At 74.2% G+C, this 56325-nt stretch carries 55 protein-coding genes (1 of these 55 only partly in view); 29 read left to right on the top strand and 26 right to left on the bottom strand.

Going from position 1 to position 56325, the window contains the following annotated elements:
- Positions 1-2379: the 5' portion of an ATP-dependent Clp protease ATP-binding subunit gene (locus ACFY00_RS13035; RefSeq protein ID WP_388030484.1), read on the bottom strand. 141 nt of this gene lie to the left of the window's left edge; the window shows 2379 of its 2520 coding nt (coding positions 1-2379); the start codon lies at positions 2377-2379; its stop codon lies off the left edge, out of view.
- A gap of 466 nt (positions 2380-2845) precedes the next feature.
- On the opposite strand from ACFY00_RS13035, the gene ACFY00_RS13030 reads away from it, so the two are divergent.
- Positions 2846-3277, top strand: coding sequence for a hypothetical protein (locus ACFY00_RS13030; RefSeq protein WP_388030481.1), 432 nt, complete (start codon positions 2846-2848; stop codon positions 3275-3277).
- Positions 3278-3288: 11 nt separating this feature from the next.
- Here the strand turns inward: ACFY00_RS13030 and ACFY00_RS13025 are convergent, their stop codons facing one another.
- The 15 genes from ACFY00_RS13025 to ACFY00_RS12955 all read right to left on the bottom strand — a co-directional run bounded on the left by ACFY00_RS13025 (position 3289) and on the right by ACFY00_RS12955 (position 17549).
- Entirely contained in the window at positions 3289-3648 is a 360-nt protein-coding gene (locus ACFY00_RS13025) for an Lsr2 family protein (protein WP_388030478.1), read from the bottom strand.
- A 104-nt stretch (positions 3649-3752) separates the two neighbouring features.
- Positions 3753-4280 (bottom strand): amino-acid N-acetyltransferase, encoded by a 528-nt coding sequence (locus ACFY00_RS13020; protein ID WP_033213782.1) that lies wholly within the window; start codon positions 4278-4280, stop codon positions 3753-3755.
- 11 nt (positions 4281-4291) lie between these two features.
- Positions 4292-4684: a BlaI/MecI/CopY family transcriptional regulator gene (locus ACFY00_RS13015; RefSeq protein ID WP_388030476.1), complete on the bottom strand. Its 393-nt coding sequence runs from the start codon at positions 4682-4684 to the stop codon at positions 4292-4294.
- A gap of 280 nt (positions 4685-4964) precedes the next feature.
- Positions 4965-5117, bottom strand: a complete 153-nt coding sequence (locus ACFY00_RS13010; protein ID WP_199528246.1) for a hypothetical protein — start codon at positions 5115-5117, stop codon at positions 4965-4967.
- Positions 5118-5120: 3 nt separating this feature from the next.
- The gene (gene lysX / locus ACFY00_RS13005) at positions 5121-6698 is read right to left on the bottom strand and encodes a bifunctional lysylphosphatidylglycerol synthetase/lysine--tRNA ligase LysX (RefSeq protein WP_388030474.1); all 1578 of its coding nucleotides are present in this window, start codon (positions 6696-6698) and stop codon (positions 5121-5123) included.
- Positions 6699-6812: 114 nt separating this feature from the next.
- Positions 6813-8480 carry an LPXTG cell wall anchor domain-containing protein gene (locus ACFY00_RS13000; protein ID WP_388030472.1) on the bottom strand — a complete coding sequence of 556 codons (1668 nt, stop codon included), beginning with the start codon at positions 8478-8480 and terminating at the stop codon, positions 6813-6815.
- A 189-nt stretch (positions 8481-8669) separates the two neighbouring features.
- A complete protein-coding gene (locus tag ACFY00_RS12995) occupies positions 8670-9368 on the bottom strand; it encodes a hypothetical protein (protein ID WP_388030471.1) in 699 nt (232 codons plus the stop codon).
- 163 nt (positions 9369-9531) lie between these two features.
- A complete protein-coding gene (locus ACFY00_RS12990) occupies positions 9532-10329 on the bottom strand; it encodes a type III pantothenate kinase (RefSeq protein WP_388030469.1) in 798 nt (265 codons plus the stop codon).
- Between the two features lie 23 nt (positions 10330-10352).
- Positions 10353-11324, bottom strand: coding sequence for a carboxylating nicotinate-nucleotide diphosphorylase (gene nadC / locus ACFY00_RS12985; RefSeq protein WP_388030467.1), 972 nt, complete (start codon positions 11322-11324; stop codon positions 10353-10355).
- Positions 11325-11385: 61 nt separating this feature from the next.
- Entirely contained in the window at positions 11386-12999 is a 1614-nt protein-coding gene (locus ACFY00_RS12980; RefSeq protein WP_388030465.1) for an L-aspartate oxidase, read from the bottom strand.
- Positions 13000-13015: 16 nt separating this feature from the next.
- On the bottom strand, positions 13016-13465 hold the full coding sequence (gene panD / locus ACFY00_RS12975; protein WP_285735799.1) for an aspartate 1-decarboxylase: 450 nt from the start codon (positions 13463-13465) through the stop codon (positions 13016-13018).
- 89 nt (positions 13466-13554) lie between these two features.
- Positions 13555-14460 carry a pantoate--beta-alanine ligase gene (gene panC / locus ACFY00_RS12970; RefSeq protein WP_388030462.1) on the bottom strand — a complete coding sequence of 302 codons (906 nt, stop codon included), beginning with the start codon at positions 14458-14460 and terminating at the stop codon, positions 13555-13557.
- Entirely contained in the window at positions 14460-15374 is a 915-nt protein-coding gene (locus ACFY00_RS12965; protein WP_388030461.1) for a Rossmann-like and DUF2520 domain-containing protein, read from the bottom strand. Before ACFY00_RS12965 ends, panC begins: the two co-directional genes overlap by 1 nt.
- Before the next feature lie 250 nt (positions 15375-15624).
- Positions 15625-16314: a response regulator gene (locus ACFY00_RS12960; protein WP_388030459.1), complete on the bottom strand. Its 690-nt coding sequence runs from the start codon at positions 16312-16314 to the stop codon at positions 15625-15627.
- A gap of 23 nt (positions 16315-16337) precedes the next feature.
- Positions 16338-17549, bottom strand: coding sequence for a sensor histidine kinase (locus ACFY00_RS12955; protein WP_388030458.1), 1212 nt, complete (start codon positions 17547-17549; stop codon positions 16338-16340).
- A gap of 104 nt (positions 17550-17653) precedes the next feature.
- On the opposite strand from ACFY00_RS12955, the gene ACFY00_RS12950 reads away from it, so the two are divergent.
- Together ACFY00_RS12950 and ACFY00_RS12945 are read left to right on the top strand one after the other, a co-directional pair.
- Entirely contained in the window at positions 17654-18670 is a 1017-nt protein-coding gene (locus ACFY00_RS12950) for an SAM-dependent methyltransferase (protein ID WP_388030457.1), read from the top strand.
- Between the two features lie 15 nt (positions 18671-18685).
- Complete coding sequence (locus tag ACFY00_RS12945) at positions 18686-19849, top strand: NADH-quinone oxidoreductase subunit D (RefSeq protein ID WP_388030455.1); 1164 nt, start codon at positions 18686-18688, stop codon at positions 19847-19849.
- A gap of 30 nt (positions 19850-19879) precedes the next feature.
- Here ACFY00_RS12945 and ACFY00_RS12940 read toward each other — a convergent pair whose 3' ends face one another.
- On the bottom strand, positions 19880-20761 hold the full coding sequence (locus ACFY00_RS12940) for a hypothetical protein (protein ID WP_388030454.1): 882 nt from the start codon (positions 20759-20761) through the stop codon (positions 19880-19882).
- Between the two features lie 222 nt (positions 20762-20983).
- Here ACFY00_RS12940 and ACFY00_RS12935 point away from each other — a divergent pair, with 222 nt between their 5' ends.
- The 9 genes from ACFY00_RS12935 to ACFY00_RS12895 all read left to right on the top strand — a co-directional run bounded on the left by ACFY00_RS12935 (position 20984) and on the right by ACFY00_RS12895 (position 31965).
- Entirely contained in the window at positions 20984-21328 is a 345-nt protein-coding gene (locus tag ACFY00_RS12935) for a WXG100 family type VII secretion target (RefSeq protein WP_376058939.1), read from the top strand.
- Positions 21329-21393: 65 nt separating this feature from the next.
- Positions 21394-24615 (top strand): toxin glutamine deamidase domain-containing protein, encoded by a 3222-nt coding sequence (locus tag ACFY00_RS12930; RefSeq protein ID WP_388030451.1) that lies wholly within the window; start codon positions 21394-21396, stop codon positions 24613-24615.
- Positions 24612-25889 (top strand): SUKH-4 family immunity protein, encoded by a 1278-nt coding sequence (locus tag ACFY00_RS12925; protein ID WP_388030449.1) that lies wholly within the window; start codon positions 24612-24614, stop codon positions 25887-25889. The genes ACFY00_RS12930 and ACFY00_RS12925 overlap by 4 nt, the downstream gene beginning before the upstream one ends.
- Positions 25890-25953: 64 nt before the next feature.
- Positions 25954-26907, top strand: a complete 954-nt coding sequence (locus tag ACFY00_RS12920; protein ID WP_388030447.1) for a Ppx/GppA family phosphatase — start codon at positions 25954-25956, stop codon at positions 26905-26907.
- A gap of 376 nt (positions 26908-27283) precedes the next feature.
- Entirely contained in the window at positions 27284-28087 is an 804-nt protein-coding gene (locus ACFY00_RS12915) for a sugar phosphate isomerase/epimerase family protein (RefSeq protein ID WP_388030685.1), read from the top strand.
- Between the two features lie 176 nt (positions 28088-28263).
- A complete protein-coding gene (locus ACFY00_RS12910) occupies positions 28264-28662 on the top strand; it encodes a VOC family protein (protein WP_388030445.1) in 399 nt (132 codons plus the stop codon).
- 24 nt (positions 28663-28686) lie between these two features.
- Positions 28687-29445, top strand: coding sequence for a class I SAM-dependent methyltransferase (locus tag ACFY00_RS12905; protein ID WP_388030443.1), 759 nt, complete (start codon positions 28687-28689; stop codon positions 29443-29445).
- Between the two features lie 105 nt (positions 29446-29550).
- Positions 29551-31395, top strand: a complete 1845-nt coding sequence (ilvD, locus tag ACFY00_RS12900; protein WP_388030440.1) for a dihydroxy-acid dehydratase — start codon at positions 29551-29553, stop codon at positions 31393-31395.
- A gap of 48 nt (positions 31396-31443) precedes the next feature.
- Positions 31444-31965 carry a hypothetical protein gene (locus ACFY00_RS12895; protein ID WP_388030439.1) on the top strand — a complete coding sequence of 174 codons (522 nt, stop codon included), beginning with the start codon at positions 31444-31446 and terminating at the stop codon, positions 31963-31965.
- Positions 31966-31972: 7 nt separating this feature from the next.
- On the opposite strand, the gene ACFY00_RS12890 is transcribed toward ACFY00_RS12895, so the two are convergent.
- The gene (locus ACFY00_RS12890) at positions 31973-33205 is read right to left on the bottom strand and encodes a hypothetical protein (RefSeq protein ID WP_388030437.1); all 1233 of its coding nucleotides are present in this window, start codon (positions 33203-33205) and stop codon (positions 31973-31975) included.
- A gap of 62 nt (positions 33206-33267) precedes the next feature.
- The gene (locus ACFY00_RS12885; protein ID WP_388030434.1) at positions 33268-33696 is read right to left on the bottom strand and encodes a hypothetical protein; all 429 of its coding nucleotides are present in this window, start codon (positions 33694-33696) and stop codon (positions 33268-33270) included.
- Between the two features lie 189 nt (positions 33697-33885).
- Here ACFY00_RS12885 and proC point away from each other — a divergent pair, with 189 nt between their 5' ends.
- The 3 genes from proC (at position 33886) to ACFY00_RS12870 (ending at position 36753) form a co-directional block, all read left to right on the top strand.
- The gene (gene proC, locus ACFY00_RS12880; RefSeq protein WP_388030431.1) at positions 33886-34710 is read left to right on the top strand and encodes a pyrroline-5-carboxylate reductase; all 825 of its coding nucleotides are present in this window, start codon (positions 33886-33888) and stop codon (positions 34708-34710) included.
- Positions 34711-34721: 11 nt separating this feature from the next.
- The gene (locus ACFY00_RS12875) at positions 34722-35399 is read left to right on the top strand and encodes an HAD family hydrolase (RefSeq protein WP_388030428.1); all 678 of its coding nucleotides are present in this window, start codon (positions 34722-34724) and stop codon (positions 35397-35399) included.
- Positions 35400-35538: 139 nt separating this feature from the next.
- The gene (locus tag ACFY00_RS12870) at positions 35539-36753 is read left to right on the top strand and encodes an MFS transporter (RefSeq protein ID WP_388030683.1); all 1215 of its coding nucleotides are present in this window, start codon (positions 35539-35541) and stop codon (positions 36751-36753) included.
- Between the two features lie 17 nt (positions 36754-36770).
- On the opposite strand, the gene ACFY00_RS12865 is transcribed toward ACFY00_RS12870, so the two are convergent.
- On the bottom strand, positions 36771-37121 hold the full coding sequence (locus tag ACFY00_RS12865; RefSeq protein ID WP_388030426.1) for a VOC family protein: 351 nt from the start codon (positions 37119-37121) through the stop codon (positions 36771-36773).
- Positions 37122-37207: 86 nt separating this feature from the next.
- On the opposite strand from ACFY00_RS12865, the gene ACFY00_RS12860 reads away from it, so the two are divergent.
- Positions 37208-37549 (top strand): ArsR/SmtB family transcription factor, encoded by a 342-nt coding sequence (locus ACFY00_RS12860; protein WP_388030423.1) that lies wholly within the window; start codon positions 37208-37210, stop codon positions 37547-37549.
- A gap of 172 nt (positions 37550-37721) precedes the next feature.
- Here ACFY00_RS12860 and ACFY00_RS12855 read toward each other — a convergent pair whose 3' ends face one another.
- The 3 genes from ACFY00_RS12855 to ACFY00_RS12845 form a co-directional block, all read right to left on the bottom strand.
- Entirely contained in the window at positions 37722-38072 is a 351-nt protein-coding gene (locus tag ACFY00_RS12855; RefSeq protein ID WP_388030421.1) for a hypothetical protein, read from the bottom strand.
- A 57-nt stretch (positions 38073-38129) separates the two neighbouring features.
- Positions 38130-38684 (bottom strand): hypothetical protein, encoded by a 555-nt coding sequence (locus ACFY00_RS12850; protein WP_388030419.1) that lies wholly within the window; start codon positions 38682-38684, stop codon positions 38130-38132.
- A 140-nt stretch (positions 38685-38824) separates the two neighbouring features.
- On the bottom strand, positions 38825-39763 hold the full coding sequence (locus ACFY00_RS12845; protein ID WP_388030416.1) for a hypothetical protein: 939 nt from the start codon (positions 39761-39763) through the stop codon (positions 38825-38827).
- Between the two features lie 243 nt (positions 39764-40006).
- Between ACFY00_RS12845 and ACFY00_RS12840 the strand changes: the two genes are divergently transcribed.
- The 6 genes from ACFY00_RS12840 (at position 40007) to ACFY00_RS12815 (ending at position 44851) form a co-directional block, all read left to right on the top strand.
- Positions 40007-41194: an acetoin utilization protein AcuC gene (locus tag ACFY00_RS12840; RefSeq protein ID WP_388030414.1), complete on the top strand. Its 1188-nt coding sequence runs from the start codon at positions 40007-40009 to the stop codon at positions 41192-41194.
- Positions 41191-42030 carry a phosphatase gene (locus tag ACFY00_RS12835; protein WP_388030412.1) on the top strand — a complete coding sequence of 280 codons (840 nt, stop codon included), beginning with the start codon at positions 41191-41193 and terminating at the stop codon, positions 42028-42030. Before ACFY00_RS12840 ends, ACFY00_RS12835 begins: the two co-directional genes overlap by 4 nt.
- Positions 42031-42148: 118 nt before the next feature.
- The gene (locus tag ACFY00_RS12830) at positions 42149-42358 is read left to right on the top strand and encodes a helix-turn-helix domain-containing protein (RefSeq protein WP_014136488.1); all 210 of its coding nucleotides are present in this window, start codon (positions 42149-42151) and stop codon (positions 42356-42358) included.
- A 123-nt stretch (positions 42359-42481) separates the two neighbouring features.
- Positions 42482-42580 (top strand): 30S ribosomal protein bS22, encoded by a 99-nt coding sequence (locus ACFY00_RS12825; RefSeq protein WP_003948845.1) that lies wholly within the window; start codon positions 42482-42484, stop codon positions 42578-42580.
- Positions 42581-42779: 199 nt separating this feature from the next.
- A complete protein-coding gene (locus ACFY00_RS12820) occupies positions 42780-43850 on the top strand; it encodes an NAD-dependent epimerase/dehydratase family protein (RefSeq protein WP_388030409.1) in 1071 nt (356 codons plus the stop codon).
- Entirely contained in the window at positions 43847-44851 is a 1005-nt protein-coding gene (locus tag ACFY00_RS12815) for a lysophospholipid acyltransferase family protein (protein ID WP_285735773.1), read from the top strand. Before ACFY00_RS12820 ends, ACFY00_RS12815 begins: the two co-directional genes overlap by 4 nt.
- A 252-nt stretch (positions 44852-45103) precedes the next feature.
- On the opposite strand, the gene ACFY00_RS12810 is transcribed toward ACFY00_RS12815, so the two are convergent.
- From ACFY00_RS12810 to ACFY00_RS12800, 3 genes are all read right to left on the bottom strand, one after another.
- Positions 45104-46294, bottom strand: coding sequence for a DUF5667 domain-containing protein (locus tag ACFY00_RS12810; RefSeq protein ID WP_388030406.1), 1191 nt, complete (start codon positions 46292-46294; stop codon positions 45104-45106).
- A gap of 300 nt (positions 46295-46594) precedes the next feature.
- Positions 46595-47491: an ECF subfamily RNA polymerase sigma factor, BldN family gene (locus ACFY00_RS12805; protein WP_388030403.1), complete on the bottom strand. Its 897-nt coding sequence runs from the start codon at positions 47489-47491 to the stop codon at positions 46595-46597.
- Positions 47492-47975: 484 nt separating this feature from the next.
- Positions 47976-48899, bottom strand: coding sequence for an HAD family hydrolase (locus ACFY00_RS12800; RefSeq protein WP_388030401.1), 924 nt, complete (start codon positions 48897-48899; stop codon positions 47976-47978).
- A gap of 89 nt (positions 48900-48988) precedes the next feature.
- Here ACFY00_RS12800 and ACFY00_RS12795 point away from each other — a divergent pair, with 89 nt between their 5' ends.
- From ACFY00_RS12795 to hemB, 7 genes are all read left to right on the top strand, one after another.
- Positions 48989-49255, top strand: a complete 267-nt coding sequence (locus tag ACFY00_RS12795; protein WP_388030680.1) for a glutaredoxin family protein — start codon at positions 48989-48991, stop codon at positions 49253-49255.
- A gap of 126 nt (positions 49256-49381) precedes the next feature.
- Positions 49382-50056, top strand: a complete 675-nt coding sequence (locus ACFY00_RS12790) for an exonuclease domain-containing protein (RefSeq protein WP_388030399.1) — start codon at positions 49382-49384, stop codon at positions 50054-50056.
- A 107-nt stretch (positions 50057-50163) separates the two neighbouring features.
- Positions 50164-51039 carry a redox-sensing transcriptional repressor Rex gene (locus tag ACFY00_RS12785; RefSeq protein WP_285736025.1) on the top strand — a complete coding sequence of 292 codons (876 nt, stop codon included), beginning with the start codon at positions 50164-50166 and terminating at the stop codon, positions 51037-51039.
- Between the two features lie 31 nt (positions 51040-51070).
- Positions 51071-52477 carry a glutamyl-tRNA reductase gene (locus ACFY00_RS12780; protein WP_388030397.1) on the top strand — a complete coding sequence of 469 codons (1407 nt, stop codon included), beginning with the start codon at positions 51071-51073 and terminating at the stop codon, positions 52475-52477.
- 41 nt (positions 52478-52518) lie between these two features.
- Complete coding sequence (gene hemC, locus ACFY00_RS12775; RefSeq protein WP_388030394.1) at positions 52519-53493, top strand: hydroxymethylbilane synthase; 975 nt, start codon at positions 52519-52521, stop codon at positions 53491-53493.
- Entirely contained in the window at positions 53490-55109 is a 1620-nt protein-coding gene (locus ACFY00_RS12770; RefSeq protein ID WP_388030392.1) for a uroporphyrinogen-III synthase, read from the top strand. The genes hemC and ACFY00_RS12770 overlap by 4 nt, the downstream gene beginning before the upstream one ends.
- Before the next feature lie 70 nt (positions 55110-55179).
- Positions 55180-56160, top strand: a complete 981-nt coding sequence (hemB, locus tag ACFY00_RS12765; RefSeq protein WP_388030390.1) for a porphobilinogen synthase — start codon at positions 55180-55182, stop codon at positions 56158-56160.
- The last annotated feature ends 165 nt before the right edge of the window (positions 56161-56325 follow it).

Genomic DNA, 56325 nt, shown 5'->3' with positions numbered 1-56325 from the left:
CTCACCGAACAGGATCTTCTCGGACAGGTGGTCCTCGATCTCCCGCTGGATCGTGCGGCGCAGCGGACGCGCGCCCAGGATCGGGTCGTAGCCGCGCTTCGCCAGCAGGCTCTTGGCCTCCGGGGTGAGCTCGATGCCCATGTCCCGGTCCTTCATCCGCTGGTCCACCTTCGCGATCATCAGGTCGACGATCTCGATGATGTTCGCCTCGGACAGCTGGTGGAAGACCACGATGTCGTCGACGCGGTTGAGGAACTCGGGGCGGAAGTGCTGCTTGAGCTCCTCGCCGACCTTCGCCTTCATCCGCTCGTAGCCGGTCTGGACGTCGCCCGTGGCCGCGAAGCCCAGGTTGAAGCCCTTGGAGATGTCCCGGGTGCCGAGGTTGGTGGTCATGATGATGACCGTGTTCTTGAAGTCCACGACCCGGCCCTGGGAGTCGGTCAGGCGACCGTCCTCCAGGATCTGCAGCAGCGAGTTGAAGATGTCCGGGTGGGCCTTCTCGACCTCGTCGAAGAGGACGACCGAGAACGGCTTGCGGCGCACCTTCTCGGTGAGCTGGCCGCCCTCCTCGTAGCCCACGTACCCGGGCGGGGAGCCGAACAGCCGCGAGACGGTGTGCTTCTCCGAGAACTCGGACATGTCGAGCGCGATCAGCGCGTCCTCGTCCCCGAACAGGAACTCCGCCAGGGTCTTGGACAGCTCGGTCTTACCGACGCCGGACGGGCCGGCGAAGATGAACGAGCCGCCGGGGCGCTTCGGGTCCTTCAGACCGGCCCGGGTGCGGCGGATCGCCTGGGAGAGCGCCTTGATGGCGTCCTCCTGGCCGATGACCCGCTTGTGCAGCTCGTCCTCCATGCGCAGCAGGCGCGAGGACTCCTCCTCGGTCAGCTTGAAGACCGGGATGCCGGTGGCGGTGGCCAGGACCTCGGCGATGAGCTCCTCGTCCACCTCGGCCACGACGTCCATGTCGCCGGCCTTCCACTCCTTCTCCCGCTTGGCCTTCGCCTGGAGCAGCTGCTTCTCGTTGTCGCGCAGCGACGCGGCCTTCTCGAAGTCCTGCGCGTCGATCGCGGACTCCTTCTCCCGGCGCACCTCGGCGATCTTCTCGTCGAACTCGCGCAGGTCCGGCGGCGCGGTCATCCGGCGGATGCGCATCCGGGAACCGGCCTCGTCGATCAGGTCGATCGCCTTGTCCGGCAGGAAGCGGTCCGAGATGTACCGGTCGGCCAGGGTCGCGGCGGCGACCAGGGCGGCGTCGGTGATCGAGACCCGGTGGTGCGCCTCGTAGCGGTCGCGCAGGCCCTTGAGGATCTCGATGGTGTGCGGGAGCGAGGGCTCGGCGACCTGGATCGGCTGGAAGCGGCGCTCCAGCGCGGCGTCCTTCTCCAGGTGCTTGCGGTACTCGTCCAGCGTGGTGGCGCCGATGGTCTGCAGCTCACCGCGGGCCAGCATCGGCTTCAGGATGGAGGCGGCGTCGATCGCGCCCTCGGCGGCGCCCGCGCCGACCAGGGTGTGCAGCTCGTCGATGAACAGGATGATGTCGCCGCGGGTGCGGATCTCCTTGAGGACCTTCTTCAGGCGCTCCTCGAAGTCACCGCGGTAGCGCGAGCCGGCGACCAGGGCGCCGAGGTCCAGCGTGTAGAGCTGCTTGTCCTTCAGCGTCTCCGGGACCTCGCCCTTGACGATCGCCTGGGCCAGGCCCTCGACCACGGCGGTCTTGCCGACGCCGGGCTCGCCGATCAGCACCGGGTTGTTCTTGGTGCGGCGGGACAGCACCTGCATGACCCGCTCGATCTCCTTCTCGCGCCCGATCACCGGGTCGAGCTTGGCCTCGCGGGCGGCCTGCGTCAGGTTGCGGCCGAACTGGTCGAGCACCAGGGAGGTGGACGGGGTGCCCTCGGCCGGGCCGCCGGCCGTGGCGGACTCCTTGCCGCTGCCGGCCTGGTAGCCGGACAGCAGCTGGATCACCTGCTGGCGCACCCGGTTCAGGTCGGCGCCGAGCTTCACCAGGACCTGGGCGGCGACGCCCTCGCCCTCGCGGATCAGGCCGAGCAGGATGTGCTCGGTGCCGATGTAGTTGTGGCCGAGCTGGAGGGCCTCGCGGAGCGACAGCTCCAGGACCTTCTTCGCCCGGGGGGTGAAGGGGATGTGGCCGGACGGGGCCTGCTGGCCCTGGCCGATGATCTCCTCGACCTGCTGGCGGACCGCCTCGAGCGAGATGCCGAGGCTCTCCAGCGCCTTTGCGGCGACACCCTCGCCCTCATGGATCAGGCCCAGGAGGATGTGCTCGGTGCCGATGTAGTTGTGGTTGAGCATCCGGGCTTCTTCCTGTGCCAGGACGACAACCCGCCGCGCGCGGTCGGTGAACCTCTCGAACATCGTTAATCGCTCCTCAGAGCGGTCGGTCAGTTCGGGGGCCGTCCCCGCCCTGTCCTTCCGCATGCTAGTCCCGCTCAGCAGCGCGGCTACGGAACTCCCGCGGAGCGGGAGCAACATGCTGCGCGACCAGCCGACACCTTTCCCAACCTGATGCTGGGAGACGGTGTTCCCAGCGACGGGCCCGATGCACCGGATCCCGCTACGCCAACGGCGAACACGGTTCGGTGGAACCGGCTGACCGGCCCCGCGACGTGCTGCGTCCGGGCTCCGAAGACCCCGTCCACCAGCATTCATACCCGGTAATCCGGCGGGTTTCGCGCGGTTTCCGCGGGGTGCGTGTTCGCCTGGCGAGAAGTCCGCCGACCCGGTCCGCGGGGTGACGGACCATCAGGTCGGTCGCGGGCGGCGTACCGCCGTACCGGTGGCGGTCGCGTGACCGCCCGGCCCCTCCAGCGTTGCACAGGTCGTGACCCGTCCGCCGCCGCTCGCCCCGGCCGTACCGCCCGCGGCCGCGCTCTGGCGCGGGTCGGACCGGGTTACCGCCCCGCTGGGGCCCGCCCGGGCCGCGCTGGGCCGCCTGGAGCGCCTCGGGCACCGCACCGGGCCGGTGCTGCGGCGGGCCGACCGGGCGGCCTTCCTCCTGGCCCCCGGGGCCGCCGAGCCGGTGCCCGACCTGCTCCGCTGGCTCGGCTGGGGGCCGGAGCTGCGGCTGCCGATCGGAACGGGCGCGGCGCACCCGGGAGACCCCCGGGTGCCCGAGCCGCGGAGCGCCGACTGGCTGCGGGCCGGGGCCGGACGCCCCGCCCTGGACCTGCGCTCGCCCGACCTGCTCCGCCTGCTGGACGCCCTGGCGGACGCCTGCGCGCGGGAACGGCTGGGCCTGCCGCCCGCCCGCTGAGGGCCGCGGGCTCAGGAGGCGTGGGCCCGCTCGTACGCCTCGCGCACGTTGCTCGGGACGCGGCCGCGGTCGTTGACCGCGTGGCCGTTCTCCTTCGCCCAGGTGCGGATCTTGGCGGTGTCGGCCTGACCGGCCGAGGAGGCCCGCCCGGAGCTCCGCCCGCCGCTGCCGCCGCGCCGCGGCGCGGTCAGCCGGCCGCTCTGCTTGCGGCCCTTCTCGACGTACGGGGCGAGCAGGACGCGCAGCTTCTCCGCGTTGTCGCTCTTCAGGTCGATCTCGTAGGCCACGCCGTCCAGGGCGAACGTCACCGTCTCGTCCGCGGATCCGCCGTCGAGATCGTCTTCCAGAATGACCTGAACCCTCTGTGCCACGGGCTTCCCTTTCTGCGATAACGACCCATTGCCTAGAGAAAGGAAAGCGTCTTTCACCGGAAAACACAAACCCCTGTGTCGCAGGTCGTGCCGCCGGGCATGACTCACAGGTGCAGCAGCATCCGCGAGTTGCCCAGCGTGTTCGGCTTCACCCGCTCCAGGTCGAGGAACTCGGCGACGCCTTCGTCGTACGAGCGCAGGAGTTCTTCATAGACTTCCGTGGCCACGGCGGCGGGGTCTGCCGTACGATCGTCGTTTTCGCCGATCTCCACGAAGCCGTGTTTCGAGAAGAACGGAACCTCGAACGTCAGGCAGAAAATCCGACGGACGCCGAGCCAGCGCGCGGTCTCCAGCAGCTTGTCCAGCAGCTGGTGCCCGATGCCGAGCCCCTTGCAGACCGGGTCCACCGCGAGGGTGCGCACCTCGGCGAGGTCCTCCCACATCACGTGGAGCGCCCCGCAGGCCACCACCCGGCCGTCCTCGTCGCGTTCGGCGACCCAGAACTCCTGGACGGATTCGAACAGCGTGACGGTCGGCTTGTCGAGCAGAATCCCGTTCCGGGAGTAGGTGTCGATGAGCCGGCGGATGGCGCGCACGTCGGTGGTCCGCGCACGGCGGATGGTGACCTCCATGCCGGGGAACGTTATCGTGCCGCGGGCGGCCCGGTCTCCTCGGTATCGGCGCCCGCCACCCGCAGTGCGTCGCGCAGCCACTCGCGCTGTTCCGGCGACATCATCCCGAAGAAGTGCACCAGGGCCGCGGCCGGATTGTCGCTCGTCGCCCACGCGTCGTTCATCAGCGCGGCGGTGTACGCCTCCCGGGAGGAGACCGGTTCATATCGGTACGCGCGCCCCGCGCGCTCGCGGCGCACCCAGCCCTTTCGGTGGAGCTTGTCCAGCACCGTCATCACGGTGGTGTAGGCGATTTCGCGTTCCGACCGCAGATCCTGCAGAACCTCCCGAACCGTGACCGGGCGGTTCCACTGCCACACCCGGGTCATGATGTCGTTCTCGAGTTCTCCGAGTTGCCGCGCCATAGTGCCGCCAAGGATAGGACCGATGCGGACAAAAGGCGGCAAACGTCAAACGCGGCGGGGGGGGGGGGGGGGGGGGGGGGGGGGGGGCGGGCGCGGGGCGCGGGGGCGGGGGGGGGGGGGGGGGGCGGGGCCCGCCCCGCCCGGGGGGGGCCCCGCGCCCCCCCCCCCCCCCCCCCCGCCGCGCCCGCCCACCCCCCCCCCCCCCCCCCCCCCCCGGGGGGCGGGGGGCCGCCCCCCGCCCCCCCCCCCCCCCCCCCCCCCCCCCCCGCCGCGGTGGCCGTTATTCGGCGGCGGAACGCGCGGCCATGGCCTCGGCCGCGGCGTCCTCCTTCGCCTTCTGGGCGCCGCCCTGGCTGCGGATGATGGCCCGCACCAGGAAGGCGAAACCGACCGCCATGACCAGCGGCGGGACGATCGCGCTGACGTACTCCATCGGTTACTCCTCGGTGGTGTCGGACTCGGCCGCGTCCGCGGCCTTCTCGCTCTTCGCGGCCTTCTCCGGCTTCACCAGCGGGAAGAGCACCGTCTCGCGGATGTTCTTGCCGGTGAGCAGCATGATCAGGCGGTCCACGCCCAGGCCGAGGCCGCCGGTGGGCGGCATCGCGTACTCCAGGGCGCGCAGGAAGTCCTCGTCCAGCTGCATCGCCTCGACGTCGCCGCCGGCCGCCAGCAGGGACTGCGCGGTCAGCCGGGCGCGCTGCTCGACCGGGTCGATCAGCTCGGAGTAGGCGGTGCCGATCTCGGTGCCGAAGATCACCAGGTCCCACTTCTCCGCGACGCCCTCGATCGAGCGGTGCTGCCGGGTCAGCGGGGAGACCGAGGTCGGGTAGTCCTTGATGAAGGTCGGCTTGATCGCGTGGTGCTCCAGCAGGCGCTCGATCAGCTCCAGCACGATCTGCCCGTGGTCCCAGTTCGGGTCCAGGTACTGGTCCAGGTCGTGCTTGGCGGCCAGCTCGCGCAGCTCCTCGACGGAGGTGGCGGGGGTGACCTCGGTGCCCAGGTGGGCGGAGATGCCCGGGTAGACCGAGACCTCCTCCCAGGGCTCGGCCAGGTCGATCTCGTGCTCGGCGCCGTCCGGGCCGACGCCCCTGACCACGGTGGTGCCCAGCGCGTCCCGGGCGGCATTGACGACGATCGCCCGGATCAGCTCGGCCTGGGTGTCGTAGTCGCCGTACGCCTCGTACGACTCCAGGGCGGTGAACTCCGGGTTGTGGGTGGCGTCCGCGCCCTCGTTGCGGAAGTTCCGGTTGATCTCGAAGACCTTCTCGGCGCCGCCGACCACCAGGCGCTTGAGGTACAGCTCGGTGGCGATGCGCAGGTACAGCTCGATGTCGTACGCGTTGATGTGGGTCTTGAACGGGCGGGCGTTGGCGCCGCCGTGGATCGGCTGCAGCATCGGGGTCTCGACCTCGAGGTAGCCGCGGTCCTCGTAGGTGCGGCGGATCGAGCGGATCACCTTGGTGCGCAGCTGCAGCATCTCGCGCGCCTCGGGGTTCACGATCAGGTCCACGTACCGCTGGCGGACCCGGGCCTCCGGGTCGCTCAGGCCCTTGTGCTTGTCGGGCAGCGGGCGCAGGCACTTCGCGGTGAGCTCCCAGCGGTCGACCATCACGCTGAGCTCGCCGCGCTTGGAGGTGATCACCTCGCCCTCGACGCCGACCTGGTCGCCGAGGTCGATGTCGCCCTTCCAGGCGGCCAGCCGCTCGGCGCCCAGCTTGTCCAGGGACAGCATCACCTGGAGGTCGCCGGAGCCGTCGCGCAGCGTGGCGAAGCAGAGCTTGCCGCCGGTGCGGGCCAGGACCACCCGGCCGGTGACGCCGACCCGCTCGCCGGTGGCGGTGTCCGGGGCCAGGTCGGGGTGCTTCTCGCGCAGCTCGGCGATGGTGGTGGTGCGGGGGAAACCGACCGGGTACGGGTCGATGCCGGCCGCCCGGAGCCGGTCCAGCTTCTCGCGCCGGACGCGCATCTGCTCGGGAAGGTCGTCGGTCGCGGGGAGAGTGCTCTGATCGCTCACCCCACCAGGGTAGCCAGGCTCACGGCCTGCTCCGCCACGGGATATCCGGGCGGCGCCCCCGGACGCGCCGGTTCCCCGGACCGCCCGCGCGGGCCGCCCGGGGAACCGGGGACGTCACTGCTGCGCGCCGGCCTTGCGACGGCGGGTGACGAGGACCACGCCGCCGCCCAGCGCGATGGCGCCGATGCCCAGGCCGAGCAGGGTGCCGCTGCCCTGGCCGCCACCGGTGGAGGCCAGGTTGCCGGTGCCGCCGGTGCTGCCGCCGGTGCCGTTCTGGCCGGTGCTCGGGCTCGCGCTCGCGCTCGGCGACGGCACGGCCGACGAGGTGCCCGGGGCGGGCGAGGGGGAGGCGGACGGGTCGGTGCCGCCGGTGCCGGTGCCGGTCGACTGGCTCGGCTGCGGGGACGGCGTGCCGGTGGACGCCTCGCCGCCGAGGGCGACGGTCACCACGTCGTTGGCCTTGTTGTGGTCCCAGGGCTTGCCGCTCTCCTGGTTGTCCTCGCCCAGCGAGGGCAGGGTCACCACGGCGGAGAGCTTCGCCGCCGGGTCGGCCTGGACGGTGAAGTCGAAGGAGGCCCGGTAGCCGTTCTTGACGTAGGGCGTGGTCTGGCAGGTGAAGGCGTTGACCGCGGGGTCCGTGCTGGCCGGGTAGCAGTTGTCCGGCTTCTGCAGCACCTTGGCCTGCGCGGGCAGGTCCACCCGGACGTTGGCCGGGTGGGTGCCGCTGCGCCAGTCGATCGACGCCGGACCGTTGTTGACCAGGCCGACGGTCAACTTGCCCTGCTGCTTGCCCGCTTCGGGCGCCCAGCTGCCGGTGGCGGCGAAGTCCGCGGTGTTCGGGACGGTCGCCTGCAGGCTGAGGTAGTTGCCGCGCTCGAAGTCGATCACCCCGTTGGGGGTGCTGGTGTCCGGCTTGCCGACGACGGTCAGCTTGGTGGAGGACTGCCCCGGGACGAAGTGGAACTGGCCCAGCCAGCCGCTCAGGTCCGGTGCGGTCGTGGTGATTTCGACGTCCTCGTACGAGTAGTACGCGTCGGAGCCGACCTTGAAGCCGATCGGGGAGAGGGTGACCGTCTCGCCGGGCTCCACCGCCGTGTGGACGGTGCAGATCTGGATGTTGCCCTCGGTGGCGTACTGGCAGTTGGAGAACTGCGGCAGGAAGGAGAGCTCCATCCCGCCGGTGAAGGTCAGGTAGAGCTGGGAGGCGGGGAGCTGGCCCTTGTTGGTGACCTTGAGCTCCGGCGTCCAGGTGTCGCCGGGCTTGAGGTCCCGGTTGGTCGGGAGCTCCTCGCCCACCACGTTGCTGCCACCGAGGGTCACCTTGGTGTCGGCGGAGGCGGTCGCGCCGTTGAACACCGCGGTGGTGTGCAGGACGGCGGAGCTGCCCGCGGCCTTGGCGGCGTCGGGGCCGTACAGGTAGAGGTCCAGGCCCTGCTTGCCGCCGTACATCGACATCGCGTCGCAGGTCAGCACCTGCCCGGAGGTGGTGCAGCCCTGGGACAGGACCGAGACCGAGGCGATGCCCTGCAGCGGGGCCAGGTCGACGGTGACCCTGCCCATGGCGCTCATCGGGGCGTTGGAGAGCGTCAGGTCCAGGTGGACCTGGGTCGAGTTGCTGCCGTGGTCCGGGGCCGTGGAGTGCGGGTCGACCGCGACGGCGTCGGGGGCCTCGATCTTCAGCGTGCTGTCGGCCGCGTGAGCGGCCGGGGCGACGGTGCCGCCCAGGGCGAGCGCGGCCAGCGTGGTGGCGAGCCCGAGCGAACGGGAGCGCGAGGTGCGCATGATCCCCCCAAAGGGTTCCGTGTGCACGGTGTGTGCGGGAAGACCCTAGGGGCGGGATCCAGCCACCGAGGGCGCTCGAACCGGACACTTCGGGGCAGGGAGGTTCGTATCAGATCGAATCTTTGCCGAAACGTTACCGAACGGCTCGAGCCCCCTCCGGAGGGGAGGGGGCCTGCGGGGGGACGGGGTTCAGCCGTCGGTGCCGGTGGCGAGTTCCGGGCGGTTCTCGTCGTCCGGGGGGTCCTGGTGGGGGGTCGGGCGGGAGCGGCGGCCGAAGAGTTCGGCGGGGGTGGGCATCCGGCGGGGGCGGGGGCGGTCGGTGGGGGGCTGGGGTTGCTGGTCGCTCATCGGGAACCGTCCTCCAACTGGGGTGGCGGGCTGGGGTTCGGACGCGGGGCTGGGCACCGCGGCGAGGTGCCGCTGTCCGGAGCCGAGGGAGAGCCGCTCGCGGACCTCGGCCTCGGCGAGCGCGTGGCAGCGTCCGGCGAGCCGGGAGCGGCGGGCCCGCTCGTGCGGGCCGCACGGCTGGCGGGACAGCGAGCGCAGCGCCGACAGGTCCTCGGCGGTGGGCAGGTAGCCGTCGGTGACGGCCTCCTCCAGGCGGTCCAGGTAGCCCCGGGCGCTCCCGGGCAGGGCGGCGCGGTAGCGGGTCAGGTCGGTGAGCATGAAGGCGCGCAGCCGCCCGCCCTCCTGGACCGCCTCGTCGATCGCCTCGGTCAGCCGAAGCGCGTCCTGGACGTCCTCCGCCCACAGTTCGACGGCCGCGGCGGGCGCCGGGAGCCGGTCGGGGGCGGCCGGGTAGAGGGCTTGGGCGAGGACACGGCGCAGCACCCGGACTTCGTCGGCGCTGAAGGCCATGCCGCCGCGCGATCCGTGTGGCGTTGGCATGGGTCGACAGTACGTGGCGTACGTCCGACTTATGGCGATTGATGACGTGTTTGTCCCGATTGGCCTATGAGATGGTGCATCCGTTCCCGAGCTGCGGTGGGGGAGCGCGACGGGCCCCGGACCCCCCGTCCGAGGGGTCCGGGGCCCGGGGGCCGACGGGGCGTCAGGCGGCCGTGGCCGGACGGTTGCGCTCGAAGACCAGGCGCAGGCCGATCAGGGTCAGCCAGGGCTCGTGCACGTCGATCGAGTCGGCCTCGCCCAGCACCAGCGGGGCCAGGCCGCCGGTGGCGATCACCTGGACGTCGTTCGGGTCCTTGGCCAGTTCCTTGGCCATCCGGTTGACCAGGCCGTCGACCTGCCCGGCGAAGCCGTACAGGATGCCGGACTGCATGCCCTCGACGGTGTTCTTGCCGATCACGTTGCGCGGGCGGGCCAGTTCGATCTTGCGGAGCATCGCGGTGCGGCCGCCCAGGGCGTCCACCGAGATCTCGATGCCCGGGGCGATCGCGCCGCCCACGTAGTCGCCGCGGGCGTTGATCGCGTCGAAGGTGGTGGCGGTGCCGAAGTCGACCACGATGCACGGGCCGCCGTACAGGTGGTTGGCGGCCAGCGCGTTGACGATCCGGTCCGCGCCGACCTCCTTCGGGTTGTCCATCAGCACGTGGACGCCGGTCTTCACGCCCGGCTCGACGATCACCGCCGGGACGTCCCCGTAGTAGCGGCGGGTCACCTCGCGCAGCTCGTGCAGCACCGCCGGGACGGAGGAGCAGATCGCCAGGCCGGCCACCCGGTCGTCCGCCGAGACGATCGGGTGGGCGCCCATCAACCCCTGCATCAGCACGGCCAGTTCGTCCGCGGTGCGGCGCGGGTCGGTGGAGATCCGCCAGTGCTCGACGATCTCCTCGCCGTCGAACAGGCCGAGCGTGGTCTGGGTGTTGCCGACGTCGATGGTGAGGAGCATGGGGCGCTTTCTGCTTCGAAGGGTCAGGAGCTGCGGAGGTCCAGGCCGATGTCCAGGATCGGCGCGGAGTGCGTCAGGGCGCCGACGGCCAGGTAGTCGACACCAGTCTCCGCGACCTCGCGCGCGGTGGCCAGGGTCAGGCCGCCGGAAGCCTCCAGCTTCGCCCGGCCCGCGACCAGGGCGACCGCCTCGCGCAGCTGCTCGGTGGAGAAGTTGTCCAGCAGGATCAGGTCCGCGCCCGCCTCCAGGACGGGGGCGATCTGCTCGATCGTGTCCACCTCGACCTCGATCGGCAGCTCCGGGAACGCCTCCCGGACGGCGGTGAACGCCTCGGCGACGCCGCCCGCCGCGACCACGTGGTTGTCCTTCACCAGCGCCGCGTCGGAGAGCGCCATCCGGTGGTTGGCGCCGCCGCCCGCCCGCACCGCGAACTTCTCCAGCGCGCGCAGGCCCGGGGTGGTCTTGCGGGTGTCGCGGACCACCGCGCCGGTGCCCTCCAGGGCGTCCGCCCAGGCGCGGGTCGCGGTCGCGATGCCGGACAGGTGGCAGAGCAGGTTCAGCGCCGAGCGCTCGGCGGTCAGCAGGTCGCGGGTGCGGCTGCGCACCGACAGCAGCACCTGGCCGGGGGCGACGAGTTCGCCGTCCTCGACGTGCCGCTCGACCTCGAACTCCTCCTCGCACACCAGCGAGACCACGGCCTCCGCTACCCGCAGACCGGCCACCACGCCCGCCTGGCGGGCGGTGAAGTCGGCGGTCGCGACGGCCTCGGCCGGGACGGTCGCCACCGAGGTGACGTCCTCGCCGCCCGCCAGGTCCTCGGACAGGGCCATCATCGCCACGTCCTCGACCTCGACCGGGTCCAGCCCGGCCTCCTCCAGCAGCGCGGCCAGCGCCGGGTCGAGCCCGGTCTCGTACTCCTCGCCCTCGCCGCACGCGCAGCCGTCGCCGCAGCCGCCGGACTCGGTGGACAGGAGGGGGAGTTCGGAGTGGGACATGGTGGGGAGCTCCAGTTTCGGCGGGGCGGTGCGGGGCGGTGGCGGTGCGGGGCGGTGGGCGTCAGTCGGCGAGCGGGTGGACGACGTGGCGGTGCCAGTGGGCGTCGTCGCGGTCGGGGAAGTCCTCGCGCCAGTGGCAGCCGCGGGTCTCCTCGCGGAGGGCGGCGGAGGTGGTGAGGGCGGTGGCGACCTGGTACAGGTTGGTGGCCTCCCAGGTCTCCACCGACGGGTCGGCGCCGTGGGCCGGGTCGGCCAGGGCGGCCAGGCCCTTGGCGGTGGCGGCCAGCGACTCCGCGGAGCGGAGCACGCCCGCGCCGGCGGACATCAGGTGCTGGAGCTCGCCGCGGGCCCCGGCGGGCAGCAGCGGGACGGGCGTGGCGGCCTGCGCGGCACCGATGTTGACCGTCCGGGCCGGGAGCCGCCCGGCGGCGTTCAGCGCGGCCAGGTCGGCGGCGATCCGCTCGGCGAAGACCAGGCCCTCCAGCAGCGAGTTGGAGGCCAGCCGGTTGGCGCCGTGCACGCCGGTGCAGGCGACCTCGCCGCAGGCGTACAGGCCCGGGACGGTGGTGCGGCCGTGCAGGTCGGTGCGCACGCCGCCGGAGGCGTGGTGGGCGGCCGGGGCGACCGGGATCGGCTCGGTGACCGGGTCGATGCCGTTGGCCCGGCAGGCGGCCAGGATGGTGGGGAAGCGGTGCTCCCACATCTCGGCGCCGAAGTGCCGCCCGTCCAGGTACATGTGCCGGGTGCCCTTGGCGTGCATCCGGCGGATGATCCCCTTGGCGACGATGTCGCGCGGGGCGAGCTCGGCCAGTTCGTGCTGGCCGACCATGAAGCGCACCCCGTCCGCGTCGACCAGGTGCGCGCCCTCGCCGCGGACCGCCTCGGAGACCAGCGGCTGCTGGCCCTTGGCGTCCGGGCCGAGCCAGAGCACGGTCGGGTGGAACTGGACGAACTCCAGGTCGGTGACCTCGGCCCCGGCCCGCAGGGCGAGCGCGACGCCGTCGCCGGTGGAGACCGCCGGGTTGCTGGTGGCCTCGAAGACCTGGCCCATGCCGCCGGTGGCCAGCACCACGGCCCGGGCCAGGATCGCGCCGACGCCGTCGCGCTGGCCCTCGCCCATCACGTGCAGGGTGACGCCGGAGGCGTGACCGTCGGCGTCGGTGAGCAGGTCCAGGACGAGGGCGTGCTCGATCAGTTCCAGGCCCGGGTCGGCCTCGATCGCGGCGACCAGGGCGCGCTCGATCTCGGCGCCGGTGGCGTCGCCGCCCGCGTGCGCGATCCGGCGGCGGTGGTGGCCGCCCTCGCGGGTCAGCACGATCTCGCCGTCCTCGTCGAGGTCGAACTCGGCGCCGACCTCGATGAGCCGGCGCACCGCGTCCGGGCCCTCGGTGACCAGGGCGCGCACCGCCTCCTCGTCGCACAGGCCGGCGCCCGCGACCAGGGTGTCCTGCAGGTGCTGCTCGGGGGTGTCCCCCTCGCCCAGGGCGGCGGCGATGCCGCCCTGGGCCCAGCGGGTGGAGCCCTCGTCCAGCACCGCCTTGGTGACCACCATGGCCCGCAGGCCGGCCTTGCGGGCGTTGAGCGCGACGGTGAGCCCGGCCACGCCGGAGCCGACCACGACCACGTCGGTGCTCGTGGTCCAGCCGGGGGCGGGGGCGGTCAGGCGGTGCGACATGGGTTCAGCTACTCCTTCAGCGCGCGGCGGCGTCGGCCGCGCCGTTCGCACCACCGTACGCGGCGTCGCCGCGCAGCAGTCCGCTGCCCTCGGGGGCGTCCGCGGGGTCGCCGCCGAGGCCGGTGATCCGGTTGTGCTCGTCGACGAAGACCACCTTCGGCAGGTACGCCTTGGCCTCGGCGGTGTCCATCTGCCCGTAGGCGATCAGGATCACCAGGTCGCCGGGGTGGACCAGGCGGGCGGCGGCCCCGTTGATGCCTATGACGCCCGAGCCGCGCGGCCCGGCGATGGTGTAGGTCTCCAGCCGGGCGCCGTTGTTGATGTCGACGATGTGGACCAGCTCGCCGGGGAGCAGGTCCGCGGCGTCGAGCAGGTCCTCGTCGACCGTCACCGAGCCCACGTAGTGCAGGTCGGCCTGGGTGACGGTGGCGCGGTGGATCTTGGACTTGAGCATGGTGCGGAACATGGGTCACGCCTCCTGTGAGTGCATGCCTGGTGGTGCCTACCGGGTGGACGGGCGGCCGGTGCCCGTGGACAGCGGCCGCCCGGGGCGTCCTAGCGGACGATGACGCTCACGTTGTCGATCAGCCGGGTCGAGCCGACCCTGGCCGCGACGGCGAGCACCGCCTCGCCCCGGAAGTCGTCCGGCGCCTCGGTGAAGGACAGCGGATCGATCAGGGCGAGGTAGTCGAGGGAGATGCCGTCCGCGCCCTCCAGCACGGCGGCGGCCGCCTCGCGGACGGCCTTCGGGCCCTGCGCGCCGGCGTCCCGGCCCGCGAACAGGGCGCGGGAGAGGGCGAGCGCCCGGGTGCGCTCGGCCTCGGAGAGGAAGCGGTTGCGGGAGGACAGCGCCAGGCCGTCCTCCTCGCGGACGGTCGGGACGCCGACCACCTCGACGTCGAAGTCCAGGTCGGCGACCATCCGGCGGACGATCGCCAGTTGCTGGGCGTCCTTCTCGCCGAACACCGCGAAGTCCGGGTCGGTGATGTGCAGCAGCTTGGCGACGACGGTCAGCACCCCGTCGAAGTGGCCCGGGCGGGACGCGCCCTCGAAGCCCTCGCCCATCGGGCCCGCCGAGAGCCGCACCAGCGGCTCGCCGTTCGGGTACACCTCGTCCACGGACGGGGCGAACACCACGTCGGCGCCCATCTCCTCGGCCAGCGCGACGTCCGCGTCCAGGGTGCGCGGGTAGCGGTCAAGGTCCTCGCCCGCGCCGAACTGCAGCGGGTTCACGAACACCGTCACGGCCACCCGGCCGTCCTTGCCGACCTGGCGGCGGGCCTCGCGCACCAGCGCCGCGTGGCCCGCGTGCAGCGCGCCCATGGTCATCACCACGGCGTTGTCCACCGGCTGTTCGTCCGGCCAGAACGCGGCCTCGAACTCCTCCACGGTGCGGGTCAGCACCGCCTTGCGGACCTTCGCCGGCTTCGGGGCCTTCGCCGGGCGCCTGTCGCGTGCCATCAGTGCTTCTCCTCGTTCAGTACGTCCAGCAGCGCCGCCGCCGGCTCCGGCTTCAACGTGCCGCCCGCCACCGCGCGCTGCGCGGTGGCCCGGGCCATCGCCCGGTACGCCTGGCCGATGTCCGGGGTCACCGTAGCGAGTCGGTCCAGGTGCGTGCGCACCGTCCCGACGTCGCCGCGGGCCACCGGGCCGGTCAGCGCCAGGTCGCCCGAGCGCAGGGCGTTGTCCAGGGCCGCGCCCAGCAGCGGGCCGAGCATCTGGCCGGGTTCGGCGACCCCGGCGGTGCGCAGCAGCTCCATCGCCTGCGCGACCAGCGTGACCAGGTGGTTCGCGCCGTGCGCGAGGGCCGTGTGGTAGAGCGGACGGACCTCCTCCGGGATCCAGGACGGCTCGCCGCCCATCTCCACGACCAGGGCCTCGGCGACCGGGCGCAGCTCCTCCGGGGCGGTCACCCCGAACGGGCAGCCGGCCAGCCGGGCCACGTCCACCGAGGTGCCGGTGAAGGTCATCGCCGGGTGCAGCGCCAGCGGCAGCGCGCCCGCGCGGGTGGCGGGCTCCAGGACGGCCACGCCGTGCGCGCCCGAGGTGTGCACGAGCAACTGGCCGGGACGGACGGCGCCGGTCGCGGTCAGGCCCTGCACCAGGTCGGGCAGCGCGTCGTCCGGGACGGTCAGCAGCACCAGGTCCGCCGCCGCCATCACCTGCGGGGGCGTCACCAGCCGGACGCCGGGCAGCAGGGCCTCGGCGCGGCGGCGGGACGCGGCGGAGACGCCGGACGCGGCGACGACGCGGTGGCCCGCGAGCTGCAGGGCGGCACCCAGGGCGGGTCCGACGCGGCCCGCGCCGACGACGCCGACGGCGAGCCGGGCGGGGCGGTTACCGGGGTCGGAGGGGTCTCCGAAGTCGGGCAGCACTCTTCCGTTCCAGTCCTCTAGGGGTACCAGACGTACCGGTCAATGGTACGGGGGTTTGCCGCCCGCCCACCCACCCGTGCGCCGACAGCCCGCGTGGGCGGAGGCGTGGGTGGGTGCCGGGGGGGCTGGACGGGCAGGTGCGGCGGGGCGGGTGGCCGGGCGCGCAGTTCCTCGCGCCCCTGGCGGGGCGGGGCACTTGGGCGGGAGGCGCACGGGTGGGCGGGTGGGGGCAGGGACGGGGAGCCCCCCGTCAGGGGGTCTCGCCGGCGCGGACGAGGCCGTTCTCGTAGGCGAGGACGACGGCCTGGACGCGGTCGCGGAGGGAGAGCTTGGCGAGGATGCGGCCGACGTGGGTCTTGACCGTGGCCTCGGAGAGGACCAGGCGGGCGGCGATCTCGCCGTTGGAGAGGCCCTGGGCGACGAGCAGGAAGACCTCGCGCTCGCGGTCGGTGAGGGGGGCGAGGACGGGGGAGCCGGGGGTGCTGGCGGGGGTGGGGAGCACCTCGGCGAAGCGGTCGATCATGCGGCGGGTGGTGGTGGGGGCGACCACCGCGTCGCCGCCGTGGACGGAGCGGATCGCGGCGACCAGTTCGGTGGGCGGGACGTCCTTGAGCAGGAAGCCGGACGCGCCGGCCTTGAGCGCGGCGAAGGCGTACTCGTCCAGGTCGAAGGTGGTGAGGATGAGGACCCGGGGGGCGCCCTCGACGGGGTGGCCGTGCTCGTCGAGGCAGATCCGGCGGGTGGCCTGGACGCCGTCGAGCCGGGGCATCCGGACGTCCATCAGGATCACGTCGACCTCGGCGGTGCGCAGCACGTCGACGGCCTGCTGGCCGTCGCCCGCCTCGGCGGCGATCTCGATGTCGCCCTGCGACTGCAGGACCATCCGGAACCCGGTGCGCAGCAGTTCCTGGTCGTCGACGAGCATCACGCGGATCGGCATGCGGGTCGGGTCTCCTTCTACGTTCACTTGGGCGTTCTGAGGGGGAGGACGGCCCGGATCCGGAAGCCGCCGCCGGGCCGGGGCCCGACGTCCAGGCTGCCGCTGACCATACCGACGCGTTCGCGCATGCCGATCAGGCCGTGGCCGAGCCCGTCGGCGCCGCCGACGAGCTGTTCGCGGGTGGAGCCGCGGCCGTCGTCCTCGACCAGGACCTCCAGGTCGGCGGGGCGGAAGTCGACGGCGACCTTGGCGCGGGCGTTCGGGCCGCCGTGCTTGCGGACGTTGGTGAGGGCCTCCTGGACGATCCGGTAGACGGTCAGCTCCAGGCCGCGGGGCAGCTCGCGGACCTCGCCGGTGGCGGTGAAGTCGACCGGCAGGCCGGCCGTGCGGACCTGCTCCAGCAGCTCGGGGAGCTCCTCGACGCCGGGCTGCGGCACGTACTCGCCCGCGGTGTCGGCGGTGCGCAGCACGCCCAGCAGGCGGCGCATCTCGGCGAGGGCCTGGCGGCCGGTGGAGGCGATGGTGCCCAGCGCCTCCTTGGCCTGCTGCGGGGAGGAGTCCAGCACGTAGGCGGCGCCGTCGGCCTGGACGATCATCACCGAGACGTTGTGCGCGACCACGTCGTGCAGCTCGCGGGCGATCCGGGCCCGCTCGGCGGCGACCGCGACCTGGGCCTGGGCGTCGCGCTCGCGCTCCAGCCGGGCGGCCCGGTCCTCCAGCTCGACCAGGTAGGCGCGGCGGACCCGGGTGAGCCGGCCCCAGGCCCAGCACAGCACGAACGGGGTGGTCATCAGGGCGGCCAGGAACACCGCCTTGTAGCCGTCCCCGCGCTGGTCGGGGGGCGTCAGCCGCCACAGCGTCAGCGGCCCGGCCGCCAGGCTCGCGGCCAGCGCCAGCCGGGACGTCCAGGCGTGGCCGAAGGCGGCGCCGGTGTAGGCGAACACCAGGTAGGCGATGCTCGAGGCGTTGGGGTCGACGCCGAACGCGACCTGGCCGAGGCCGAGCACGACGGCCGCCGCGGTGGTGGCGTCCGGCCAGCGGCGGCGCACCACCATCAGGGCGGGCAGCAGGAAGGCCACCGCGAGGCCGGTGTAGTGCTTCCAGGACGGCAGCGGGGAGCCCGGCACGCCGGTGGACTCGACGGCGGCGAGCACGCCCAGCATCAGGACCAGCAGCGCCCAGCCGGAGTCGACGACCACGGGGTGTCGGCGGAACCAGGCGTTGAGTCGGTGCACGCTTCCAGCCTAGGGAGTCCGGGAGCGGGTTCTGCTCCGCCGCGAGGGCGATCCGCGGCTACTCCCCAGGGTGGAGGCGCGGGCGCCCGGTACCGTCGTGGGCCATGACCTGGATGCGGTGGCGGCCCGCGATCGAACACGCCCTGTACCGGCCCGACGGCGGCTTCTACCGCAGGCCGGAGGGCCCGGCCGGGCACTTCCGCACCTCCGTGCACGCCTCCGCGCGGTTCGCCGCCGCGGTCGTCCGGCTGTTGGCCGGGGTGGACGCGGCGCTCGGCCGGCCGGAGCGGCTGGACTTCGTCGACGTCGGCGCCGGGCGGGGCGAACTCGTCCTCGCGGTGCGGGCCCTGCTGCCGGACGGCCTGCGCGGGCGGGTGCGGCTGCGGGCGGTGGAGCTGGCCGACCGCCCGGCCGACCTGCCCGCGGAGGTGCACTGGTCGGCGGAGCTGCCGTCGGGCGCCGTGGGCCTGCTGTTCGCCAACGAGTGGCTGGACAACGTCCCGCTGGACCTCGCCGAGCCGGACCCCGCTCCCGACGGGGAGGGGCGACTGCGGTACGTCGAGGTCGCGCCGGACGGGGCGGAGCGGCTCGGCGGGCCGGTGTCGGGGGCGGACGCGGCCTGGGCCCGGCGCTGGTGGCCGGACGGGGAGCGGGTCGAGCTCGGCGGACCGCGGGACGCCGCCTGGGCCGCCGCGGTCGGCGCGCTGGAACGCGGCCTCGCGGTGGCCGTCGACTACGCGCACCTGCGCGCCGCCCGGCCGCCGTTCGGCACCCTGACCGGCTTCCGGGACGGCCGCGAGTGCGCCCCCGTCCCGGACGGCTCCTGCGACCTGACCGCGCACGTCGCGCTCGACGCGGCGGCCGTGCCCGGGCACCCGGCGCTGCTGGCCACCCAGCGCGAGGCGCTGCGCGCGCTCGGCGTCAGCGGGGCCCGGCCGCCGCTCGCGCTGGCGAGCAGCGACCCGGCGGCCTACCTGCGGGCGCTGGCCGGTGCGGGGGAGGCGGCCGAGCTGACCGACCCGGCCGGGCTGGGCGCGTTCCACTGGCTGGTCCAGGCCGTCCGCATGCCGGTACCGGAGGACCTCGCGGGCCTGCCGGGATGGCAGACTCTCCCCTCGTAGAAGGAGGCGACGGCCATGACGGAGACCACGGTCGGCATCGGTCCGGGCGCGCAGACGCTCCCCGGCGACGGCGGCAGCACCGACATGGTGCTCAACATCGGCCCCCAGCACCCGTCCACGCACGGCGTGCTGCGCCTGAAGCTGGTCCTCGACGGCGAGCGGATCACCAGCGCCGAGCCGGTGATCGGCTACATGCACCGCGGCGCGGAGAAGCTGTTCGAGGCCCGTGACTACCGGCAGATCATCATGCTGGCCAACCGGCACGACTGGCTGTCCGCGTTCGCCAACGAGCTGGGCGTGGTGCTGGCCGTCGAGCGGATGCTCGGCATGGAGGTGCCCGAGCGGGCGGTGTGGCTGCGCACGCTGCTGGCCGAGCTGAACCGCGTCCTCAACCACCTGATGTTCCTCGGCTCCTACCCGCTGGAGCTGGGCGGGATCACGCCGATCTTCCACTCCTTCAACGGCCGCGAGGAGCTCCAGCACGTGCTGGAGGAGGCCTCCGGCGGCCGGATGCACTACATGTTCAACCGGGTCGGCGGCCTCAAGGAGGACCTGCCGGCCGGCTGGCTCGGCCGGGTCCGCCGCGCGGTCGGCGTGGTGCGCGGGCAGCTGCCGGTCTTCGAGGACCTCGTCCTCGGCAACGAGATCTTCCGCGGCCGCACCGCGGGCGTCGGCGTCCTCTCCCGCGAGCACGTCCACGCGTACGGCGTCAGCGGGCCGATCGCCCGGGCCAGCGGCGTCGACTTCGACCTGCGCCGCGACGAGCCGTACCTCGCGTACGGGCAGTTGCGGGACGTCCTGAAGGTGGCCGTCCGGGAGGAGGGCGACTGCCTGGCCCGGTTCGAGTGCCTGCTGGAGCAGACCGCCAACGCGCTCGACCTCGCCGACGCCTGCCTGGACCGGCTGGCCGAGCTGCCCGCCGGGCCGGTCAACCTGCGGCTGCCCAAGGTGCTCAAGGCCCCGGAGGGCGAGACGTACGCCTGGACCGAGAACCCGCTCGGCCTGAACGGGTACTACCTGGTCTCGCGCGGCGAGAAGACGCCGTGGCGGCTCAAGCTGCGCTCGGCGTCCTTCAACAACATCCAGGCGCTGACCGAGCTGCTGCCGGGGACGCTGGTCGCCGACATGGTGGCGATCCTGGGTTCGATGTTCTTCGTGGTCGGCGACATCGACAAGTAGCGGGCCCCCGGCGGGGGCCCGCTGCCGGGGCTACTGGTCCGCCGGGTGCGGGGCCAGCCGGGTGTCGTGGGCCTTGCAGAGGGCGACCAGCTGCTCGTACGCGGCGGGGCCCATGAGCTCGGTCAGCTCGGGGCGGTAGGAGACGTAGACCGGGTCGGGGGCGTGGTGCGCCTCGGGGGAGCCGGTGCACCACCAGTGCAGGTCGTGGCCGCCGGGGCCCCAGCCGCGGCGGTCGTACTCGCCGATGGAGACCTGCAGGTAGCGGGTGTCGTCGGGGCGGTCGATCCAGTCGTAGGTGCGGCGGACCGGCAGCTGCCAGCAGACGTCCGGCTTGGTCTCCAGCGGCTCCAGGCCCTCGCGCAGGGCGAGCACGTGCAGGGCGCAGCCGGCGCCGCCGGGGAAGCCGGGGCTGTTGAGGAACAGGCAGGCGCCGTTGACGCGGCGGGTCTGCCGGTCGCCGTCCTCGTCGAACATGGTGATGCCGCCGTCGCGGCGGATCCGGCCCTTGGCGTCGGTGCCCTCGGCGTGGTGCTCCCAGATGTCGGGGGTGAGCCGGGCGGCGTGCTCGGCGACGCGCTGCTCGTCCTCCTCGTCGGAGTAGTGGGCGCCGAGGGTGCAGCAGCCGTCGGAGGCGCCGCGGCCCGGCTGGATGCCGTGGCAGCCCTTGCCGAAGATGCAGCCCCAGCGGGAGGTGAGCCAGGTGAGGTCGCAGCGGAACACCTGGTCCTCGTCGGCGGGGTCGGTGAACTCGACCCAGGCGCGCGGGAAGTCGAGGGCGACCTCGCGCACGGTGGGCATCGCCAGGTCGACGACGGGGCCCTTGGCCCTGGGGGCCTTCGCGGCCTTGGACGCCTTGGAGGCCTTGGCGGGCTTCTCGGTCTTCTTGCTCTTGGTGCTGTCAGCTGGTGCCACCCGGTAAGGGTAGGGCCTGGACGGGGCGGGGCGGGGGTGCGGCGACGCGGCTTTGCCGGTGGTTCGTTCCGTTCGGTGCCGGTTTGGCGGGTTTCGAGCGGGTGGTGAAGGTGAAGCGGCTGTGAAAAGGACCGCAGGCCGGTCGGCGGCGGCCGGGAGTGGTCCTAGGATGGCTCAGCCGGTAGGTCGGGCGCGCGAGCGCCCTTGCACGGGGGAGTGCAGATGGGCGACGAGGTCGTCATCCGGTCGTGGGAACTCCACGGCGAAGGACGGGAGTTCGAGAAGATCTCGGACGAGTTCGGTAAAGCGGCGCAGCAGTTGGAGAGCGGGCTGGCGGCGCTGGGCGCGCCGTGGGGCTCGGACGAGCCCGGCGCGCCGTTCGGCACCGCGTACGGCGAGGCCCGGGAGGGCGCGCTGGCCGGGTTGCAGGGGCTGTCGGAGCGGCTGGGCCGGATCGGCCGCGGGCTGCACACGATGGCGGACAACAGCGAGCGCACCGATCAGGACGTCAGTGCGGACTTCACCGCGCCCTCGCTGAACCACCCGACCGCAACCGGCCGGGCCTGAACCGGAGTCAGACCAGGAGGCGGGCCGCTGCGCGCGCCGAGCCGCACCACCCGAAGGGGGAGCACGTGTCCAGGAACCTGCCGGAGGAACTCGCCCCCGCGCTGGCGCGGACCGGCCACGCGTGGCCGCAGGCGGACGAGGACGGGCTGCGCCAGGCGGCCGTCCTGTGGCGGGAGTTCGGGTCGGAGGCGGACGCCCTGGTGACCCGGGGCGCGGCCTCCGCGCAGCGGGTCTCGGGGGAGAACAAGGGCCGCGCGGTGGAGGCGTTCGCCGACCACTGGCGGCAGTTCAGCGGCGGCGGGCGCGGCCAGTTGGACGACGCCTCGGCGGCCGCGGCCCTGGTCGCCGCCGCCCTGGACAAGGCGGCCGGGGCGGCCGACCAGGCCAAGGTCGACATCATCGCGGTGCTCACCGAGCTGACCGAGAAGATCCGGGCCGCCGACGCGGCCGAGGCCAAGGCCAAGGCCGACATCGCCTCGGCTGGCCAGGAGATGACCACCGGGCTGGGCGGGCTGGTGACCGGCGCGGTCGGCGCGGCCGTCGGCGCGGTGAAGGAAGTCGCCGCCGAGGCCGAGGAGTTGGCCGCGGTCGAGCACGCCAAGGTGAAGATCGGCCAACTGCTGGAGCAGCTCGGCCGGGACATGGCCGAGGCCGCGAAGTCGCTGGCCAAGGAGCCGCCGCTGGTCGCGCTGGAGCGGATCGCCCAGGCCGACGGCCGGGGCCTGCACGGCGAGCAGCGGGAGTCCTCGTTGGCGGCCCGCTCCGGGCAGGTCACCGGGGTGCTGGCGAAGGCCGGGGTGGCCCGCTCGGTGGAGGTGGCGAGCGTCGCCGGCCTGCACGCCGAGCTGAAGGCCGACGGCACGGTGCGCACCGACCGGCACGGCAACCCGGTGCTGGTCGGCGAGGACGGGCAGCGGGTCAAGGGCGTCGAGGGCCTGACGGTCACCCAGGGCCCGGACGGCCAGCAGCAGTTGGTCGGCCCCGACGGCTCCCCGGTCACCGGCGTGGCGATGGGCGAGGACGGCAAGCCGCTGCTGGGCGCCAACGGCAAACCGCTGCTGGTCGGCCTGACCGGCGCCCTGGTCGGCACCGGCATCACGCTCGCGATCGGCCGGGGCGGCAAGCTCGAGCTCGGCGACGACGGCCACCCGGTGATGATGGCCGCCGACGGCACCCAGGTCTCCGGCCTGGTCACCGACCAGAAGGGCCACCTGCTGGCCGGCACCGACGGCCACCCGCTCACCGTCGACGCCTCGGGCCGGGCCACCGGGCCCGACGGGCAGGTCGTGCAGTTCGGCGCGGACGGCCGTCCGGTCGACCTGCTCGGCGCGGACGGCAAGCCGGTCACCGTCCTGGACGGGCAGCAGCAGGGCGGCGGGCCCTTCGGGGCGCAGGGCGGCCACGGCGGGCCCGGCGGCCACGGCGGGCCGAACGGGCCGGGCAACTGGCCCGGCGGCGCCAACGGCCAGAGCGGCCCGGGCGGCGACCACGGCGACCTGCTGGGGACCGTCCAGAAGACGGTCGAGACCGCGGGCGCCCAGACGGTCGACACGGTGCGGGGCGTGACGGGCGGCCCCGGGCCGCAGCCCGGGCCGGTCGACAACGGCGGCGGGCACCGCGGCGGTGGCGGCTACGGCGGCGGTGGCGGTTACCAGACCGGTTCGGGCGGCTCGCACGGGTCGTACGGCGGCTCGGCCGCGGCCTCGTACCCCGCGCCGTCCTACGGCGGCTCCTTCGACGGCGGCTCCGGTGACTCCGGCGGCTCCGGCGGCGGCTACGTCCCGCCGGTGCGCGGGCCGATCTCGGTGCACGTCGACTCGGTGGCGGCGCCGCCCGCGCCGAGCGTCCCGCCGGTGTCGGCCGGGGACATCTGGTCGTCCGGCGGTGGCGGTGGTGGTGGCGGCGGGATCGGCGGCGGTGGCGGTGGCGGTGGCCACCACGCGGCGGACCCGGCGTCCTCGTTCGGCGGTTCGGCCGCCTCGAACGGCTCCTCGTTCCAGCTCGGCCCGGTCGGCGGGGGTTCGGCCGCCCCGGTCGGCGGCATGCCGACCACCGCTCCGGTGGCGGGCGCCCCGGTGACGGGTGCGGGCCCGGTGGGCGGCGCGGTCGGGGCCGCCCCCGGCGCGGCGGCCGGTGCGGCGGGCGCTCCCGGCGCCCCCGGCGCGGCCGGTGGCCCGGTCACCGGTCCGGTGGCGGGCGCGGCGGGCGGCACCGCGGGTGCGCCCGGTGCGGCCGGTACCTCCGGCGGCGCGGCCGCGGTGATCGGCGTCGGCCAGCAGCCGGCCGGCGGCCGCGCGGTGGCGACCGGCCCGGTGGGGCCGGTGGGCGGCGGCGGGATCGGCCAGCACGCGCCCGGCGGCCCGGTGCGCGGCTACGAACCGCCGGTGGACGTCCGGCGCCAGTCGACGACCGACGAGCAGGGCCTGCCGGTCAACCCCGGGCAGGTGTCCGCGGCCTGGCTGGTGATCGCCAACGGCCGCCGCGGCGGCGCCCCGGGCCCGCTGCCGGTCGGGGAGCGCGAGCGGACCCTCGCCGACAGCCGCCCGTACGGCCTGCCCGGCGGGCTCGGCCCGGTCGACCCGGCGCACCAGGCCGAGGTGGTGCGCCGCACCCCGGTGCCCGCGCCGGACCCGATGGTCGGCGAGTGGATCGAGGTGCTCAACGGCGGCGGCCACGCCGAGACCGGACGCGCCAACAACTGCGTGGACGTGGCGCTGTCCGCCGTGGACACCCTCGGCGGCGTGCCGACCTGCGCCGCGCCCCGGCTGCCCGACGGCCCGGCCGGCGAGCGCGGCGGCCGCGACCGCGCCGAACTCGAACTCGGCACCCGCTTCCTCGACCTCGGCGACGGCCCCGACGCCCACGACAAGCTCGGCCGGGCCCTGCTCGCCCACGGCACCGGCACCCGCGCCGTGCTGCTGACCGTCGACGCCTTCGGCCGCTCGCACACCTGGAACGCGGTCAACCACCAGGGCGTGCTCAGCTACCTGGACCACCAGACCGGCTACGCCGCGCCCGCCCCGCTCTACCCGGCCGACCACGGCCTGTGGGCGATCGCGGTGGACGCCGCGGACCGGCCGATCGACCTGGCCGCGCCGCTGCCCGCCACCGTCGCCGTCCCGGACCGCGCCCCCGAGCCGGAACCCGAGCCCGAGCCCGTCCTGGTCGGCGCCCCCGCCCCGGAGGCCGAGGCGTCCGGGGAGAGCGCCGCCCCCGCCGCCGCGCCCGCGCCGCCGCGCTCCCGGCTCACCATCCACCGCACCACCACCGGGAGCACCAACCGATGATCACCCGCGAACAGGCCCTCGCCACCGCCCACCGCTGGGTCAACGGCGACCTCCCGCAGGAGGGGGCGCGGCCTGTCAGGTGCCACGAGTTCGACCTCGGCTGGGTGCTCTGGCCGGAGCCCGCGCCCGTCCTCACCGACCCGCTCACCGGCGCCCGCCGCGCCCCCGAGGAGATCGGCGCGGCCTGCGCGGTGGTCGACCGGGTCACCGGCGAACTCGTCGTCTACCCGTCCGTCCCGGTGCCGGTGGTCGAGCAACTGCACCGCGACCGCCTCGGCGCAGGCAGCCACAACCCGGCGCTGCCCCCGGTCACCGGCCCCGGCACCCGGGCCACCCTCAGCTACCGGGACGAGAAGGACGAACTGCAGTCGCTCACCGTCCACTCCGCGCACGGCCGCCCGCACCCGGCCCTGCGCGCCCGGGAGCAGCTCGCCGCCCAGGGCGTCCCGGCCGAGAACCTGGTCGCGCTGCGCACCGACCTGCGGCTGTCAATGCTCCCCGGCAGCTACTCCGAGCAGGCCGTCGCCGAGCAACTGCCCGGCGTACGGCTGGAGTTCGAGCAGCCGTACGGGCCGCGCCACGACCACCGGGCGGCCGCCGTGCGGGCCCTGGTGGCCCGCACCCGCAGCGGCTACAACCGGGTGCCGTTCCCGCCCGCCGTGCCGCCCGCCCAGCCCGAGGACGAGACCGGCCTCGGCAAGCGGCTGGCCGCCCTGTTCGGCGAGGACGGCGTGCGCCGCTTCGAGCCGGTCGAGACGCTCGCCGCGGACCTGCCCGAGGCCGTCGCCCGCCCGCTCCAGCGCACCGGACTGCCCCGCGAGGTGCCCGGCTTCTTCGCCCTCCACCTGCCCGAGGCCGACGGCATCGCCGAACAGGCCGCCCCGCCGCTGCCCGACCTCACCGAGCACCTCGGCGCCCTCGGCCGCGGCCGCCGGGCCACCGCCGCCGCCCGCACCGCGCTGCTGGGCCAGCGCCTGATCGGCACCGACGGCTGGGCGCTGCTCACCGTCGACACCGCCCAGGGCCGGGTCCGCGCCGTCGACCCCGACACCTGCGAGACCCGCTACTGCAACACCGACCTCACCGCCTTCACCCGCTGCCTGGCGCTGCTGGCCGAACGCCGCCCCCGCCTGCTCGACCTGCCCCCCGAGCAGGCCGGGCCCGCCGTCGCCGAGTTCCAGTGGGCGCTGGCCGCGCTCGACCGGACCGCCCTGCGCGACCCGGAGAACTGGTGGGCGGTCATCGTCGAGCAGCTCTGGGACGGCATGCTGTGACCCCGCTCGCACCGACCCCGCTCGCACTCCGGGCGGTCACCGGGTTGGGCTAGGTTGGACGGTCATGCGACTCGGTGTGCTCGACGTAGGCTCCAACACCGTCCACTTCCTCGTGGTGGACGCCCACCCCGGCGCGGCCCCGCTGCCCGCCTACTCCCACAAGGCCGAACTGCGCCTCGCCGAGCTGCTGGAGGAGAACGGGGCGATCAGCGAGGTCGGCGTCGAGCGCCTGGTCTCGATGGTCGCCTCCTCGCTCCGGGTCGCCGAGGACAAGGGCGTCGTCGACCTGCTGCCGTTCGCCACCTCCGCCGTCCGGGAGGCCGCCAACGGCGAGGAGGTGCTGCGCCGGGTCGAGGACGAGACCGGCGTCGCGCTCACCGTCCTGTCCGGACAGGACGAGGCCCGGCTCACCTTCCTCGCCGTCCGCCGCTGGTTCGGCTGGTCCTCGGGCCGACTGCTCAACCTCGACATCGGCGGCGGCTCGCTGGAGATCGCCTGCGGCCTCGACGAGCAGCCCGACGTCGCCACCTCCCTCCCGCTCGGCGCCGGGCGCCTCACCCCCCGCCTCCCCGGCGAGGTCGCCGACCCCGGCGACCTGCGCGAACTGCGGCGGCACATCCGCGCCGAGATCGCCGGGACGGTCGGCGACTTCACCCGCCTCGGACCGCCCGACCACTCGGTCGCCACCTCCAAGACCTTCAAGCAGCTCGCCCGGATGACCGGTGCCGCCCCCGAGGGCGCGGGCGTCCGCGTGCCCCGCAAGCTCACCCGCTCCGGCCTCTCCGCGTGGCTGCCCCGCCTCGCCGCGATGACGCCGGGCGAACGCGCGCAGATCCCCGGCGTCTCCCCGGGCCGCGCCCGCCAACTGCTGGCCGGGGCGCTGGTCGCCGACGCGGCGATGGACCTCTTCGGGCTGGAGGAGCTCGACATCTGCCCGTGGGCGCTGCGCGAGGGGATCATCCTGCGGCGGCTGGACGCGATGGACGGGAACGAGAGTCGCGTCGCGATCGAGGCGTAGCGGAGGCAGCAGGCGTAACCAGGGGCGCGGGGAACTGCGCGCAGCGGGGTCGAACGTCAGCAGGATCGCGGGATAGTGCAAGTGATCATCCTGCGTCGCGATCCGGCTGTGCGTGCTCGCTTGGCCGCGCAGTTCCTCGCGCCCCTGGTTCCGCAGCGGCTGGCGCAGCAGTTCCCCGTGCCCCTGCTTTCGCTCGGCGCAGCAGTTCTCCTCGCGTCCGTGCTTTCGCGGGGCGTGTCCTAGTCTGGTGGGCGTGGCGGATTCGGCGGACGAGCGGCGGTCGAGGCGCGGCCCCCTGCCGTTGAAGGCGGCGCGGGCCGCCAGGGCGGCGCGGCGGAAGTTGGAGCGGCCGGGGTGGCCGCCGCCGCACCCGGCGTTGCACGTGCCGGAGACGAAGGTCGCGCTGTCGACGGCGTCGGTGTACCCGTCGACGACGGAGACGGCGTTCGAGCTGGCGGCGCGGCTGGGGTACGACGGCGTCGAGGTGATGGTCTGGAACGACCCGGTGAGCCAGGACGTGGAGGCGCTGCGGCGGCTCTCGGACCGGCACGGGGTGCCGATCCTGGCGGTGCACGCGCCGTGCCTGCTGATCACCCAGCGGGTGTGGTCGACGGACCCGTGGACGAAGCTGGTGCGGGCCCGGAAGGCGGCCGAGCGGCTGGGGGCGGACACGGTGGTGGTGCACCCGCCGTTCCGGTGGCAGCGGCAGTACGCGCGGGAGTTCGTGGCGGGGGTGGACCGGATGGCGGGGGAGACCGACGTCCGGTTCGCGGTGGAGAACATGTACCCGTGGCGCTACCGCGACCGGGAGGTGCTGGCGTACGCGCCGGGCTGGGACGTCACGGAGGAGGCGTACCGGCACTTCACCGTCGACCTGTCGCACGCGGCGACGTCCCGGACGGACGCGTTCGAGCTGGTGGAGCGGATGGGCGACCGGCTGGCGCACGTGCACCTGGCGGACGGGTCGGGGTCGGGGAAGGACGAGCACCTGATCCCGGGCCGGGGCAAGCAGCCGTGCGCGGAGCTGCTGGAGCGGCTGGCGCGGACGGGGTTCGACGGGCACGTGGTGCTGGAGGTGAACACCCGCAAGGCGGGCTCCCCGGCCGAGCGGGAGGCGGACCTGGCGGAGGCGCTGGCGTTCACCAGGCTGCACCTGGCGACCGCCCGGCCCGGTGGCTGAAGGGCCGTCCGCCCGCAGAGGAACGCGTGCGCGGGCCGCGGGTCCGGCTCTAGGGTCGAGCGCGTGATCAACGGACGGCCGGTCGAACCGGTGCGCGCCCACGAGGCGGAGACGTGCGAGGACCCGAGCGGCGACGGCTGCTGCGCGGACGGCCCGGTGCGGAAGGCGGAGCCCGCGTGATCGGCCCCGGCACCCACGTCCGGTACGCCCGCCCCTCCCGGGACCTGGCGGCCGCCGAACGCTTCTGGACCGAGGGCCTGGGCCTGTCGGTGCTGTGGCGCACCACCGAGCGGGTCCCCGGCGAGCACGACCTGGTGATGGTCGGCCTCCCGGGCGGCAGCTGGCACTTCGAGCTGGCGCGCGACCCGGAGCGCCCGGTGGAGCCGACCCCGACCGTCGAGGACCTGTTCGTGCTGTACCTGGGCGGGCCGGTGGACGAGGCGCTGGTGGAGCGCCTGGTGGAGGCCGGCGGCACCCGGGTCGCCGCGCACAACCCGTACTGGGACGAGCACGGCGTCACCGTCCGCGACCCGGACGGCTACGACCTGGTGCTCTGCTCGCGCAGCTGGACCTGACCGATGACGGAGGAGAACCGACCGATGTACGACCTGAAGGCGCACGCCAACTCCTTCGGCCCGGTGGCCGCGCAGTACCAGGCCGCCCGGCCGTCCTACCCGGACGAGCTGTTCGACGCGCTGGAGCGGCTCTCCGGCCGCCCGCTGGACGGCGCCGACGTGCTGGACGTGGGCGCGGGCACCGGCATCGCGACCCGGCTGCTGGCCGGGCGCGGCGCCCGGGTGGTCGCGGTCGAGCCCAGCGAGGGGATGGCCGCGGTGCTGCGCGAGGTCAGTCCGCGGATCCCGGTGGTGAAGGCGGTGGGTGACGAACTCCCCTTCCACGACGCCTCGGTGGACTTCGTGACGTACGCCCAGGCGTTCCACTGGACCGACCCGCAGCGCTCGATCCCGGAGGCGCTGCGGGTGCTGCGCCCGGGCGGGGCGCTCGCGGTGTGGTGGAACGTCAAGGACTACCGGGTGCCCTGGCTGGCCGCCCAGCAGGAGCGGATGGCGGCGGCCCTGCCGGAGACGTACCACTACAACAGCGGGGTGAACGCCCGGCCCGAGGCGTTGACGGCGGCGGGCCTGGAGGTGCGCGCCGCGCAGTTGCGCTGGGAGCGGCGCATCCCGGTCGACCAGGTGATCGACGACCTGACCTCCCGCTCGTACGTCGCGGTGCTGACGCCCGAGCGGCGGGCCCCGATCCTGGCGGCGGAGCGGGCGGCGCTGCTGGCCGCGTTCCCGGACGGGCAGGTGGTCGAGCCGTACCTGCTGGACGTCTTCGTGGTGCCGAAGCCGTAGCGCCGGGACGCCCGCACTGACCGCATCGCGGACACCGTGTCCGGGGGCGGCCGGTGCGGGCGTAGGCTCGACAACCCCCGGAAGTCTCCTGAAGGAGCGGCAACGATGCCCCAGCTGAGGTCCAACACGGTCACCCAGGGTCGCAACATGGCGGGCGCGCGCGCCCTTCTGCGCGCCGCGGGCGTAGCCCGCGAGGACTTCGGCAAGCCGATCATCGCGGTCGCCAACTCCTTCACCGAGTTCGTCCCGGGCCACACCCACCTGCAGCCGGTCGGCCGGATCGTCTCCGAGGCGATCAAGCGGGCGGGCGGCATCCCGCGCGAGTTCAACACCATCGCGGTCGACGACGGCATCGCGATGGGCCACGACGGCATGCTGTACTCGCTGCCCTCGCGCGACCTGATCGCCGACTCGGTCGAGTACATGGTCAACGCGCACTGCGCCGACGCGCTGATCTGCATCTCCAACTGCGACAAGATCACCCCCGGCATGCTGATGGCCGCGCTGCGCCTCAACATCCCGACGGTCTTCGTCTCCGGCGGCCCGATGGAGGCCGGCAAGGCCACCCTGGTCGACGGCACCGTCCGCAAGCTGGACCTGGTCGACGCGATCTCCCAGGCGGTGAACGAGAACGTCTCCGACGCGGACATCTCGATCATCGAGGAGAACGCCTGTCCGACCTGCGGCTCCTGTTCCGGCATGTTCACCGCCAACTCGATGAACTGCCTCACCGAGGCGATCGGCCTCTCGCTGCCCGGCAACGGCTCGCTGCTGGCCACCCACACCGGCCGCCGCGCCCTGTACGAGCAGGCCGGCCGCACGGTCGTCGAGATCACCAACCGCTACTACGGCGGCGACGACGAGTCGGTGCTGCCGCGCAACATCGCCACCCGCGCCGCGTTCGAGAACGCGATGGCGCTGGACATCGCGATGGGCGGCTCCACCAACACGATCCTGCACCTGCTGGCCGCCGCCCAGGAGGCCGAGGTCGACTTCGACATGCGGGTGATCGACAGCATCTCCCGCAAGGTGCCCTGCCTGTCCAAGGTCGCCCCCAACGGCTCGTACTACATGGAGGACGTGCACCGGGCCGGCGGCATCCCCGCCATCCTCGGCGAGCTGTACCGCGGCGGCCTGCTGCACGAGGACGTGCACACCGTGCACTCCGACTCGCTCGCCGAGTGGATGAAGACCTGGGACGTGCGCGGCGGCTCGGCCTCCGAGGAGGCCGTCGACCTCTGGTACGCCGCCCCCGGCTGCGTCCGCTCCGCCGAGGCGTTCAGCCAGTCCGAGCGCTGGGACTCGCTGGACACCGACGCCGCCAAGGGCTGCATCCGCAGCGTCGAGCACGCCTACTCGGTCGAGGGCGGCCTCGCGGTGCTCTACGGCAACATCGCCGAGGACGGCTGCGTGGTGAAGACCGCGGGCGTGGACGAGTCGATCTGGCGCTTCCAGGGCAAGGCCGTGGTCTGCGAGTCCCAGGACGAGGCGGTCGACAAGATCCTCCGCAAGGAGATCGCCGAGGGCGACGTGGTGGTCATCCGCTACGAGGGCCCCAAGGGCGGTCCGGGCATGCAGGAGATGCTCTACCCGACCTCCTTCCTGAAGGGCCGCGGCCTGGGCAAGGCCTGCGCGCTGATCACCGACGGCCGCTTCTCCGGCGGCACCTCGGGCCTGTCGATCGGCCACATCTCCCCGGAGGCGGCCTCCGGCGGCGCCATCGCCCTGGTCGAGGACGGCGACTCGATCACCATCGACATCCCGGCCCGCACCATCAACCTGGACGTCTCCTTCGAGGAGCTGCACGAGCGCCGGCTGAAGCTGGAGTCCGAGGGCGGCTACCGCCCGAAGAACCGCGACCGCCAGGTCTCGGTCGCGCTCAAGGCGTACGCCGCGATGGCCACCTCCGCCGACAAGGGCGCCGTCCGGGACGTCTCCAAGCTCGGCTGAGACGCGTGGCACCCGGGGGAGGGCCCCGCTCGTGGTGATAATCGGACGGTGAGTACGACGCGTACGACGAGTCCGACGACCACCGCGGACGGGGCCCCCGTCCCCCCGTCGATCCGCTGGTTCGGCACCACCTGGGTCGACCGCGGCACCGGCTACTGGCTGCGCCGCGCCCTCGTCCCGCTCGGCGCCCTCGCGGCCACCGCCGCCGGGGCCCTCGCGCTGCGGCTGGGCGTCTCCGGCGTCCGGATCTCCGGCGCCTCCCCGCTCACCCTGCTGCTGACCCTCGCCCTCGGCCTCTGCTCCGCCATGGCGGGCCTGCGGAACTGGAAGATCCTCACCGAGGGCAAGGACGCGCTGACCGGCTGGATGGCCGAGGAGAAGCAGCTCGCCGGGGTCTGGCTGGTCGGCTTCGTCGGCGCCCTGGCCGCCTACTTCGCCCGCAGCCTGGTCGAGGCCCCCGGCGAGGGCCTCAAGCGCGCCGCCTACGACCAGGAGCACGCCACCTGGCACCGCCGCCGGGCCGCCCGGGCGGAGCGCGAGGCCCGCCGGGCGGCCCGGCGGCGGGCCTGAGCGTCCGTCAGCTGCGGGTCAGCGTGCCGCACTCCTCGCCGTCCTGCAGCGGCTTGGTCCGGTCGTACGGGTCGGTGGCCGGGCCGCTCGGCGCCGGACCGGTCGCGGCCGCCCGCATGAACTCGAACTCGGGCTCCAGGTAGCCGGAGTGCGCGTCGCACCGGTTGTTGCCGAAGTCGCTGCGGCCGTCGTCCAGCCGCGGCTTCCCGGGCGTCACCTCGTAGTGCTTCGGGTCGTAGAACCGGAAGTCCTGCACCCGGCGGACGATCTCCCGGTCCACCACCCGGCTGCGGTCCACCTGGGCCCAGGAGGCCGGCAGCGCGGTGCCGTCGCCGCCCGGGACGGCCTTCCCGGCGTCCGGGCCGGGGCGTAGCGCGTACACGTAGGTCACGTCGGTGTGCACCAGCATGCCCTGCTCGCCGTCGCCCTCGAAGCTGATCCGGCCCTGCACCTTCACCTGGTCGGTGACCGGCACCGCCCGGGCCGGGTCGAACCGGCTCACCCAGGTCGTCGGGTCGTGCTCGGCGCTCGGGTGCGCCAGCGCCGCGGCCAGGTCCTCGGCGTCCGGCCCGTCCATCAGGTCCAGGACGTGCTGGACGCTACCGCCGGACAGCACCTGCGGGTCCAGGTTGCCGGCGACCAGGTACGCCTTCACCGCGTCCACGTTCGCGGCCACCTGCTGCGCGCTGAACACGCCGGTGGCGGGCATGCTGGTGGGCAGTCCGATGCCGTCCACGCCGTTCGGCCACGCCTCGGCGGGCGAACCCGCCCAGGGGCGCTCCGGGGTCGGCACGTCCGGGTCCACGGTCGGCGGGGCGCTGCTCGGCGGGGCGGTCTCCGCGCCCACGGTGGGCAGCGCGGAGGACGCCGGCGCCTTCGAGCCGCCGCCGCGGTCGGTGACGACCAGCCCGACCAGCACGGCCACCACCACCCCCAGGAGCAGCAGCGCGTTGCGCACCGGGTGCGGGCGCTCCGGCCCGCGGTCGACCGGGCGGGCCCGGCGGCGCCACCGGGAGCGGCGGATCTCCGTGACGGGGCGGACCTCCGTCGTCGGGCGCCACGGCGCGTTCTCCGGCGGCGGGTTCTTCTTCCACCGCTCGGTCAGCATCCGGGCCCGCCCGGACGCCTCCTTGGCGGTCGCGGACCGGACGAACTCCTCGTCCAGCACCAACCCCTCGAAGGGGTCGTCGGGTCTGCCGGGGACGCTGTCGTCCGGCCTCGGCTCATCTATCGTCGGCACGGCCGGAAGTATGCCGACCACCCCCGACACACCCGACAACGGGGGGCGGGCCTGACGCGCCGTCAGCCCTTGCGGGCCGCCTTCACCGCCCCCACCACGCCCGCCACCGCGAGCAGCGCGCCGGCCGGCAGCAGCGAGGTGAACAGCGCCCCGAACAGGCCGTGGGAGCCCAGCAGCCACAGCGCCAGGGTGTCCAGCACCAGCAGCGCCCCGGCGGCGGGCAGCGCGGACTGCCACGGGTGCTCGTCCGCCCAGCGGCGCAGCCGCCGGTCGCCGCCGCCGCGCAGCCGACCGCCGACCGTGCCGACCAGGAAGAAGCAGAACAGCCCCCAACTGACCGGTCCGGCCAGGATGTCCAGCGACCAGTGCAGGGTGATCACGTCCACCGCGAGCGCGGCCCCGCCGACCACCGTGCCCACCGCCGCCGCCGTCCGCCACGGCCCGAGCGTCGCGGCGGCGACGGCGACCTGGCGGTTCTCACGTCCTGACAACTCTCCGTGTCCCATGCCTCCACGGTGCTCCCACCCGCCCCCGGAATCCAGAGTCCGCACCCCTGAGATTCCCCCTACGGGGGCCGGGGCGCGGGCGGGCCGACCGCAGGGTGGACACCTCCGTCGGGGCGGGGGCGCCGCGGGGCAAGATGGGCGGCCAGGAACCGCAGCGCACGGAGGGTACGCACCATGAGCGACAGCACCATCGCCGGCCAGAAGATCGCCTTCCTCGGGACGGGCAAGATCGGCGAGGCCCTGCTCTCCGGGCTGCTGCGGGCCGGGACCTCGCCCGCCGACGTGCTGGTCACCGCCCGCCGGGCCGAGCGCGCCACCGAGCTCGCCGACCGCTACGGCGTCACCACCGTCACCAACGCGGAGGCCGCCAAGCTCGCCGACACCCTGATCCTCGCGGTCAAGCCGCAGGACATGGGCACCCTGCTGGAGGAGCTGGCCGAGCACGTCGCCGCCGACAAGCTGGTCGTCTCGGCCGCCGCGGGCATCCCCACCGCCTGGTTCGAGGAGCGCCTCGCCCCCGGCACCCCCGTGGTGCGGGTGATGCCCAACACGCCCGTCCTGGTCGACGAGGGCATGAGCGTCATCTCCGGCGGCTCGCACGCCACCGAGGCGCACCTGTCCCGCGCCGAGGCGATCTTCCGCTCGGTCGGCAAGGCGCTGCGCGTCCCGGAGGGCCAGCAGGACGCGGCCACCGCGCTGTCCGGCTCCGGCCCCGCGTACTTCTACTTCCTGGTCGAGGCGATGATCGACGCGGGCATCCTGCTCGGCCTGCCCCGCCAGGTCGCGCACGAGCTGATCGTGCAGTCCGCGATCGGCGCCTCGGTGATGCTCCGCGACTCCGGCGAGCACCCCGTCAAGCTCCGCGAGGCCGTCACCTCCCCGGCCGGGACGACCATCGCCGCCATCCGCGAACTGGAGAACCACGGTGTCCGGGCCGCCATGCTCGGCGCCCTGGAGGCCGCCCGGGACCGCTCCCGGGAGCTGGCCGGCGGCAAGTAGGCTCGGGCGGCATGAGCGATCCCGTGACCGACCGCGTGGGCTACGACCTGCTGATCCTGGACAACGACGGCGTGCTGGTGGACAGCGAGCCGATCTCCAACCGGGTGCTCGCCGCGTACCTGACCGAACTCGGCTACCCCACCACGATCGAGGACTCCTACCGGGACTTCATGGGCACCGCCGCGCACACCGTGCACGACGTGGTCGCCGAGCGGTACGGGGCGCGCCTCCCGGAGGGCTTCGACGACCTGTTCCACGACCGGGTGTTCGCCGCCTTCGAGCGCGAACTGCGGCCGGTGGCCGGGGCGGAGAAGCTGCTCGGCCACCTCCAGGAGCACGGCGTCCGCTACTGCGTGGCCTCCTCCGCCCACCACTCCTGGATCCGCACCGCGCACCGCCTCACCGGCCTGTCCGGGTACTTCACCGACGAACTGCTGTTCTCCGCCCAGGACGTCGGCGTCGGCAAGCCCGCCCCCGACCTGTTCCTGCACGCCGCCCGCGCCATGGGCGCCGACCCGGCCCGCTGCCTCGTCCTGGAGGACAGCCGCAACGGCGTGCTGGCCGCCCGCGCCGCCGGGATGGACGTGTACGGCTACGCGGCGCTCACCGACCCGGCCAAGCTCACCTCGGCGGGCGCGACCGGGCTGCTCACCGCGCTGGACGAGGCGATCGCCCTGCTGCCGAACTGAGCCGGGGCCGCCGCCGGACCGGGCCGCGGCCGCTGCCGAACTGACCCCGTCGGACCCCTCCCGCCGACGCCGCCGACCGCCTACGCTCTGCCCAACAGTTGCGTACCGGCCGGTAGCGTCGGTGGTGAGCGAGGTCCCGATGCAGGTCACGGCCCCGGCCGAACCCACCCCCCGGCTCCGGCAGGCCCGGGCCGCGCTGGCCGTCTCCTTCTTCCTCCAGGGCACCACCTTCGCGCTACTGGTCACCTGCATCACCGACCTGCAGAAACGTTACGGCCTCAGCGACGGCCTGCTCCCGCTCTTCCTCGCCGCCGTCCCGATCCTGGCCGGGGTCGGCTCCATCGCCTCCGAGACCCTCGTCAAGCGGACCACCGCCCGCGGCGTCCTGCGGGTGGTCCAGCCCGCGCTCTGCCTGACCCTCGCCCTCACCGGCCTCGGCTCCCGGCTGTGGCAACTCGCCGTCGCCCTCGGCCTGTTCGGCCTGCTGGTCGGCGCCCTCGACGCCTCGATGAACATGCTCGGCGTCGGCCTCCAGCACCGCTACGGCCGCAGCATCATGATCGGCTTCCACGCCGCGTTCAGCCTCGGCGGCATCGTCGGCGCGGCCCTCGCCGCGCTCGGCGCCCACCGGGACACCGGGCTGCCCCTGCTGTTCGGCGGCGCCGCGGCCGTGCTGGTCCCCGCCGCGATCGTCGCCGGACGCCGGTTCGCGGGCCCCGCCGAACTCGGCGACGCCGTCCGCGAGGCGGCCGCCCTCGCCGCCCGCCGCATCCCCTGGCGGCCGCTGCTCCCGCTGTGCGCGGTGATGGCCTTCGCCTACATCGCCGACGCCTCCGTCTCCAACTACAGCGTCAAGTACCTCACCGACGGCCTGCACAGCCCCGAGGACCTCGCCAAGTTCTCCTACCTCGGCTACATGGTCGCCATGCTGCTCGGCCGCGCCGTGGGCGACCGCGCCGTCCAGCGCTTCACCGTCCTGCCCGTCGTCCGCACCGGCACCGCCGTCGCCGCCGCGGGCTTCCTGATCGCCGTCCTCGCCCCCGGCACCTGGACCGGCGTCCTCGGCTTCACCGTCCTCGGCTTCGGCATCTGCGCGGTCATCCCCCAGGTCTTCGCCGCGGGCGGCCGCCTCTTCCCGTACGCCAGCGACGCCGCCGTCGCCCGCCTCAACCTCTTCAACTACGTGGGCTTCCTCGTCGGCTCCCCGCTGGTGGGCACCCTCGCCGAGTTCTCCGACTACCGCTGGGCCTTCTGCGCCCCCATGCTCCTCGTCCTGGCGGTCCTCCCGCTCGCCCCCCACTTCGCCCCGGCCCCGGCCGACGACCGGCCCGACCTGGCGTCGATCCCGGCCTGAGCGGCGGCGTCGCGGGGTCAGGCGGTGTGCTCGACGTACTCCAGGACGACCCCGCCGGGGTGCCGCACGACGGCGTTGCGCCCGGTCGGCACCCGGTTCGGGCCCGAGAGGACCTCCCCGCCGCGCGCGTCCAGGAGCGCCTGCAGCCCGTCCAGGTCGTCGACGAGCACGGTGGCCTGGACGTCCCGGTACGGGGCGAGCGCCTCCTCGGTGCCCGCGACGAGCAGGAAGCCGCCGATGCCCGCCACCTCCACGTCGCCGAAGGCGAAGCGCCGCCCGACCTCCTGGCCGGTCAGCTCCCGCAGGGCGGGCAGCGCGCGGTCCAGGTCGTCCACGTACAGCCGGGCCAGTGTGGTCAGTACCTTCACGGTCGCCCCTCCAAGATCAATTCGACTTTCCCGAACTGTTGAATCGACGGCCATACTAGACACCCGTCCCGCGGAGGAGGAAGCGGATGCGCGCACTGCCCCAGCCCCAGCCCGAAGACCTCGACCTGGCGACCGTGCTGCACGCCCTCGGCGATCCCGTGCGCCTGGAGCTGCTGCGACGCCTGGCGACGGACGGCGAAACCACCTGCAGCCCCGAGGGGTTGACGGTCCCGCGCTCCACGCTGTCCAACCACTGGCGGATCCTGCGCGAAGCGGGCATCACCTCCACCCGCACCAGCGGCAAGACCCGGCTGGTGACCCTGCGCCGGAGCGAGCTCGACGCCCGCTTCCCCCGCCTGCTCGCCGCCGTGCTGGACGAGTTCACCCGCCCCGCCGCGCACGCCCCCGACCGGGCCGGACCGGCCTGACCGCGACAGTCCGCCGAAGGGTCCGCGCGGCCTCGCCCGCGCTTTCGGGCGGTGGGCCGTGCCGTATTGGGTACAGTGATGGTGACGCCGGGAGTCGCGGACCCCCGGAAGTCGTGGAGCCAGGTGACCCGGGGCAGACCGGGAGCCTGGCTCGGCGCTTTTCCGGGCGTGCTCAGCAGTCCGTGACGACGTCCACTTCCACGGCCAGGTCCACGAAGCGCTGCCAGTGCTCGTTGCGTCCCAACTGTGCGAATCGCCGCGCACCGGCTACGACGTCGGCGATCCACAGCAGCGGCTCGTTCCCGCCGTGAATGTGCTCCACCCGGAAAGCACTGCCCGCGGGCAGCGTGCGACGCGCCGCCATGACCGTTCGTACGTCGCGTTCGTTCAGCGACGGCTCCCGGGCTTCGACGTGCAGACGGTCCACCCCGAAGCCGTGCAGCCCGGAAACCAACTCGGCGAGGCACTTCGCCCGGGCCCGCTCCTGGCGCCGTACCGGGACCGGCGCGCCGAACGTCACCACGTGCAGACCTCGCGGGGACGCCACCGCCCGCGCCGCGTCCGTTCGCTGGAGGGGGTGTCAGGTGCGGTCGTACGCGAGGCGGGCCAGGGCGATGGCCTGGCGCAGGGACTCGTCGTCCTCGATGTTGATGCTCACCCGGTAGGCGCGGTGCCCGGTGTGGACGGCGTACGCGCGCGGGGCGGCCTCCTTCAACAGGTGCTCCTCCGGGCCGCCGTAGGACAGGCGGACGTTGACGCGCCCGAGGTCCGCGCGCACGTAGGCGAAGCCGCCGAGTTGGCTGCCGACCTTGCGCAGGCGGAGGTAGTCGGAGTAGTCCAGGGGCTCGCCGGGCTTCAGGTGCTGCCGCTTCACGCCGTAGGCGCGCACGTTCTCCCACGAGCAGGCTTCGGCGAGGAACTCGACGAACAGCGCTGCCGCCGGGTTCTGGGCCAGCAGGCCGGTCAGTTCGGCCTGCCCCTCCTCCTCGACTCCTGGCACCGGGTCGCCCAGCCGCCACTTCCGCGCCGAGGGCGTCGCGTCCACCCCTCCCCCCGCCGTTCCGCCGATCGTTGACAGCAGCTTGCGGGCGAGGTCGGAGGCGTCCAACTCCTCCGGCGTGCCTTCGAACTCCACCCAGCGGAACTTCACAGCTACCCCAACTTGTCTCATTGGACAGAAGACAGGAATGTACTTCTGCTAAAAGACAGTAGCACCTCGGGCGTCTTCTGTCCCTGGTGTGAAGCGCCCTGCACCCGGGGCGAGTTGTCGAGGTGTCAGGTGGCCCGGGCGAGGCGGAGGGCCTCGCGGGCCAGGGCGGCGCCGGTGCCGGGGGCGACGGGTGCGGGCGGCGGGGCCTGGGTGCAGGGCGGGCAGAGGCCGGGGCGGGGGACGGGGGCGCGGCAGTCGTCGCAGGTGGGCGCGGGGGCGGGTGGGGCGAGGACGGCCGGGAGTTTGTCGATGAGGCGACGACGGATGAAACCGGCGGGGAAGGCGACCTGATCGGGGAGGCCGGGAAGGAGGGCGATCGCGAGGTCGGCGGGGGTGCTACCGCGGTCCAGCCAGCCGACGACCAGCGGGGCGAGGCGGGCGGCTTCGGCCTCGCCGATGCGCAGGCGGGGTTCGCGGCGCACGACGCGCAGCAGGGTGTCGGCGGCGTCGCGGGCCCGCCCGTCGAGGACGGGCGCGGGTGGCCGGGGCACGAGGGCGGGAACGGGTGGTCGCGGTGTGGGGGCGGGAGCGGCGGCGGGTGGTCGCGGTGCGGTCCGGGTGCGCTGGCGCGGGACCGCGGGTGGTTCGGCGAGCGGTTCGGGAGGGTGGGGTGGGAGGGGGGTTTCTTGTTCCCGTTTCTTTGTCTTTAGGAGCGCGCGGGAACCGGATTCCGGTTTCCTGGCAGTCGGTGCGACCTGCGCGGATGGGAACTTCCAGGCGACGTCGGTGACGTGCTGCACGGAGATGAGGTGCCCCTTGGCGACCCGGGTGGGACGGACCGTGTAGTAGCCGGCCGCGGTCAACTCGCGCAGGCACTTGCGGACGCTGCTGACGGTGTCGCCGGAGAGCCGGGCCATCTCCTCGGCGGGCATCCACCGGCCGTCGGGGAGGGAGAGCAGGAAGCCGAGCAGACCCCGGGAGCCGTAACGGAGGCCGGAGTTCTGCAGGATCCCGTTCGGAAGGATCGTGAAGTTGCCCTTGTGGGCGCTACGATGAACGCGCATGGGAGTGTCAGCTCCTGTGTCATGCCCCGGGGTGTTGGCGCGCCGCCGGGGCGAACTCTTTTCCGTGGACGGGCTGCGGAACGTAACACGGCGACTACGCTCCGCGCCAAGTGGTCGACGGACGGTCACAATTCGGTCGGTTAATGCCTGATCGATCATCAAATCTGCGGCTGGCGGGCCGAATCGCTCCGCCTCCGGACCGGCACGCCGGGAGCCGGGGCCGCCACCGATACGGTGTGGGTCATGGCGGACACCACCTGCGGCCTACACCTGTTCTGGGACGAGGCCGAGACCGGATACGACTTCGGGCCCGGGCACCCGATGGACCCGACGCGGCTCGCGCTGACGATGCGGCTGGTCGAGTCGCTGGGGCTGACCAGGCAGCCGTCGGTGACGGTGCGGTCGGCACCGCCCGCCGGGGACTCCACGCTGCGGCTGGTGCACACCGCCGAGTACCTGGCGGCGGTGAAGCGGGCCGCCGCCGACCCGTCCGCGGTGGACGCCGCGCACGGGTTGGGGACGGACGACAACTGGGCGTTCCCGGGGCTGCACACCGCCTCCGCGCTGATCGCCGGGCAGTCGGTGGCCGCCGCCGAGGCGGTGTGGCGCGGGGAGACCCCGCACGCGGTGAACTTCGCGGGCGGGCTGCACCACGCGATGCCCGGCCGGGCGTCCGGGTTCTGCGTCTACAACGACCCGGCGCTGGCCATCGCCCGGCTGCTCGAACTCGGCGCCGAGCGGGTCGCGTACGTGGACGTGGACGTCCACCACGGCGACGGCGTGCAGCAGGTGTTCTGGGACGACCCGCGGGTGCTGACCGTCTCGCTGCACGAGAGCCCCAGCACGCTGTTCCCGCAGACCGGTTGGGCCACCGAGACCGGCGGGCCGGGCGCCGAGGGCACCGCCGCCAACCTCGCGCTGCCCGCCGGGACGGGCGACGCCGGGTGGCTGCGCGCCTTCCACGCCCTGGTGCCCGAACTGCTGGCCGCGTTCCGCCCGCAGGTGATCGTCAGCCAGCACGGCGCCGACACCCACGTCGAGGACCCGCTCGCCCACCTCGCCGTCACCGTCGACGCCCAGCGGATCGTCGCCGAGGCGGTCCACCGCCTCGCCCACGAGCACGCCGACGGCCGCTGGATCGCCACCGGCGGCGGCGGGTACGCCGTGGTCGACGTGGTGCCCCGCACCTGGACGCACCTGGTCGCCACCGCCGCCGGCCACCCCGTCGACCCGGCCACCGACACCCCCGAGGAGTGGCGCGCCGAGGTGTACCGGCTGACCCGGCGGCCCGCCCCGCTGCGGATGACCGACGGCACCACCCCGCGCTGGTCCGACTTCCACGACGGCGGCTACGACCCCGCCGACCGCCTCGACCAGGCCGTCCTGGCCACCCGCCGGGCCGTCCTCCCGCAGCACGGGCTGATCCCGTGACCGCCCGCGACGAGCTGCGCGCCTACCTGGTCAAGCACCGCCTGGCCGGGCCCGAGGTCCCGACGCCCCGGCAGAACAACCTGCTGCACTACCGGCTGTTCGCCCAGGGCGACCCCAAGTCCCTGATGGGGCTGGACCCGGACCCCCGCCGGGACGAGGCCGCCGTGCTGCGGCTGATGGTCGAACGCGTTGGCGTGAACCCCGACCCGCGCCACACCCGGGGCCCCGACTCCATCGACCCCGACCGCACCCTCGACGCCCTGGACCGCCTCGCCCTCCTGCTGCGCCGCACCGCCGACCGGCGCGGCAACGTGCTCGCGGGCACCGGCCACCCCACCAAGCTCGCGGGCTTCCACCGCGCGCTGGCCGAGGCGCTCGAAGCGGCGGGCTGCACCGTGCACACCCCCGCGCGGGGCGTGCGCTTCCGCGAGCCCACCCCCGAGGGCGAACGCCCGCGCTACCTCGACGTGCTCGACGGCGTCCTGGTGACGCGCGCCCTGGACGGCCCCGACGGCCCCGGCCGCCCCGGCCCCGGCGACCTCGCGCACACCCACTCCCCGCTGCCCGTCCGGCTCGCCCTGACCGCCCTCGCCGACGCCGGGCACCGCCCGCCCGACCTGGTGCTGGGCGACCACGGCTGGCTGTGCGGCGCGGGCCGCCTCGGCATCCCGGCCGGGGGCGTCGCCGACTGCAACGACGTCGCCCCGTTCGCCGCCGAGGCGGACGGCCTGGTGGAGGTGGTCGTACCGCTGGAGGACGGCTCGGCCCCGAGCTGCTACGTTCCGCTGAGCGACTACGTACTGCAACGGGCGGATCTCGCACCGTACAACCGGTGAGGGCCCCCCTCTTCCCACCCGTACCACCCATAACTACTCTGGGGATACACGTGTGCCGGTGGAGTCACCGGAGGGGAAGCCGGTGCCTTGCACACGGGTAAGGGTCGGGTGATGGGTCATGAGTTCCGGCGAGCGTCCCCTGCAGGATGTCGTCTTCCTGACCGTGGCCGAGGTCGCCTCGGTGATGCGGGTCTCGAAGATGACGGTCTACCGCCTCGTGCACAGCGGCGAGCTTCCGGCCATCAGGGTCGGACGCTCCTTCCGGGTGCCCGAGCAGAAGGTGCACGAGTACCTCCAGGAGTCCTACGTGCGCCTGGAGAGTGCGTAGGCCGGAGCCCCCACCGGGGCACCGATTACGGCATACGCGAGGCGGACGGTAGGCTAGGCCCTCCGTCAGTCGTATGGACTCCCGTCTCTCACGGGCGCGGGTCCGAGTGAGCGAGGAAATTCCGTGGGCTCTGTCATCAAGAAGCGTCGCAAGCGTATGGCCAAGAAGAAGCACCGCAAGCTTCTGAAGAGGACTCGCGTCCAGCGTCGCAACAAGAAGTAACACCGTTCGGCGCCGTCCTCGCTCACGCGGGGGACGACCCCGCACACGCGTTCAGCGACGCAGGAAGAACTGGCGCCCACGGTGTGCCGCTGCCCGTCCCAGGGAGAAATCCCCGGGGCGGGCAGTGGCGTTTGAGCCCCCGCGGCCTCCGCGCGGTACGGTGCAGACCAGGGTGGGCGTCCAGGGAGGTCGGGGCAACGTGGGCAAGGTCGTGCTCGTCACCGGGGTGGCGCGGCCGCTCGGCGCGCGGTTCGCCGAACGGATCGCCGCGCACCCCGAGGTGCGCCGGGTGGTCGGTGTCGACGCCGCCCCGCCGCCGCCCGACCTGTCGCCCGGCGTCCACTACGCCCAGGTCGACCCGCGGCGCCCGGCCGTCGCCCGGGTGATCGCCGAGCACGGCGTCGACACCGTCGTGCACCTCAACGTCACCGCGCTCGGCCACGGCGGCCGGGCCGCGGTGAAGGAGAGCAACGTCATCGGCAGCATGCAGCTGCTCGGCGCCTGCCAGCAGGCCCCCGGCCTGCGCCGCCTGGTCGTGAAGTCCACCACCGCCGTGTACGGTTCGGCGCCCCGCGACCCCGCCGTGTTCGGCGAGCGGACGCAGCCCAAGGCGCTGCCCCCCGGCGGCTTCGCCCGGGACGCCGCCGAGGTCGAGGGCTACGTCCGCGGCTTCGCCCGCCGCCGCCCCGACGTCGACGTCACCGTGCTGCGCTTCGCCAACATCCTCGGCCCGGACGGCGACACCCCGCTCGCCGCGTACTTCCGCCTCCCGGTGCTGCCCACCGCGTTCGGGTACGACCCCCGGCTGCAGTTCGTCCACGAGGAGGACGCCCTGGAGGTGCTCCGGCTGGCCGTGCTCGGCGCCGCCCCCGGCACCTACAACGTCGCCGGGGAGGGCGTCCTGCTGCTCTCCCAGTGCGCCCGCCGCCTCGGCCGCCCCACCGTCCCGCTGCTGCGCCCCGCGCTCGGCCTGGTCGGCCGGCTGGCCCGGCAGCTGTCCGCCCCCGCGGACCGGGCGTTCTCCCAGGAACAGCTCCAACTCCTCACCCACGGACGGGTGGTGGACACCGCCCAGCTCCGCGACCGGTTCGGCTACGCCCCGCGCTGGACCACCGCCGAGGCCTTCGCCGACTTCGTCGCGCACACCTCCGCCGGGCTGCTCCCGCCCGAACGGCTCACCGCCGTCACCGACCGCGTCACCGACCGGCTCGCCGGGATGCTCGGCGACCACCACCAGCCCACCCAGCACCAGGAAACGAGGCCGCGATGACAGCCGCCCGGGAATCCGCCGACCCGGCGGCCAAGGTCATCCCGATCGAGTCCGCCCCCAGCTGGAGCGGCCCCGAACCCCGCCCCGGCCTCGCCGACCGGATCGCCGACGGCCTCGGCACCGCCCTCGCCGGGCAACTCGGCGCCACCGCCACCCGATTGCTCGGCAAGGGCTGGGAGGAGCGCGCCACCAACGGCCTCGGCTTCCTGCGCCGTCGGCTCACCGGCGACTACGAGGTCGACGACTTCGGCTTCGACAAGGAGCTCACCGAGGAGGTCTTCCTCGCCCTGCTCCGGCCGCTCGCCGAGAAGTACTTCCGGATCGAGGTCCGCGGCACCGAGCACATCCCCGCCGAGGGCGGCGTCCTCATCGTCGCCAACCACTCCGGCACCATCCCGCTCGACGCCCTGATGACCCAGGTCGCCGTCCACGACCACGCCGACCGGCACCTGCGGATGCTCGCCGCGGACCTGGTCTTCGTCCTGCCCGTGGTCAACGAACTGGCCCGCAAGGCCGGACACACCCTGGCCTGCAACGAGGACGCGCAGACCCTGCTGGAACGCGGCGAGGTCGTCGGCGTCTGGCCCGAGGGCTTCAAGGGCATCGGCAAGCCCTTCGCCGACCGCTACAAGCTCCAGCGCTTCGGCCGCGGCGGCTTCGTCGCCTCCGCGCTGCGGGCGGGCGTCCCGATCGTGCCCTGCTCGATCGTCGGCGCCGAGGAGACGTACCCGATGATCGGCAACTTCAAGACCCTGGCCCGGCTGCTCGGCCTGCCCTACGTCCCGATCACGCCCACCTTCCCCTGGCTCGGCCCGCTCGGGGCGATCCCGCTCCCCACCAAGTGGACCATCCAGTTCGGCGAGCCCATCCCCACCGACAGCTACCCGAAGGACGCGGCCGAGGACCCGATGCTGGTCTTCAACCTCACCGACCAGGTCCGCGAGACCATCCAGCACACGCTGTACAAGCTGCTGGTGCAGCGGCGTTCCGTCTTCGGCTGAGGCGGAAGCGAAACCGGGGGCGCGGGGAACTGCCGCGCCGACCGGAGCGCAATCAGGGGCGCGGGGAGAACTGCTGCGCCAGCCGCTGCGAAAGCAGGGGCGCGGGGAACTGCGCGGCCGACCGAGCACGTACAGCCGGATCGCGACGCAGGACACGAACTTGCACCATCCCGCGACCTCCCTGACGTGCGACTTCCGCTGCGCGCAGTTCCCCGCGCCCCTGTCGGTGCGCGTCCTGGCGGTGAGCCTGCGCTACTTGAGGGTCAGCCCCGGCAGCAGGCCCGGGATGAGCGGCGGGATGGTGATGCCCTGGCCGGTGTCCGCCGGGGGTGCCGCGGGGGAGCCGGCGGGGGCGGGGGTGCCGCCCGTCGCGGGGGTGGCGGAGCCGGAGGGCGCGGGGGTGGCGCCGGTGCCGGTGAGGCCGCCGAGGAGGTCGCCGAGGCCGCCTGCGGTGGAGGCGCCGGACGTGGGGGTGGCGCGGCCGCTGGGGGCGGTGCTCGGGGCGTGGCCGCCGCTCGCGCCGCCGGAGGCGCCGGTGCCGGGCAGCAGCGGCTGCTGGCCCGTCCCGCTGCCGGTGCCGCCGCTCTCGCCGCCGGTGGCCGCCCCGCTGCCGCCGCTGCCGCCCTGGCCGGGGACCTGCCCCAGCCGCAGCGGCGCGACGTCCTCGCTTATGTCGTCGAAGAGCTGGTCGACCTTGGAGGCCTGGCTGCTGAGCCCGGACGGCAGCTTCGACTGCAGGGCCGTCCAGCGCTGGTCCTCCCCGGCGAAGCCGGCGAGTTGGCGCATCGGGGTGAGCGAGCCGTTGGTGCGGTAGACGGCGCGCAGCAGGTCGCGGCCGCGCAGTGCCTCCGCGTGCATGTCGTCGAGCGCGCGGCGGACCTGGTCGACGGTGTCGGGGCTGAGCGCGGTCGGGCCGTTGGCGCGGTCGAGCAGGGTCTGCGCCTCGTCGAGGCGGGTGGAGGCCTGCTGGAGCAGCAGGGCGCCGCGCTCGGTGTCGTCGTCGGCCCAGTCGAGGCGCAGCCCTTCGAGGCCGCGCTTCATGCCGTACAGGGCGTCGCCGGGAAGGGCGTTGGTGGAGGCGGCGGCGGCTCCGGCGAGGGAGCCGACGGCGACCCCGGCGACCAGGCCGCCGATGGCGAGGCGGCGGCCCCAGCGGGTGCCGCGGCGGCGCCGGCCGCGCTGGGCGGGGATGACCGCGGTGGGAGATCCGCCGGCCCACGCCTGCTCGAACGCGGCCATCAGCTGGGCGCGTTGGACCGTCCGCGTCTCGGCGGCGAGCTCGGGTGCGGGGACCGCACCGAGCGCGTCGGCCATGGCGAGGAGTTCGGTCATGGCGGCGGAGCCGGCCCGGTGCGAGCCGCTGCTCCGGTGGTCACTCTGGTGGGCCTCCAGCGCCTCGGCGAAGGACTTCGCCCGCCGGTGCTCCAGCACGTTTGCCGTCACGGGCCACACCTCCCTTCGTCGTTTTCGACACCGTGGCCTGCCAGTTGGTTGTCCCAGCAGGCCGAAACCACACCATCGGGTGACAGTACGAGTTCGCACTTGACTGCGGGCCCGGTGGAGGATTGCACGCTGGCCAACGAGCGGTGTCGGGAGTCGGTTACGCACGACCCCCCTGGCGTATTAAGCAGAGCAGATGACCGCTCCGTCACCCGGACGTGCAAGCGCCCTGGGCGGGTTGACGGTCCGTCGGTCGCCGGGGGCGGCGGAGGTCTGTGGGCTGTCGCGTCCACGGTGGGCGGATCACCTGGCGTCCGGCGGCAGCAGGCGGGCCAGCGTGCGCACCGCCCGGTACTGCAGCGTCTTGATGGCGCCCTCGTTCTTGCCCATGATCCGGGCCGTCTCGGCCACCGAGAGGCCCTGCAGGAAGCGCAGCGTGACGCACTCCTGCTGCTGCGGGTTGAGCCGCCGCACCGCGTCCAGCAGGGCGGCGTTGGAGAGCGACTCCAGCACCGACTCCTCGGGGCTGCGCTCGCACTCGTTGGAGTCCAGCATCTCGCCGGTGGTGACCTCCAGCCGGAACCGGCTGGACTTGAAGTGGTCGGCCACCAGGTTGCGGGCGATGGTCACCAGCCAGGCGCCGAAGTCGCGGCCCTGCCAGGTGAAGGTGCCGATCCGGCGCAGCGCGCGCAGGAAGGTCTCGCTGGTCAGGTCCTCGGCGGTGGCCCGGCTGCCGACCCGGTAGTAGATGTACCGGTAGACGGTGTCGGCGTAGTGGTCGTAGAGCCGCCCGAAGGCCTCGCTCTCGCCGTTCTGGGCGCGCTCGACCAGCTCCACCACCGGGTTGTGCTCGGTGTCGTAGCCGGGCCCGGCGGGCGCGCTGCGGGAGCGGCCGCGGGTGCCGGGGGCGGGCACGGCGCGGCCGCGCGGCCCGGTGGCCGGGGCGCCGCCGGAGGTGCCGCCCGCGGCGGTGGGGCCGGTGGTGGAGCCGGTGGCGGTCGAGCGCAGCAGCGGCCCGGCGAACGCGGCGGGGGCGGGCGCGGCGAACGCGGCACCGGCCACCGCGGGCTGCGGCACGGGTGCGATCAGTTCGAACTCGCGGATCGCGGCCCACAGCCGTTCCAGGCGCACACCGCGGCGCAGAGTGGCGGTCGACGGGCGGGAGGTGGCTGGCGCGTCGTTCCGGACGGGTGGGTACACGGGACTCCCAGAGGCAGAACTGTGGACGGATCACCTCCGCCTGTGCGGAGAGCACGCCGCACTGGCCACCCGTCACGGGGACGTTCGGGTGGGGTGCATCCAGGAGAGAATAACGCTTTGTGCAATGACAGCTACACCGAGTGGTCGAAGTGGTCGGATGAGGTCCACTTCTTGCGCATATTCACCTGTCGGTGACCGGAGTTGGCGCCATCCGTCCGGCTCAATGTGACCGGTTGTGCACATCAGGTGACCGAACGCCGGGGCGCGGGCCGGGTTTCCCCGCCATCCGCGTTCCCAACCCATGACTTTGGCCGACTGTCGAACGATCAGTTCCGGTCAGGGCCGGACGCTCCCGAACCACCGGACGCCCCGGGCGGATTCACCCCCGCTGACCTGCCAGGACCACTCGCCGGAGGGCGTGTCGTCGGCGCCGCGTTGACGGGGCCCGCCCGGCCTCGGCGTCAGGCCCGCCCGGGGCCGGGGTTCAGGCCCGCTGCCGCCGGTGCACCGCGACCGCCGCCGCGGCCGCCCCGGCCAGCACGCCGAGCCCGGCCGCCGCCGGGATGCCGATCCGGGCCGCCTTCCGCCCGGTCCGGAAGTCCCGCACCCGCCAGCCCATCGCCCGCGCGTGCCGCCGCAGCGCCCCGTCCGGGTTGATCACGTACGGGTGGCCGACCAGGCTCAGCATCGGGATGTCGTTGGCGGAGTCGCTGAACGCCGCGCAGCGCGCCAGGTCCAGCTGCTCGCGGCGGGCCAGCGCCTGCACCGCGGCGGCCTTCGCCGGGCCGTGCAGCATCCCGCCGACCAGTCGGCCGGTGTACACGCCGTCCCGGGTCTCCGCGACGGTGCCGAGCGCGCCGGTCATGCCCAGGCGGCGGGCGATCAGCCGGGCCACCTCCTGCGGCGCGGCGGTGACCAGCCAGACCCGCTGCCCGGCGTCCAGGTGCATCTGCACCAGTGCCCGGGTGCCGGGCCAGACCTTCTCGGCCAGCACGGGTTCGAAGATCTCCTCGCAGATCTGCTCCAGGTCCGCGGTGCGCTTGCCCGCGACCAGGCCGAGCGCGCTGTCCCGGGCGTCGGCGATGTGGTCCGGGTTCTCGGCGCCGCGCAGCCGGAACGCGGCCTGCTGCCAGGCGAAGCGGGCCAGGTCGCGGCGGGAGAAGAAGCGCCGCCGGTACAGGCCGACCCCGAGGTAGAAGATCGCGGCCCCGCGCAGGATGGTGTTGTCGCAGTCGAAGAACGCGGCCGCCCGGACGTCCCCGGGCACCGGCGTGTGGTCCCCCTCCGGCGACCCCGCGTCCCGCGCCGGGAGCTGGGCCTCGGCGGCGTCGGCCGCGGCCTCGCCCGCCAGGACGGTCCGGTCGTCGGTGGAACGCCTCGACCGGGTGAGCCTTCGCAGCGCTGCCATGCGACGAGCATAGTCAGCGCGGCCGACCGACCCCGTGTCGGCGGAGTGCCGGGGCAGTGAACGCGCGGCGGCACAATGAACCGGTGAGCCTGCTGCGACGCGCGAAGAAGAACCCCGCCGACACCACCGTGACCCTGATCGGCAAGCCCGGCTGCCACCTGTGCGAGGACGCCCGGGCGGTCATCCTCAAGGTCACCGCCGAGCTGGGCGCCGCCTTCGAGGAGAAGGACATCCTGCAGGACCCGGCCCTGTACGAGCAGTACGCCGAGCAGATCCCGGTGACGCTGGTCGACGGCCGCCAGCACGACTTCTGGCGGGTCGACGAGAACCGGCTGCGCAAGGCGCTGGGGGGCTGATCCCGCCTCCGCGGAACCGTTGCTTCGTGAACGTGCGATGAAGATCGCCCTAGGAGTTCGCTGACTTCTCGGCTTACGATCGAACGGTTTCCGTGTCCGCCGGGGGCTGTGCAAGAGGAGGGCGCGATGAACGGCTACGCCGTCGTCGACGTCGAGGCCACCGGTCGTAGCCCCTGGCGCCACCGGGTGGTCGAGATCGCCGTGGTGCAGTTGGACGCCGGGCTGCGGGTCGAGCGCGAGTTCGCCACGCTGGTGGACCCGGGCGGGCCGGTCGGGCCGACCCACGTGCACGGGATAGCGCAGGAGGACGTCCTCGGGGCGCCGCGGTTCCGGCAGATCGCCCCCTGGGTGCTGGAGCTGCTGGCCGGCCGGGTGCTGGTCGGCCACCACGTGACCTGCGACCGGGCGTTCCTGGAGCGGGAGTTCGCGCGGATCGGGGTGACGCTGCCGCCGGTGCCGCTGCTGTGCACGATGCGGATGGCCCGTCGGCTGCTGCCGGAGGCGGGCGGCTTCGGCCTGTCCGCGTGCGTGGACGCGGCCGGGCTGGGCTGGTTCCCGGCGCACACCGCGCTGGGGGACGCGCTGGCCACGGTGGAACTGCTGCGGCACTGCCGCCGCACCGGCTGCGCGGAGGTGCAGCTGCCCGCGCAGCCGGTGGTGCCCTGGCCGCGGCTGGGCCCGGCCCGCTCGGTGCGGGCCCGGGAGGACGCCCCGCTGCTGCGCCGGGTGGCGCCGCTGGGGCCCTGGCCGGCCGGGGTGGAGGGCCCGCGGGCGCTGATCGGTTCGGCGGGTTACGAGTGATGCGTGTCACTGTTCGGGGACAAATCGGACACCATCTTTGTGCACACGTTCACAAACGCATAGCCTGGCGGTCCAAGCCCAGCTTCACCCGCAGGAGCAACGTGGCAATCGGCCGACCCTCACCCAGCAGTTCGCAGACGCCCGACCCCGGAGCCGCGCGCCGACCCTCGCGCGCGCGGGGCATCCCGGAGGCGACCGTCGCCCGCCTCCCGCTCTACCTGCGGGCGCTCACCGCGCTCTCCGAGCGCTCCGTCCCGACCGTCTCCTCCGAGGAGCTGGCCGCCGCCGCCGGGGTGAACTCCGCGAAGCTCCGCAAGGACTTCTCCTACCTGGGCTCCTACGGCACCCGCGGCGTCGGGTACGACGTGGAGTACCTCGTCTACCAGATCTCCCGCGAGCTGGGCCTCACCCAGGACTGGCCGGTCGTCATCGTCGGCATCGGCAACCTCGGCCACGCCCTCGCCAACTACGGCGGTTTCGCCTCCCGCGGCTTCCGGGTAGCCGCGCTGCTGGACGCCGACCCGAACGTGGTCGGCAGCACCGCCGCCGGCCTGCCCGTGCGGCACATGGACGAGCTGGAGGAGATCGTCGCCACCCAGCACGTCTCCATCGGCGTGATCACCACCCCGCCCGGTGCCGCGCAGCAGGTCTGCGACCGGCTGGTGGAGGCCGGCGTGACCAGCATCCTGAACTTCGCCCCGACCGTGCTGACCGTGCCGGACGGGGTGGACGTGCGCAAGGTCGACCTCTCGATAGAGCTGCAGATCCTCGCCTTCCACGAGCAGCGCAAGGCCGGCGACGAGCCGTCCGCGGGCGACTCGGTGCTCGACCGCGCCCCCGGCCCGGTGCGTGCCGCCGCCGCCAAGCTGCGCCGGGCCGCCGGCGGCGGCAAGGCCGAGCAGGCGAAGACCGCACCGGCGAAGACCGCGCCCGCCGCCAAGGGCGGTCCGGACGACGACCTGTCCGCGGTGATGCCGGCGTGAGCACGAACATCCGTCACGACGAGGTGGGGGCATGAGTCTTCTGGTAGTCGGTCTGAGCCACCGGACCGCGCCGGTCGGCGTGCTGGAGCGCGCCGCGCTCACCGGCGACAGCCCGACCCGGGTGCTGCACGAGGCGGCCGCCTCGGCGACCGTCGCCGAGGCCGCGCTGGTCAACACCTGCAACCGGATCGAGCTGTACGCCGACGTGGACAAGTTCCACGCGGGCGTCGCCGAGCTGTCCCAGCTGCTCGCCGGGCACAGCGGCGTCGACCTGGACGAGCTCACCCCCCACCTGTACGTGCACTACGAGGACCGCGCCGTCCACCACCTGTTCTCGGTGGCCTGCGGCCTGGACTCGATGGTCGTCGGCGAGGGCCAGATCCTCGGCCAGCTGCGCGACGCGCTGGCCAAGGCGCAGGAGGAGCACACCGCGGGCCGTGGCCTGAACGAGCTGTTCCAGCAGGCCCTGCGGGTCGGCAAGCGCGCGCACAGCGAGACCGGCATCGACAAGGCCGGGCAGTCGCTGGTCACCTTCGGCCTGGAGCAGGTCGCCGCCGGGGCCGGCCCGATCGCGGGCAAGCGCGCCCTGGTGGTCGGCGCGGGCTCGATGAGCTCGCTGGCCGCCGCCACCCTGGTCCGCTCCGGCGTCACCGACCTGCTGATCGCCAACCGCACCCCGGCCCGCGCCGAGCGGCTGGTGGAGATCCTCGGTGGTGCCGCCCGCACCCTGGACCTGGCGAAGGTCCCGCAGGCGCTGGCCGACGTCGACCTGGTGATCTCCTGCACCGGCGCGGCCGGCACCGTGATCGACGCCCCCGAGGTCGCCGCGGCGCTCGCGCTCCGCACAGCGCCTCAGCCCCTGGCCTTCCTCGACCTGGCCATGCCCCGGGACGTCGACCACGCCGTCCGCGAGCTGGACGGCGCCCTGCTGGTCGACCTGGAGAGCCTGTCGCACGCGCACGCCGCCACCCCCGGCGCGGGCGACGTGGACGCCGTCGCCACCATCGTCGCCGACGAGGTCACCGCCTTCGGCCAGGCGCAGCGCGCCGCCCGGATCGCCCCGACCGTGGTCGCCCTGCGCGCCATGGCCTCCGAGGTGGTCAGCAGCGAACTCGCCCGCCTCACCTCCCGGTTGCCCGACCTGGACGAGCGCTCCAGCGCGGAGATCTCGCAGACCGTGCGCCGGGTGGTCGACAAACTGCTGCACGCCCCGACCGTCAAGGTCAAGCAGCTCGCCGCCGAACCCGGCGGGGCCTCCTACGCGGAGGCCCTGCGTGAACTGTTCGACTTGGACCCCGCGGCAGTGCACGCTGTCTCCGGCACCCCGATCGGCGCCCAGGCGGGGTCCTCGATCCCGCCGGGCGGCGTCCCCGCCGCCCAGGCCGCCGCCGCCCCGCCCGCCGGAGCCACCGCCCCGCCCGCCGGAGCCACCAGATGAACACCCCCTCAGCCCCCCAGCACGACCAGGACGATCACCTCATGAATGGTCAAGAGACAGTGACTCCGCTGCGCCTCGGCACCCGCCGCAGCGCCCTCGCCATGGCCCAGTCGGGCATGGTCGCGGAGGAGGTGGCCAAGGTCACCGGCCGCCGGGTGGAGCTGGTCGAGATCACCACCTACGGGGACGTCTCCCGCGAGTCGCTGGCCCAGATCGGCGGCACCGGGGTCTTCGTCTCCGCGCTGCGCGACGCGCTGCTGGAGGGCCGGATCGACCTGGCCGTCCACTCGCTCAAGGACCTGCCCACCGCCGCCCCCGCCGGGCTGCTGCTGGCCGCCGTCCCCGAGCGCGAGGACGTCCGGGACGCGCTGGTCGCCCGCGACGGCCTGACCCTGGCCGAGCTGGTCGGCAAGAGCGCCGGCCGCACCGTCCGGGTCGGCACCGGATCCCCGCGCCGGATGGCCCAGCTGAACGCCTGGGCCCGGGCCCGCGGAGCCGACCTGGAGACGGTGCCGATCCGCGGCAACGTCGACACCCGGATCCACTACGTCACCTCCGGCGAGCTCGACGCGGTGGTGCTGGCCACCGCCGGACTCAACCGGCTCGGCCGCTCCGCCGAGATCACCGAGCACCTCGACCCCGAGCTGATGCTGCCCGCCCCCGGGCAGGGCGCGCTCGCCGTCGAGTGCGTCGACCCGACCCTGGCCGCCGTCCTGGCCCGGCTCGACCACCGCCCCACCCGGGCCGCCGTGGTCGCCGAGCGCGCCCTGCTCGCCACCCTGGAGGCCGGCTGCTCCGCCCCGGTCGCCGCGCTGGCGACCTGGGCCGGCACCGAACTGCGCCTGAACGGCGTGGTCGGCACCACCGACGGCGCCGAACTGCTCAAGATGTCCGCCAACGGCCCGCTCGTCCCCGACGAGACCGCCGAGGAGCAGGCCGCGGCCCTGGGCCGCGCCCTGGCCACCCGGCTGCTCGACACCGGAGCGGCCAACCTGATGGGGGAGCGCGCCCGATGACCGCCGCCGGATTCCACCCGCCCGCAGGGCGCTGCACCTTCCTCGGCGCCGGCCCCGGCGACCCCGGGCTGCTCACCCTGCGCGCCGTCGACGTGCTCGGCACCGCCGACGTGCTGATCGCCGACCCGCTGACCGCCGCCGCGGTCCGCACCCACTGTCCCAGCGGCGTCCAGGTCATCGACCCGGCCGACGTGGGCAAGGAGCTCGCCGACCTGGCCGCCGACGCGGTCAAGGCCGGGCGCCACCTGGTCCGCACCGTGGACGGCGACCCCGGCCTGGACGGCTGCGCCGCCCAGGAGATGCTGCGCTGCGCCCAGGCGGGCGTGCCGTTCGAGGTCGTCCCGGGCGTCGCCCAGTCGGTGGGCGTGCCCGCCTACGCGGGCGTCCCGCTGCGCGGCGGCCAGGGCGCGGACGTCCGCTTCGTGGACGCCGAGGCGCTGCTGGCCGGGCAGGTCGTCGACCTGGGCGCGCCGGAGACCACCCTGGTGGTGCGCACCACCCTGGGCCAGCTGCCCGCGACCGCCAACTCCCTGGTGGCGCACGGCCGCAAGCCCGACGCGGCGCTCTCCGCGACGCTCTCCGGCACCACCACCCGGCAGCGCACCTTCACCTCCACGCTGGCCGCCATCGCCGCCGACCTGAAGGCCGCCCGGGTGCTGCCCTCGCCGGTCTCCGCCCCGGTGGACCCGGCGACCTCGGTGATAGCCGTGGTGGGCGAGCAGGTCGCCCACCGGGCCTCGCACTCGTGGTTCGAGACCAAGCCGCTGTTCGGCTGGAACGTCCTCGTCCCGCGCACCAAGGAGCAGGCCCACGGCCTGTCCGAGCAACTGCGCTCGTACGGCGCGGTGCCGCAGGAGGTGCCGACCATCGCGGTCGAGCCGCCGCGCACCCCGCAGCAGATGGAGCGGGCCATCAAGGGCCTGGTCACCGGGCGCTACGAGTGGATCGCCTTCACCTCGGTCAACGCCGTCAAGGCCGTCCGGGAGAAGTTCGAGGAGTACGGCCTGGACGCCCGGGCGTTCGCCGGGATCAAGGTCGCGGCGGTCGGCGAGACCACCGCGCAGGCCCTGGTCGACTTCGGCGTCAAGCCCGACCTGGTGCCCTCCGGCGAGCAGTCCGCGGCCGGTCTCCTGGAGGACTGGCCGCCGTACGACCCGGTGTTCGACCCGATCGACCGGGTGCTGCTGCCGCGCGCCGACATCGCCACCGAGACCCTGGTGGCGGGCCTGGTCGAGCTCGGCTGGGAGGTCGACGACGTGACCGCGTACCGGACGGTGCGCGCCTCGCCGCCGCCGGCCGAGACCCGGGAGGCGATCAAGGGCGGCGGCTTCGACGCGGTGCTGTTCACCTCGTCCTCGACCGTCCGCAACCTGGTCGGCATCGCGGGCAAGCCGCACAACGTGACCGTCATCGCCTGCATCGGCCCGGCCACCGCCAAGACGGCGGAGGAGCACGGCCTGCGGGTCGACGTGATGGCCCCGGCCCCGTCCGCGTCGGCGCTCGCCCAGGCGCTCGCCGACTTCGGGGCCAACCGCCGGGACGCCGCCACCGCGGCGGGCGAGCCGGTCTACCGGCCGAGCGAACGCCGCCCCGGCTCGCGCCGCAAGGCGCGCTGACCCTCACGTCGGGGGGGGGGCCCCCGGGCCCCCCCCCCCCCGGTGTTGCCGGTCGAATGGGGCCCTAGAAGTGTGCCCCCCAATACCCTGCGGCCCCCCCCCCCCCCCGCGCACCCCCCCCGCCCGTCCCCCCCTGGTCGCCGAGACCCGACTGCACCCGGCCGAGCTGATCCTGCCCGCCTTCGTCCGCGAGGGCATCGCCGAGCCGCAGCCGATCGGCTCGATGCCGGGCGTCGTCCAGCACACCCGCGACACCCTGCGCCGGGCCGCCGTCGAGGCCGCCGGGGCCGGGGTCGGCGGCATCATGCTGTTCGGCGTCCCCGCGGTGCAGGACGCCACCGGCACCGCGGGCACCGACCCCGAGGGCATCCTGCAGCTCGCCATCCGCGACGTGGTCTCCGAGGTCGGCGACCAGCTGGTCGTGATGTCCGACCTGTGCCTGGACGAGTTCACCGACCACGGCCACTGCGGCGTGCTCGCCGCCGACGGCTCGGTCGACAACGACGCCACCCTGGAGCGCTACGCCGAGATGGCCGTGGTCCAGGCCGACGCGGGCGTCCACCTGGTCGGCCCGTCCGGGATGATGGACGGCCAGGTCGCCGTCGTCCGCGAGGCGCTGGACGCCGCCGGGCACCAGGACACCGGCATCCTCGCCTACACCGCCAAGTACGCCTCCGCGTTCTTCGGCCCGTTCCGGGAGGCCGTCGGCTCCTCGCTCAAGGGCGACCGCAAGACCTACCAGCAGGACCCGGCCAACGCCCGCGAGGCGCTGCGCGAGCTGGCGCAGGACGTCGCCGAGGGCGCCGACCTGGTGATGGTCAAGCCCGCGATGTCCTACCTGGACGTCGTCCGCCAGGTCGCCGACGCCTCCCCGGTGCCGGTCGCCGCGTACCAGGTCTCCGGCGAGTACGCGATGGTCGAGGCCGCCGCGGCCAACGGCTGGATCGAGCGCGAGCGGACCATCCTGGAGACGCTCACCTCGATCCGCCGGGCCGGCGCCGAGCAGATCCTCACCTACTGGGCGGTCGAGGCCGCGGGCATGCTGCGCTGACGGCCCGTCGGGCGCGCCGGGGTGCCGCGGCGTCGGCAGCACGGAGGGGGGGGGGGCCGGCGCCGGCCCCCCCCCCCCCCCCGCGGCGCCGCCCCCGCCCCCAGAGCCCCGGAGCCGCCCCCGCCCGCCCCCACCGGGGGCTTGGGGGGGCCCCCCGTCGCGACC

Source organism: Kitasatospora sp. NPDC001540 (genome assembly GCF_042894345.1).
GTDB lineage: Bacteria > Actinomycetota > Actinomycetes > Streptomycetales > Streptomycetaceae > Kitasatospora > Kitasatospora phosalacinea_C.
The sequence above is the reverse complement of the archived record's forward strand: the minus strand, read 5'-3'. Positions and strand labels throughout refer to the sequence as shown.

Bases quoted from the DNA above. Each gene is read 5' to 3' on its own strand.
- ACFY00_RS12840 (WP_388030414.1), top strand. From the start codon at position 40,007: ATGGCGGACACCACCTGCGGCCTACACCTGTTCTGGGACGAGGCCGAG.
- ACFY00_RS12815 (WP_285735773.1), top strand. From the start codon at position 43,847: ATGACAGCCGCCCGGGAATCCGCCGACCCGGCGGCCAAGGTCATCCCG.
- ACFY00_RS12780 (WP_388030397.1), top strand. From the start codon at position 51,071: ATGAGTCTTCTGGTAGTCGGTCTGAGCCACCGGACCGCGCCGGTCGGC.
- ACFY00_RS12990 (WP_388030469.1), bottom strand. From the start codon at position 10,329: ATGCTCCTCACCATCGACGTCGGCAACACCCAGACCACGCTCGGCCTG.
- panD (WP_285735799.1), bottom strand. From the start codon at position 13,465: ATGTTCCGCACCATGCTCAAGTCCAAGATCCACCGCGCCACCGTCACC.
- ACFY00_RS12800 (WP_388030401.1), bottom strand. From the start codon at position 48,899: ATGGCAGCGCTGCGAAGGCTCACCCGGTCGAGGCGTTCCACCGACGAC.
- ACFY00_RS13020 (WP_033213782.1), bottom strand. From the start codon at position 4,280: ATGGAGGTCACCATCCGCCGTGCGCGGACCACCGACGTGCGCGCCATC.
- panC (WP_388030462.1), bottom strand. From the start codon at position 14,460: ATGGCACGCGACAGGCGCCCGGCGAAGGCCCCGAAGCCGGCGAAGGTC.
- ACFY00_RS12830 (WP_014136488.1), top strand. From the start codon at position 42,149: ATGAGTTCCGGCGAGCGTCCCCTGCAGGATGTCGTCTTCCTGACCGTG.
- ACFY00_RS12995 (WP_388030471.1), bottom strand. From the start codon at position 9,368: ATGCCAACGCCACACGGATCGCGCGGCGGCATGGCCTTCAGCGCCGAC.
- ACFY00_RS12860 (WP_388030423.1), top strand. From the start codon at position 37,208: ATGCGCGCACTGCCCCAGCCCCAGCCCGAAGACCTCGACCTGGCGACC.
- ilvD (WP_388030440.1), top strand. From the start codon at position 29,551: ATGCCCCAGCTGAGGTCCAACACGGTCACCCAGGGTCGCAACATGGCG.
- proC (WP_388030431.1), top strand. From the start codon at position 33,886: ATGAGCGACAGCACCATCGCCGGCCAGAAGATCGCCTTCCTCGGGACG.
- ACFY00_RS12960 (WP_388030459.1), bottom strand. From the start codon at position 16,314: ATGCCGATCCGCGTGATGCTCGTCGACGACCAGGAACTGCTGCGCACC.
- ACFY00_RS13010 (WP_199528246.1), bottom strand. From the start codon at position 5,117: ATGGAGTACGTCAGCGCGATCGTCCCGCCGCTGGTCATGGCGGTCGGT.
- ACFY00_RS12935 (WP_376058939.1), top strand. From the start codon at position 20,984: ATGGGCGACGAGGTCGTCATCCGGTCGTGGGAACTCCACGGCGAAGGA.
- ACFY00_RS12905 (WP_388030443.1), top strand. From the start codon at position 28,687: ATGTACGACCTGAAGGCGCACGCCAACTCCTTCGGCCCGGTGGCCGCG.
- hemC (WP_388030394.1), top strand. From the start codon at position 52,519: ATGAATGGTCAAGAGACAGTGACTCCGCTGCGCCTCGGCACCCGCCGC.
- ACFY00_RS13015 (WP_388030476.1), bottom strand. From the start codon at position 4,684: ATGGCGCGGCAACTCGGAGAACTCGAGAACGACATCATGACCCGGGTG.
- ACFY00_RS13000 (WP_388030472.1), bottom strand. From the start codon at position 8,480: ATGCGCACCTCGCGCTCCCGTTCGCTCGGGCTCGCCACCACGCTGGCC.
- ACFY00_RS12770 (WP_388030392.1), top strand. From the start codon at position 53,490: ATGACCGCCGCCGGATTCCACCCGCCCGCAGGGCGCTGCACCTTCCTC.
- ACFY00_RS12945 (WP_388030455.1), top strand. From the start codon at position 18,686: ATGACGGAGACCACGGTCGGCATCGGTCCGGGCGCGCAGACGCTCCCC.
- ACFY00_RS12920 (WP_388030447.1), top strand. From the start codon at position 25,954: ATGCGACTCGGTGTGCTCGACGTAGGCTCCAACACCGTCCACTTCCTC.
- ACFY00_RS12925 (WP_388030449.1), top strand. From the start codon at position 24,612: ATGATCACCCGCGAACAGGCCCTCGCCACCGCCCACCGCTGGGTCAAC.
- ACFY00_RS12950 (WP_388030457.1), top strand. From the start codon at position 17,654: ATGACCTGGATGCGGTGGCGGCCCGCGATCGAACACGCCCTGTACCGG.
- ACFY00_RS12875 (WP_388030428.1), top strand. From the start codon at position 34,722: ATGAGCGATCCCGTGACCGACCGCGTGGGCTACGACCTGCTGATCCTG.
- nadC (WP_388030467.1), bottom strand. From the start codon at position 11,324: ATGTCCCACTCCGAACTCCCCCTCCTGTCCACCGAGTCCGGCGGCTGC.
- ACFY00_RS12870 (WP_388030683.1), top strand. From the start codon at position 35,539: ATGCAGGTCACGGCCCCGGCCGAACCCACCCCCCGGCTCCGGCAGGCC.
- ACFY00_RS12790 (WP_388030399.1), top strand. From the start codon at position 49,382: ATGAACGGCTACGCCGTCGTCGACGTCGAGGCCACCGGTCGTAGCCCC.
- ACFY00_RS12845 (WP_388030416.1), bottom strand. From the start codon at position 39,763: ATGCGCGTTCATCGTAGCGCCCACAAGGGCAACTTCACGATCCTTCCG.
- ACFY00_RS12980 (WP_388030465.1), bottom strand. From the start codon at position 12,999: ATGTCGCACCGCCTGACCGCCCCCGCCCCCGGCTGGACCACGAGCACC.